56 protein-coding genes and 1 pseudogene (2 of these 57 only partly in view) are annotated in these 55,734 nt (G+C 63.5%); 15 read left to right on the top strand and 42 right to left on the bottom strand.

Translation table 11 applies throughout. The annotated features are described in order from the left end of the window. The 7 genes from AC1DU8_RS21790 to argS form a co-directional block, all read right to left on the bottom strand. Positions 1-657 carry the beginning of a THUMP domain-containing class I SAM-dependent RNA methyltransferase gene (locus AC1DU8_RS21790; RefSeq protein ID WP_477690216.1) on the bottom strand. The gene continues 774 nt to the left of window position 1, outside the view, so 657 of the gene's 1,431 nt are visible here — the first part of the coding sequence; its start codon is at positions 655-657; its stop codon lies off the left edge, out of view. A 41-nt stretch (positions 658-698) separates the two neighbouring features. Next, a complete protein-coding gene (locus tag AC1DU8_RS21785) occupies positions 699-2,234 on the bottom strand; it encodes an RNA polymerase factor sigma-54 (RefSeq protein WP_477727234.1) in 1,536 nt (511 codons plus the stop codon). A gap of 145 nt (positions 2,235-2,379) precedes the next feature. Next, complete coding sequence (lptB, locus tag AC1DU8_RS21780; RefSeq protein ID WP_457282376.1) at positions 2,380-3,171, bottom strand: LPS export ABC transporter ATP-binding protein; 792 nt, start codon at positions 3,169-3,171, stop codon at positions 2,380-2,382. A gap of 14 nt (positions 3,172-3,185) precedes the next feature. Further along, entirely contained in the window at positions 3,186-3,812 is a 627-nt protein-coding gene (gene lptA / locus AC1DU8_RS21775; protein WP_457282375.1) for a lipopolysaccharide transport periplasmic protein LptA, read from the bottom strand. Positions 3,813-3,971: 159 nt separating this feature from the next. Continuing rightward, positions 3,972-4,619 (bottom strand): thiol:disulfide interchange protein DsbA/DsbL, encoded by a 648-nt coding sequence (locus AC1DU8_RS21770; RefSeq protein ID WP_477666926.1) that lies wholly within the window; start codon positions 4,617-4,619, stop codon positions 3,972-3,974. Between the two features lie 128 nt (positions 4,620-4,747). Continuing rightward, positions 4,748-5,380 carry an SPOR domain-containing protein gene (locus AC1DU8_RS21765; protein ID WP_457282373.1) on the bottom strand — a complete coding sequence of 211 codons (633 nt, stop codon included), beginning with the start codon at positions 5,378-5,380 and terminating at the stop codon, positions 4,748-4,750. 54 nt (positions 5,381-5,434) lie between these two features. Beyond that, on the bottom strand, positions 5,435-7,120 hold the full coding sequence (gene argS / locus AC1DU8_RS21760) for an arginine--tRNA ligase (RefSeq protein ID WP_457282372.1): 1,686 nt from the start codon (positions 7,118-7,120) through the stop codon (positions 5,435-5,437). A 134-nt stretch (positions 7,121-7,254) separates the two neighbouring features. Between argS and AC1DU8_RS21755 the strand changes: the two genes are divergently transcribed. Continuing rightward, positions 7,255-7,551 (top strand): PsiF family protein, encoded by a 297-nt coding sequence (locus AC1DU8_RS21755; RefSeq protein WP_457282371.1) that lies wholly within the window; start codon positions 7,255-7,257, stop codon positions 7,549-7,551. 147 nt (positions 7,552-7,698) lie between these two features. On the opposite strand, the gene AC1DU8_RS21750 is transcribed toward AC1DU8_RS21755, so the two are convergent. Then, a complete protein-coding gene (locus AC1DU8_RS21750; protein WP_477690215.1) occupies positions 7,699-8,619 on the bottom strand; it encodes an HTH-type transcriptional regulator ArgP in 921 nt (306 codons plus the stop codon). 96 nt (positions 8,620-8,715) lie between these two features. Here AC1DU8_RS21750 and AC1DU8_RS21745 point away from each other — a divergent pair, with 96 nt between their 5' ends. Further along, on the top strand, positions 8,716-9,357 hold the full coding sequence (locus AC1DU8_RS21745) for a LysE/ArgO family amino acid transporter (RefSeq protein ID WP_457282369.1): 642 nt from the start codon (positions 8,716-8,718) through the stop codon (positions 9,355-9,357). 21 nt (positions 9,358-9,378) lie between these two features. On the opposite strand, the gene AC1DU8_RS21740 is transcribed toward AC1DU8_RS21745, so the two are convergent. The 15 genes and pseudogenes from AC1DU8_RS21740 to AC1DU8_RS21670 form a co-directional block, all read right to left on the bottom strand. Then, complete coding sequence (locus AC1DU8_RS21740; protein WP_457282368.1) at positions 9,379-9,828, bottom strand: DUF2214 family protein; 450 nt, start codon at positions 9,826-9,828, stop codon at positions 9,379-9,381. Between the two features lie 18 nt (positions 9,829-9,846). Further along, positions 9,847-10,779, bottom strand: a complete 933-nt coding sequence (locus AC1DU8_RS21735; RefSeq protein ID WP_457282367.1) for a LysR family transcriptional regulator — start codon at positions 10,777-10,779, stop codon at positions 9,847-9,849. Positions 10,780-10,879: 100 nt separating this feature from the next. Beyond that, on the bottom strand, positions 10,880-11,713 hold the full coding sequence (locus AC1DU8_RS21730; protein WP_477666923.1) for a shikimate dehydrogenase family protein: 834 nt from the start codon (positions 11,711-11,713) through the stop codon (positions 10,880-10,882). A 98-nt stretch (positions 11,714-11,811) separates the two neighbouring features. Next, positions 11,812-12,600, bottom strand: coding sequence for an SDR family oxidoreductase (locus tag AC1DU8_RS21725; protein ID WP_477727233.1), 789 nt, complete (start codon positions 12,598-12,600; stop codon positions 11,812-11,814). 21 nt (positions 12,601-12,621) lie between these two features. Continuing rightward, a complete protein-coding gene (gene aroQ, locus AC1DU8_RS21720) occupies positions 12,622-13,071 on the bottom strand; it encodes a type II 3-dehydroquinate dehydratase (protein ID WP_477647179.1) in 450 nt (149 codons plus the stop codon). A gap of 69 nt (positions 13,072-13,140) precedes the next feature. Continuing rightward, positions 13,141-14,193: a Gfo/Idh/MocA family protein gene (locus AC1DU8_RS21715; RefSeq protein WP_477690212.1), complete on the bottom strand. Its 1,053-nt coding sequence runs from the start codon at positions 14,191-14,193 to the stop codon at positions 13,141-13,143. An 82-nt stretch (positions 14,194-14,275) separates the two neighbouring features. Beyond that, positions 14,276-15,283 (bottom strand): TRAP transporter substrate-binding protein, encoded by a 1,008-nt coding sequence (locus AC1DU8_RS21710; RefSeq protein WP_477690211.1) that lies wholly within the window; start codon positions 15,281-15,283, stop codon positions 14,276-14,278. 99 nt (positions 15,284-15,382) lie between these two features. Then, entirely contained in the window at positions 15,383-16,666 is a 1,284-nt protein-coding gene (locus tag AC1DU8_RS21705; RefSeq protein WP_477666921.1) for a TRAP transporter large permease subunit, read from the bottom strand. Then, on the bottom strand, positions 16,663-17,193 hold the full coding sequence (locus AC1DU8_RS21700; RefSeq protein ID WP_457282360.1) for a TRAP transporter small permease: 531 nt from the start codon (positions 17,191-17,193) through the stop codon (positions 16,663-16,665). The genes AC1DU8_RS21705 and AC1DU8_RS21700 overlap by 4 nt, the downstream gene beginning before the upstream one ends. 150 nt (positions 17,194-17,343) lie before the next feature. Continuing rightward, positions 17,344-18,042, bottom strand: coding sequence for a TetR family transcriptional regulator (locus tag AC1DU8_RS21695; protein WP_457282359.1), 699 nt, complete (start codon positions 18,040-18,042; stop codon positions 17,344-17,346). A gap of 32 nt (positions 18,043-18,074) precedes the next feature. Then, positions 18,075-18,896: a shikimate dehydrogenase gene (aroE, locus tag AC1DU8_RS21690; protein ID WP_477690209.1), complete on the bottom strand. Its 822-nt coding sequence runs from the start codon at positions 18,894-18,896 to the stop codon at positions 18,075-18,077. Further along, on the bottom strand, positions 18,893-20,116 hold the full coding sequence (locus AC1DU8_RS21685; protein WP_477727232.1) for a CaiB/BaiF CoA transferase family protein: 1,224 nt from the start codon (positions 20,114-20,116) through the stop codon (positions 18,893-18,895). The genes aroE and AC1DU8_RS21685 overlap by 4 nt, the downstream gene beginning before the upstream one ends. Positions 20,117-20,174: 58 nt before the next feature. Further along, positions 20,175-20,657, bottom strand: a complete 483-nt coding sequence (locus AC1DU8_RS21680) for a MaoC family dehydratase (RefSeq protein WP_477690207.1) — start codon at positions 20,655-20,657, stop codon at positions 20,175-20,177. Positions 20,658-20,667: 10 nt separating this feature from the next. Continuing rightward, positions 20,668-21,078, bottom strand: a complete 411-nt coding sequence (locus AC1DU8_RS21675) for a VOC family protein (protein WP_457282454.1) — start codon at positions 21,076-21,078, stop codon at positions 20,668-20,670. A gap of 18 nt (positions 21,079-21,096) precedes the next feature. Beyond that, positions 21,097-22,038: pseudogene (locus tag AC1DU8_RS21670) on the bottom strand (ketopantoate reductase family protein); the annotation flags it as partial. 101 nt (positions 22,039-22,139) lie between these two features. Here AC1DU8_RS21670 and AC1DU8_RS21665 point away from each other — a divergent pair. Beyond that, a complete protein-coding gene (locus tag AC1DU8_RS21665; protein WP_477701594.1) occupies positions 22,140-23,072 on the top strand; it encodes a LysR family transcriptional regulator in 933 nt (310 codons plus the stop codon). Positions 23,073-23,110: 38 nt separating this feature from the next. Here the strand turns inward: AC1DU8_RS21665 and AC1DU8_RS21660 are convergent, their stop codons facing one another. Both AC1DU8_RS21660 and AC1DU8_RS21655 read right to left on the bottom strand, forming a co-directional pair. After that, positions 23,111-24,322: a CaiB/BaiF CoA transferase family protein gene (locus tag AC1DU8_RS21660; RefSeq protein WP_477701593.1), complete on the bottom strand. Its 1,212-nt coding sequence runs from the start codon at positions 24,320-24,322 to the stop codon at positions 23,111-23,113. After that, positions 24,315-25,259: a hydroxymethylglutaryl-CoA lyase gene (locus tag AC1DU8_RS21655; RefSeq protein ID WP_477701592.1), complete on the bottom strand. Its 945-nt coding sequence runs from the start codon at positions 25,257-25,259 to the stop codon at positions 24,315-24,317. Before AC1DU8_RS21655 ends, AC1DU8_RS21660 begins: the two co-directional genes overlap by 8 nt. 107 nt (positions 25,260-25,366) lie before the next feature. Here AC1DU8_RS21655 and AC1DU8_RS21650 point away from each other — a divergent pair, with 107 nt between their 5' ends. Then, on the top strand, positions 25,367-26,095 hold the full coding sequence (locus tag AC1DU8_RS21650) for an IclR family transcriptional regulator (protein ID WP_457282352.1): 729 nt from the start codon (positions 25,367-25,369) through the stop codon (positions 26,093-26,095). A gap of 14 nt (positions 26,096-26,109) precedes the next feature. Here AC1DU8_RS21650 and AC1DU8_RS21645 read toward each other — a convergent pair whose 3' ends face one another. Then, entirely contained in the window at positions 26,110-27,036 is a 927-nt protein-coding gene (locus AC1DU8_RS21645; protein WP_477701591.1) for an aldose 1-epimerase, read from the bottom strand. Positions 27,037-27,085: 49 nt separating this feature from the next. Further along, on the bottom strand, positions 27,086-27,976 hold the full coding sequence (locus tag AC1DU8_RS21640) for an SMP-30/gluconolactonase/LRE family protein (protein ID WP_477690236.1): 891 nt from the start codon (positions 27,974-27,976) through the stop codon (positions 27,086-27,088). 191 nt (positions 27,977-28,167) lie between these two features. Between AC1DU8_RS21640 and AC1DU8_RS21635 the strand changes: the two genes are divergently transcribed. Next, positions 28,168-28,953, top strand: coding sequence for an SDR family NAD(P)-dependent oxidoreductase (locus AC1DU8_RS21635; RefSeq protein ID WP_477690201.1), 786 nt, complete (start codon positions 28,168-28,170; stop codon positions 28,951-28,953). A gap of 105 nt (positions 28,954-29,058) precedes the next feature. Here AC1DU8_RS21635 and AC1DU8_RS21630 read toward each other — a convergent pair whose 3' ends face one another. Beyond that, positions 29,059-30,018: a LysR family transcriptional regulator gene (locus AC1DU8_RS21630; RefSeq protein WP_457282349.1), complete on the bottom strand. Its 960-nt coding sequence runs from the start codon at positions 30,016-30,018 to the stop codon at positions 29,059-29,061. A gap of 111 nt (positions 30,019-30,129) precedes the next feature. Between AC1DU8_RS21630 and AC1DU8_RS21625 the strand changes: the two genes are divergently transcribed. The 10 genes from AC1DU8_RS21625 (at position 30,130) to AC1DU8_RS21580 (ending at position 42,986) form a co-directional block, all read left to right on the top strand. After that, the gene (locus AC1DU8_RS21625) at positions 30,130-31,581 is read left to right on the top strand and encodes an aldehyde dehydrogenase family protein (RefSeq protein WP_457282348.1); all 1,452 of its coding nucleotides are present in this window, start codon (positions 30,130-30,132) and stop codon (positions 31,579-31,581) included. Between the two features lie 53 nt (positions 31,582-31,634). Continuing rightward, the gene (locus AC1DU8_RS21620; protein ID WP_457282347.1) at positions 31,635-32,600 is read left to right on the top strand and encodes an ABC transporter substrate-binding protein; all 966 of its coding nucleotides are present in this window, start codon (positions 31,635-31,637) and stop codon (positions 32,598-32,600) included. Positions 32,601-32,665: 65 nt separating this feature from the next. After that, positions 32,666-33,736 carry a multiple monosaccharide ABC transporter substrate-binding protein gene (gene chvE, locus AC1DU8_RS21615; protein WP_457282346.1) on the top strand — a complete coding sequence of 357 codons (1,071 nt, stop codon included), beginning with the start codon at positions 32,666-32,668 and terminating at the stop codon, positions 33,734-33,736. 129 nt (positions 33,737-33,865) lie between these two features. Next, a complete protein-coding gene (gene mmsA / locus AC1DU8_RS21610; RefSeq protein WP_457282452.1) occupies positions 33,866-35,371 on the top strand; it encodes a multiple monosaccharide ABC transporter ATP-binding protein in 1,506 nt (501 codons plus the stop codon). A 1-nt stretch (position 35,372) separates the two neighbouring features. Beyond that, entirely contained in the window at positions 35,373-36,590 is a 1,218-nt protein-coding gene (gene mmsB / locus AC1DU8_RS21605) for a multiple monosaccharide ABC transporter permease (protein WP_457282345.1), read from the top strand. Positions 36,591-36,645: 55 nt separating this feature from the next. Further along, complete coding sequence (locus AC1DU8_RS21600) at positions 36,646-38,172, top strand: sugar ABC transporter ATP-binding protein (RefSeq protein ID WP_477690200.1); 1,527 nt, start codon at positions 36,646-36,648, stop codon at positions 38,170-38,172. After that, positions 38,165-39,220, top strand: a complete 1,056-nt coding sequence (locus AC1DU8_RS21595; protein WP_477666911.1) for an ABC transporter permease — start codon at positions 38,165-38,167, stop codon at positions 39,218-39,220. The genes AC1DU8_RS21600 and AC1DU8_RS21595 overlap by 8 nt, the downstream gene beginning before the upstream one ends. Further along, positions 39,217-40,251, top strand: a complete 1,035-nt coding sequence (gene yjfF / locus AC1DU8_RS21590) for a galactofuranose ABC transporter, permease protein YjfF (protein ID WP_477727231.1) — start codon at positions 39,217-39,219, stop codon at positions 40,249-40,251. The genes AC1DU8_RS21595 and yjfF overlap by 4 nt, the downstream gene beginning before the upstream one ends. Positions 40,252-40,272: 21 nt before the next feature. Next, positions 40,273-42,006, top strand: a complete 1,734-nt coding sequence (locus AC1DU8_RS21585; protein WP_457282341.1) for an IlvD/Edd family dehydratase — start codon at positions 40,273-40,275, stop codon at positions 42,004-42,006. A gap of 50 nt (positions 42,007-42,056) precedes the next feature. Then, positions 42,057-42,986, top strand: coding sequence for a dihydrodipicolinate synthase family protein (locus AC1DU8_RS21580; protein ID WP_457282340.1), 930 nt, complete (start codon positions 42,057-42,059; stop codon positions 42,984-42,986). A gap of 141 nt (positions 42,987-43,127) precedes the next feature. On the opposite strand, the gene AC1DU8_RS21575 is transcribed toward AC1DU8_RS21580, so the two are convergent. From AC1DU8_RS21575 to atzF, 14 genes are all read right to left on the bottom strand, one after another. Beyond that, positions 43,128-43,859, bottom strand: coding sequence for a GntR family transcriptional regulator (locus AC1DU8_RS21575; RefSeq protein WP_457282339.1), 732 nt, complete (start codon positions 43,857-43,859; stop codon positions 43,128-43,130). 9 nt (positions 43,860-43,868) lie between these two features. Further along, positions 43,869-44,546 (bottom strand): cysteine hydrolase family protein, encoded by a 678-nt coding sequence (locus tag AC1DU8_RS21570; protein ID WP_477666909.1) that lies wholly within the window; start codon positions 44,544-44,546, stop codon positions 43,869-43,871. A gap of 100 nt (positions 44,547-44,646) precedes the next feature. Next, positions 44,647-46,236 (bottom strand): ABC transporter ATP-binding protein, encoded by a 1,590-nt coding sequence (locus AC1DU8_RS21565; protein WP_457282337.1) that lies wholly within the window; start codon positions 46,234-46,236, stop codon positions 44,647-44,649. Then, complete coding sequence (gene biuH / locus AC1DU8_RS21560; RefSeq protein WP_477666973.1) at positions 46,233-46,928, bottom strand: biuret amidohydrolase; 696 nt, start codon at positions 46,926-46,928, stop codon at positions 46,233-46,235. The genes AC1DU8_RS21565 and biuH overlap by 4 nt, the downstream gene beginning before the upstream one ends. 32 nt (positions 46,929-46,960) lie before the next feature. Beyond that, positions 46,961-47,881, bottom strand: a complete 921-nt coding sequence (locus AC1DU8_RS21555) for an ABC transporter permease (RefSeq protein WP_457282336.1) — start codon at positions 47,879-47,881, stop codon at positions 46,961-46,963. Further along, positions 47,878-48,969, bottom strand: coding sequence for an ABC transporter permease (locus AC1DU8_RS21550; protein ID WP_457282335.1), 1,092 nt, complete (start codon positions 48,967-48,969; stop codon positions 47,878-47,880). Before AC1DU8_RS21550 ends, AC1DU8_RS21555 begins: the two co-directional genes overlap by 4 nt. A gap of 40 nt (positions 48,970-49,009) precedes the next feature. Beyond that, the gene (locus AC1DU8_RS21545; protein WP_477666908.1) at positions 49,010-50,113 is read right to left on the bottom strand and encodes a BMP family ABC transporter substrate-binding protein; all 1,104 of its coding nucleotides are present in this window, start codon (positions 50,111-50,113) and stop codon (positions 49,010-49,012) included. A 40-nt stretch (positions 50,114-50,153) separates the two neighbouring features. After that, complete coding sequence (gene hpxZ, locus AC1DU8_RS21540) at positions 50,154-50,540, bottom strand: oxalurate catabolism protein HpxZ (RefSeq protein ID WP_457282333.1); 387 nt, start codon at positions 50,538-50,540, stop codon at positions 50,154-50,156. After that, positions 50,537-51,934 carry an AtzE family amidohydrolase gene (locus AC1DU8_RS21535; protein ID WP_477666972.1) on the bottom strand — a complete coding sequence of 466 codons (1,398 nt, stop codon included), beginning with the start codon at positions 51,932-51,934 and terminating at the stop codon, positions 50,537-50,539. The genes hpxZ and AC1DU8_RS21535 overlap by 4 nt, the downstream gene beginning before the upstream one ends. A 5-nt stretch (positions 51,935-51,939) precedes the next feature. Next, complete coding sequence (locus AC1DU8_RS21530; RefSeq protein WP_457282332.1) at positions 51,940-52,164, bottom strand: AtzG-like protein; 225 nt, start codon at positions 52,162-52,164, stop codon at positions 51,940-51,942. Positions 52,165-52,177: 13 nt separating this feature from the next. Continuing rightward, complete coding sequence (locus AC1DU8_RS21525; protein ID WP_477666907.1) at positions 52,178-52,999, bottom strand: ABC transporter ATP-binding protein; 822 nt, start codon at positions 52,997-52,999, stop codon at positions 52,178-52,180. 158 nt (positions 53,000-53,157) lie between these two features. Beyond that, positions 53,158-53,994: an ABC transporter permease gene (locus AC1DU8_RS21520; RefSeq protein WP_457282330.1), complete on the bottom strand. Its 837-nt coding sequence runs from the start codon at positions 53,992-53,994 to the stop codon at positions 53,158-53,160. Between the two features lie 5 nt (positions 53,995-53,999). Beyond that, the gene (locus AC1DU8_RS21515) at positions 54,000-55,019 is read right to left on the bottom strand and encodes an ABC transporter substrate-binding protein (protein ID WP_477666906.1); all 1,020 of its coding nucleotides are present in this window, start codon (positions 55,017-55,019) and stop codon (positions 54,000-54,002) included. Between the two features lie 64 nt (positions 55,020-55,083). Continuing rightward, positions 55,084-55,734 carry the end of an allophanate hydrolase gene (gene atzF / locus AC1DU8_RS21510; RefSeq protein WP_457282328.1) on the bottom strand. 1,047 nt of this gene lie beyond the right edge of the window, so the window shows 651 of its 1,698 coding nt (coding positions 1,048-1,698); its start codon lies off the right edge, out of view; the stop codon is at positions 55,084-55,086.

Genomic DNA, 55,734 nt, shown 5'->3' with positions numbered 1-55,734 from the left:
GCACGCGATCTGCGCGGCTTCAATCGCGATGGTGCCCGAGCCGCAGCAGGGGTCATAGAGCGGCACGCCTTCTTTACAGAGCTGATCCCATCCGCTGGCGGCAATCATGGCGGCGGCCAGGGTTTCCTTCAGCGGGGCATCACCCTTGTCTTCACGCCAGCCGCGCTTGAAGAGCGGCTCACCCGAGGTGTCGATGTAGACCGTGACGGTGTCCGTCGTCAGGTGCACGTAGACGCGCACGTCGGGCCAGCGCGTGTCGACGCTGGGGCGCACGTCGTCGAACTTGGCGCGAAAGCGGTCGGCGATCGCGTCCTTGATCTTCAGCGCCGCGAAGTTCAGGCTTTGCAGCGGGCTGTGCTGGGCGGTGATCTCGACCTTGAAGGTCTGTTTGGGCGTGAACCAGATTTCCCAGGCCACGTTGGCAGCAGCGTTGTAGAGGTCTTGCTCACTGCGGTACTGGTTGTGCTGCAGCTCGATCAGTACACGCTGCGCCAGCCGGCTGTGCAGGTTGAGCTGCAACGCGTCGCGCCACGACGCCTGCAGCTGCACGCCGGCGCGCCAGGCTTTGCCGTCGATCCCGGTGACACGCTTGACCTCGGTGGCCAGCAGGGTTTCGACGCCTGCGGCGCACGGTAAAAACAATTGGAGTTGATTCATGACTGACTTTGAGGGACGGGCAGCGCGGCCTGATTGGGCGGCTAGAGTGATTTGCGCAGGTTGGCGGGCGCTATGCGCAGGGCTTCGCGGTACTTGGCCACGGTGCGGCGTGCGCATTCAATGCCCTGCTCCTTGAGCATTTCGGAAATCTGGTTGTCGCTGAGCGGTTTCTTGAGGCTTTCGGACGAGACAAATTGTTTGATGAGCGCGCGTACCGCCGTGCTGGAAGCATTGCCGCCGGTTTCGGTGCCGAGCGCGGAGCCGAAGAAATACTTGAGCTCAAAGGTGCCGAAAGGGGTGCCCATGTACTTGGCCGTGGTCACGCGGGAGATGGTGGACTCGTGCAGGCCCAGCTCGTCGGCGATTTCGCGCAGCACCAGCGGGCGCATGGCGAGTTCACCGTGCGTGAAGAAATTTTTCTGCCGTTCCACAATCGCACTGCTCACGCGCAGGATGGTGTCAAAGCGCTGCTGGATGTTCTTGATGAACCAGCGGGCCTCCTGCAGGCGCTGCTGCAGCGCCTGGCCGCCCTGGCCCTTGTGCTGCTTGAGGGCATTGGCATAAATGTCGTGCACGCGCAGGCGCGGCATGACGTCGCCATTGAGCGAAACCTTGAAGCCCCGGCCCGACTTCACAACGATGACGTCGGGCACGATCAGGTTGCGCTCCACATTCACGAAGCGGCGCCCGGGCTTGGGATCGAGCCGGCCTATCACCGTGATCGCGCCCTTGATGGCGGCTTCGGTGAAACCGCACAGGTGCGACAGGCGCTTGACGTCGCGCTTGGCCAGCAGCTCCATCGGTTGCTTGCACATGGCAATGGCTGCGCGGGTTTCTTCGCAGTCCTTGCAGTCCAGCAGCTGCAGGCTCAGGCATTCCGCCAGGTTGCGCGCACCGACACCGGCAGGCTCCATGTGGTGCAGCAGCTTGAGCGCCATCGCAAAACGCTGCTCCAGTTCTTCCGCCTGCGCCATGTCATCTCTTGCAAGACCGGCCGCGAGCGACGCCAGGCTGTCTTCAAGGTAGCCGTCGTCGTTGAGCGATTCAATGAGGAAGTGCAGCGCGGCACGGTCTTCCTCCGACAGGCGCAAGCTCAGCGATTGCCGGTGCAGGTGGTCCTGCAGCGACTCATGGCTGCCCGTGAGGTCGGAGGCCTCGGCTTCGCTCTCTTCATTGTTGTTCTTGCGCGCCGGTGCGTCGCTTCCCCACTCGCTGTCGTCGGGCGTGGTTTCTACCGTGCCATCGCCTTCCCAGCTTTCCTCGAGCTTGGGCTCCGCACTGACTTCTGCGTCATTCGGGGCTGTAGCGCTAGTCTCGTCTGCGCCGCCAGCTATCGAATCCGTAGCAGATTCAAACTCGCGGCTGTCCTGGCTTACCGGCGTGTTGATGTGCTCCAGCCCAAACTCTTCGCGCACCGCCGTCTCTTCCGACACTTCCAGAAACGGGTTTTCGTCGAGCATCTGCTCGACCTCCTGGCTCAACTCAAGCGTCGACAGCTGCAACAGCCGGATCGACTGCTGTAGTTGAGGTGTCAGCGCAAGATGCTGCGAGACGCGGAGTGACAGACCTTGTTTCACTGGATTTTCAAACTTGCGGAAGGTTGAGGCGATACGTCTTTAACCAGCGGGCGCCGCCGAACTGGCTTTGCCAGGCCGCAGGCGCCGTCCCCGGAGGGGGAGAGGGAGCTACACGAAGTGAGCGACAACAGGGGGGAACCATGTTCTACATCTTGAAGTGTTCGCCGAGATAGACGCGGCGCACATCGGCGTTATTCACGATCTCGGACGGTGTGCCTTGCGCCAGCACGTGGCCGTCGCTGATGATGTAGGCATGGTCGCAAATGCCCAGTGTTTCACGCACGTTGTGGTCGGTGATCAGCACGCCGATGCCGCGCGATTTGAGGAAACCGATGATGCGCTGGATTTCGATCACGGCAATGGGGTCGATACCGGCAAACGGCTCATCCAGCAGGATGAAGCGCGGCTGGGTTGCCAGCGCCCGCGCGATTTCGACCCGGCGGCGCTCGCCGCCCGAGAGCGCCGGTGCCGGTGAGTTGCGCAAATGATCTACCCGCAAATCCTGCAGCAGGGCGTCGAGCCGCGACTCGATGTCTGCGCGCCCCAGCGGTTTTCCGGTTTTGTCGAGCTGCAGCTCCAGCACGGCACGCACGTTTTCTTCCACCGTGAGCTTGCGGAAAATCGACGCTTCCTGAGGCAGGTAGCTCAGGCCCAGGCGGGCACGCAGGTGAATCGGCATGTGCTCGACCGACTCGCCGTCGATGGAAATTTCGCCTGCATCGGCGCGCACCAGGCCCACGATCATGTAGAACGAGGTCGTTTTGCCCGCGCCGTTGGGGCCCAGCAGGCCCACGACTTCGCCTTTTTGCACGGACAGCGAAACGTCCTGCACCACCTTGCGGCTGCCGTACGATTTTTGCAGACCTTGCGCAACAAGGCGGCTGGGGGTCAGGGCAGGAGCGGCCGGGGCCGCTGAAGTGTCAGTCACCACATCCATCTGTGCAGGTCTTTCTAGTTCTTTTCATTGCCCAGCGTCGTGCTGGGGCGCAGAACCGGGGCTGGGCCCGCGGGCGGTGCCGCAACGGGTGCCGAGGCTGTCGCGCGGGGTGACAGCATGGCGCGAACCCGCCCCGTGGGGTTGCTGGCCGTACGGTTTTGCGCGCCCCCATCCACGGTGAAGACGTCGGTGTTGTTGTCATAAACAATCAGGCTGCCGGTGGTTTCGTCCACCAGGGTGGCACCGTTGTAGCGGCGCACCACCGCCCGCTTGATGAACTTCACCAGGTCGGCGCGGCTGTCATATTCAATGCGTTCGCCTTCGCCTTCGATGTACTCGTCTACGCCGTCACGCTTTTTCCGGTAAAACGCCAGCTTGCCGGGCGCCGCGACGGACACCGCCTGCTGGTAGCCCTCGGGATCCTGCATGACGTCAACGCGCTCGCCGCGCACGATGGTCGTGCCCTTGGTGATCACCACATTGCCGGTAAAAACGCTGGTTTGCTTCAGGTCGTCATAACGCAGGGCATCTGCCTCCGCGTTCATGGGTTTGTCCCGATCAGCTTTTTCGGCAGCGGCCGGGAAAGCCGACCCCAGCGCCAGGATGACCGGCAGGATGAGGGAAAAAATGGGGTGTTTCATAAGGCACGAATCTTGCTGCTTGGTGTTGGGTCATTGTAGCCATGCCAGCTGCGGGAATGGCTTGCACGGGGAATATTAGGGGCATAAAAAAACCCGCCGGAAATCGGGCGGGTTTTTTGAGCCGGTGTTTGGCGCGGCGCACGGCCGCGGGCGCTTTCTTTATTTGGCCTTGCGGGATTGGGCGATCAGGTGATCTGTGACCTGCAGCGCGCGGGTCATGGTTTGGGTTTGGTCCGACGAGGTGTAATAACGCCCGGCGATACCCAGCGACGGCACGCCGGCCACTTTGTAGCTGTCCTGCAGCTGTGTGGCCTTGCGCGCCTTGGAGGCGACCGAAAAGGAGTTGTAGAACTCAACGAATTTGGCCTTGTTGAGGCCCTGCTTTTCAGCCCATGCAGCTATCAGCTCGGGCGTGTTAAGCGGTTGTTTTTCCACATGAATCGTGGCAAACACCTTCTTGTGAAGTTCCTCAATTTTTCCCATGGCCTCAAGCACGTAATACAGGCGCTGCTGAGGTTCGAAATCGGGCCGGAAGGACACTGGAACACGCCGCACGGACACGTCCTTGGGGATCTGCTTCATCCAGGCTTCGAATTGCGGCTCGAAGGCGTTGCAATGGGGGCAGTTGTACCAGAAGAATTCCACCACCTCGACCCGGCCGGCGGCGGCTTCGGTCGGCGCCGGCTTGTCCAGCGTCAGGTAATCCTCGCCGTCCTTGAAGGCCTTGGCCTGGGCTTGTGCCAGGGTGGGCAGGGCGGCGATGCCGCCCAGGGCGGCGGCTGAAAACGAAAACTCACGGCGTTGCATCAGATTTTTCTCCTGGAATGACAGAAATAGCCCGGAAACCGCCCCTCTGGCGGATGCCTCGTGGCGCGGGGTATAGGGGTTTGTACACCAGCCTCGTGAAAAGTTCAGCCTATCGTTGGACGAGGGCTTCAGCGCTGGACCCGGACCAGCGCGGTTTCAATGGAATTGTTGTCCAGGCGCTCCTTGGCCTTGTCGGCATCTTCCTTCTTGTCGAAAGGGCCAAGACGCACGCGGTACACGGTGCGGCCAGCCTGCTCGCGTTCCGTCACTTTGGCCTGCATGCCCAGCAGCAGCAACTTGGCGCGTTGCTGTTCCGCATCTTCCGGCGTGCGAAAGGCACCGGCCTGAATGAAATAGCTGAAGGGATCCGCTCCCGGACCGGATGACAGGCCTTCGACCTTGGCCTTTGCCAGATCGCCCAGCGGATCGGCAGGCGCTGGTTTGGCCACTTTGGCCGGCGCTGAAGCGGCGGCCTTGGGGGTGGCTCCGGCCGAGGGGTCGGGTACTGGAACACCAGGCACTTCAACCGCTGCCGGAGGAGGCGGCTTGGGCTGGTTTTTGCCGGCCAGCGGGGCGTTCGGGTTCCAGTCCTTGTTTTTCTTGGCTTCAACAGCATCGCTGTCGGGGTTGCGTGCCTGGCTCTTGTTCATGAAAGGAACCGGCACCTTGGTGATGTAAACCGCTACCGCCAGCGCCGCGCCCAGGCCGATCAGCGCGCCAATGATCAACCCCAACAGGGTTCCGCCTCGTTGTGTATTCATACCTTGCCCACGTTCATTGCCTTGTCCTGAAATTCGCATGGTTTTCGCCACGGTTTACATCTTGCGCGGGGCGCTCACGCCCAGCACTGCGAGGCCATTGTGCAACACCTGCGCAGTCGCGGCGACCAGCGCCAGACGGGCAAGCTTCACAGCTTCGTCGTCCACCAGGATGCGCTCGGCATCGTAATAGCTGTGATAACTGGCCGCCAGCTCACGAAGGTAAAAAGCCACGTCGTGCGGTGCAAATCCGTCAGCCGCGTTGGTCAGCATGTCGGGGTACTTGGCCAGCAGCAGCATCAATGACTGCGCCTGCGGGCTGTCCAGCGCCGAGAGGTCGACAGCTTTGAGGCTGGCTTCGTCGCCACCCTGGCCGGCCCAGGTGGTGAGGATGGAGCAGATGCGCGCATGCGCGTACTGCACGTAATACACCGGGTTTTCATTGTTTTTGGCCAGCGCCAGGTCAATGTCGAAGATGTATTCGGTGTCCGGCTTGCGGCTGAGCAAAAAGAAGCGCACGGCGTCGGCGCTGGTCCATTCGATCAGGTCGCGCAAGGTGACGTAGCTTCCGGCGCGCTTGGAAATTTTGACCTCTTCGCCGTTGCGCACCACGCGCACCATGGTGTGCAGGACGTAGTCGGGGTAGCCCTGGGGAATGCCTTCGCCGGCGGCCTGCAGCCCGGCGCGCACGCGGGCAATGGTGCCGTGGTGGTCCATGCCCTGGATGTTGATGGCCTTGCCGAAGCCGCGCTCCCACTTGGCCAGGTGGTAGGCCACGTCGGGGACGAAGTAGGTGTAGCTGCCGTCGCTCTTTTTCATCACGCGGTCTTTGTCGTCGCCGTAGTCGGTCGACTTCAGCCACAGCGCGCCATCCTGCTCGTAGGTCTTGCCGGCCTCTTTCAGTCTGGCCACGGCGCTATCGACACGGCCCGAGCTGTACAGGCTGGACTCAAGGTAGTAGTTGTCGAACTTCACCGAGAAGGCCTTCAAGTCCAGGTCCTGCTCGTGGCGCAGATAGGCCACGGCGAACTGGCGTATCGAGTCCATGTCTTCCACGTCGCCCGAGGCGGTGTATTCGCGGTCGTCCGACTTGACGGTCTTTTTGGCCAGAAAGTCGGCCGCGATGTCGGCGATGTAGTCGCCGTTGTAGGCCGACTCGGGCCAGCCGGCGTCACCGGGCTTGATGCCTTTGGCGCGCGCCTGTGTGCTGGTGGCCAGGGTCTGGATCTGCACGCCCGCGTCGTTGTAATAAAACTCGCGCCAGACCTTGGCGCCTTGCGTGGCGAACAGGTTGCAGATCGCATCGCCCAGCGCGGCCTGGCGGCCGTGGCCCACATGCAGCGGGCCGGTCGGGTTGGCCGAGACGAACTCGACGATCATCTTGCGTGCCGGGTCGGCCGGCTGCACGCCGAACTGCGCGCCGGCGGCCAGCACTTCGCGCACGGTCTCCTGCTTGGCGGCGGGCTTGAGGCGGATGTTGATGAAACCGGGGCCGGCGATTTCGATGGCGTCTACCCAGCGTTCAAACGCGGGCTTCTTGAGCAGGTTGGCGCGCAGGCTTTCGGCCACCTGGCGCGGGTTGAGCTTGAGCGGTTTGGCCAGCTGCATGGCGGCCGTGCAGGCGAAGTCGCCATGGGCCGCCACCTTGGGGGATTCAAAGGCAGCTTTGTCGCCTGCGCCGGGGGAAAGTTCTTCCAGCCCCGCGGCCAGAGCCGCGAGCAGGTCTTTTTTAATCGAGAGCATGGTCTGATTTTACGGTTAAGCCATCTGCCGTTCGGACCCCTCAGATACCCGGTCATCGAATTTGCCCGGCGCGGCGTTATGTGTTGGAATTCCAGCCGGAACTCAAACCTGTTTCCCAACCCAATGGAGCCACCATGAAAAAGCTGTTATCCCTGATCGCCGCCGTTTTTGCCGTCTCGATGGCCTTGTCTCCGGTGGCGCACGCCGCGGACGCTCCAGCCAAAACCGCACAGCAAACCAAAATGGGCGCCTGCAACAAGGACGCTGAAGGCAAGAAGGGCGATGAGCGCAAGGCATTCATGAAAGAGTGCCTGAGCGCCAAGAAAGAAGCACCAACGCAGCAAACCAAAATGAAAACCTGCAACGTCGACGCCAAGGGCAAAAAAGGCGACGAACGCAAAGCCTTCATGAAAGAGTGCCTGAGCAAGTAAGCCGGTCTTTTCAGATCAAACCAGCCCGCCATGAATGTCATGGCGGGCTTTTTTTGTGCCAATATTCCTCCTGGGCGCTATTAATTCGATAGCTGTTTGCGCTTGTCTACAAAGCGCTAGCGGTACTTTTCATCTATAAACGCACCGTCACACCTGCAGCAGCTGCCCCTGCGCCGCCTGCTTGACCGCCTGTGTCAATCGCTGCGCCGCAACGGATTCACGTGCCCAGTGCTGCCAGTACAGCCGCACGTCGACCGTGCTGCCCGGCAGCACTTCCTGCAGCGGCGGCTTGCGGGTGCGCGCGGCCAGCAACAGGTCGGGCACCATGCCCCAGCCCATGCCAAGCTCCAGCGCAAGCTCAAACGCATCCACCGCCGGCACGAAGTGGCGCGGGTACAGCGCGTCGCGCAGCCCGAAATGCTGTTCAAGAAAAGTATCCTGCAGCGCGTCCTTGCGGTTGAAGATCACGGCAGGGCTGGCTAGCAGGCGATGGGCCAGCCGGTTCGGTGCGGCCTTGCCACCCGCCGCGGGCTCGTTCCACTGCGCCACCAGCGCGGGCGAGGCCATGCAGCGGTAACGCATCACGCCCAGCGGTTCAGCCACGCAGCCCCGCATGGCCTGCGCCAATGCGGTGACGCAGCCCGTGACATCCCCGCTTTTCAGGGCTTCCTGGGTGTGGTCCTGATCGTCCACCACGACATCGAGCAGCAGGCCGTTAGTGTGCAGGGCTGAGGCCACGCCCGGCAAGAACCACGTGCTCAGGGAGTCGGCGTTCACCGCCACGCTGAGGCTTTGCAGGCGAGCGGGCTTTCCCCCGCCCTGCAGCCCGGCCAGCAGATCACCCTCCATGAGGCGAACCTGCCGGGTGTGCCCGAGCAAAGCCTGGCCGGCCGACGTGGCGCGTACCTGTTTGCCGCGCACCAGGAGCCGCTGCCCCAGTGCGGTTTCAAGTGACTTGATGCGCAGGGACACGGCAGCCAGCGTCAGGCTCAGGGCCTTGGCGGCTTCGCCGAAACTGCCGTGCTCAATCACGGCGGCCAATGCTTCAAGTTGTCGGGCATCGAGCATGTTGTTAGGCGCCTACTAAATCAATTAATAATTGACTAAAGCTAATTTTAGTTAATTCTATTTAACTATTATGAGCCCTGGCACACACTTGCGGCCATGAACCCGCTCACCGCCCCCGCCTTCCTGACTGGCATGGTCCTCAGCCTCTCGCTCATCATGGCCATAGGCCCGCAGAACGCCCACGTGATCCGCATGGGCCTGCTACGCCAGCATCTCTGGCTCACCGTCGCCGTCTGTGTGCTGACCGATGTGGCCCTGATCGCCGCAGGCGTTGCCGGCCTTGCGCAACTGGGCGGTCTTTCCGACAAGCTGCTGGGCGCCATGACCGGCGCGGGCGCGCTGGTGCTGCTGGTGTATGGCGCCCAGGCCATGCGGCGCTTTCTGCAGCCTGCGCACGCGTCTGCCCAGAACCCCGATATGGCCGGCGCAGAGGCCATGCCGCGCCGCAAGGCCATCGGGCTGGCACTGGCGCTGTCGTGGCTCAACCCCCATGCATGGCTGGACACCGCCGTGGTCATCGGCACCGCATCACTGGCTTACGCCCGGCCGGACAACGCCGTCTTCGGCCTGGGCGCCATCACGGGTTCATTGCTGTGGTTTACCGGCCTGGGTGTGGCGCTGTGGTGCGTGGGGCGCAGGCTCAACACACCGGCCATATGGCGCGCGATGGACCTGTTGGTAGCGCTGATGATGTGGGGCACCGCCTTCTGGCTGGTGCATGGCCTGTTTTCAGCCTGACGCTGCAGCGCGGGTGTGTGCCTAACCAAAGCCTCGGGCCAGAAAGACGGCGGCCAGCGGAATGAACGGCAGGATGTGCGCCTGCACCATCACCAGCCGCCGCGCTTGTTTGACTTCCAGCGCATCGGGCAGGGCGCCGCTGGCGCGCAACTCACGGCGCCAGCGCAAAAACATCATGGTCGGCTTGATGGAAATCAGCCCAATCGCCAGGAACATGACGAGCTTGACGTACAGCAAGGGGTTGTGGGCGTACCAGGCCGCGCCCTTGCTGCCCAGAAACACGCGCGCCAGGCCGGTCAGGAAAACCGCGCCGGCCGAGATGCCGTAGACCATGTCGATCTTGCCGAGCCTCTCGATCACGGCGGCGTTCAGCCACTCGGTGCGGCACAGCGCCGCCTCGCTCGCCAGAAAAACCACCATGGTGAGAATCGCCAGCAGGTGGGCATAGGCCAAAAGAGATTCGAGAACCATCGTCGGGATCCTTTCCAGTCAGGGTTTTGTGGTGGTGGCGGCTGGCGACGAGCACCAGAACTCCGGTTGGCTGTAATGGTGTTTCAGAAAATCCAGCCAAAGGCGAACCCGCAGCGGCAAGTGTTTGCGTTGCGGAAATACGGCGTAAATACCGTTGGGCGGCGCGGCAAAATCCTCCAGCACCGCCACCAGCTGGCCGGCGGCAATTTCTGCCTCGACCTCCCAGGTGCTGCGCCAGGCAATGCCGTACCCTCCCAGGCACCAGTCATGCAGGACCTGGCCGTCCGAGCAGTCGAGCGGCCCGCCCGGCTTGAGATGGATCAATTCGTCCTGGACCCGGAACGCCCAGCCCCGCGTTTGCGAGGCGTCGCTGGACAGCGTCAGGCAGTCGAATTTCGCCAGCTCGCTGGGGTGCTGGGGCGTGCCGTGGCGGGCCAGGTAGACCGGCGTGGCCACGCACAGCCGGCGGTTGTCAGCCATGCGCACGCTCACCAGCGAAGAGTCCGGCATGTCGCCGACGCGCACTGCGCAGTCAAAACCCTCGCCGGCCAGATCAACCACCCGGTCGCTCAGGTTCAGCGAGATCGTGACATCGGCATGCACTTCGCGAAAGCGTGTGACCAGTGGCGCCACGTGGCGGCGGCCAAAGCCGGCCGGCGCGGTGATGCGCAGATGCCCGCTGGCCTTGACGCCGCCGGCCGAAACGCTGGCTTCGGCGTTGGCAAAATCAATCAGCAGGCGCTGGCAGTCTTCAAGAAAGGCGCTGCCTTCGTGTGTGAGCGTGATGCGCCGGGTGGTGCGTACCAACAGCTTGACGCCCAGGCGGCCTTCCAGTGCATCAAGCCGACGCCCCATGATGGCCGGCGCCACGCCTTCGGCGTTCGCGGCAGCGGTCAGGCTGCCGCGTGTCGCAACCGACACGAACGATTCAAGCTGCTTGAGTTTGTCCATGCTGGATTATGTCCATGAACGTCTGAAATCAGCCGTTTTTAGCATTGATTCCAACACTTCCCACCCAGGACGCACGGTGCGCGCGTCCTCTTACACTTTTTTAATAACTCAGCCGGGCCACCGATCGCAAGACGTCCGGTGTGGTGGTCGGCAGGCCAAAAAACTCGAGGTAGGCCGGGATCTGCTCGAACAGCATGTCGGACCCCACTTGCACCGTACAGCCACGCGCCTTGGCCGCTGCCAGAAACGCGGTCATCTCCGACTTCATGACCACTTCGCCCACAAAACTGTTGGCGGCGATACGTGAAACGTCCATGGGCAGCGGATCGCCTTCGTTCATGCCCATGGGCGTGGCGTTGACCACCAGGTCGTAACCCGCCGGGTCGTTTGAGCCTGTGAGGAGTTCCAGCGTTGCGTAATGCTGGCGCAGCCGCCCAGCCAGCGCCTGCGCGGAGGCCGCATTGACGTCGCACAGCCCTAGCGCGCGCGCGCCGGCCTTGGCCAGCGAAGCAGCGATTGCCGAGCCCACGCCGCCGCTGCCGACGACCAGGGCACGCTTGCCGCGCGGATCAAAGCCCTTGCGTTGCACGCCGCGCACAAACCCTTCCCCGTCGAACATGTCGCCCACGAGCTTGTCATTGGCGTCGCGTTTGACGGCATTGCAGGCGCCGGCGATGCGTACTGTGGGTGTGGCTTCGTCCAGCAAATCGACAGTCGTAACCTTGTGCGGCATGGTGATCAGCGCGCCGCGGAAATTCTCCAGGCAAGACACCGACCGCAGAAAGGCCGGGTAGTCTTCGGTCTTGCAACCCATGGGCACGACCACCGCGTTCACTCCCGCCTGTTCAAAGTAGGGGTTGTAGATCATCGGCGCCTTGAAAGAATGCGTCGGGTAGCCGATGTGGGCGATGAGTTCGGTATGGCCGTTGATCATGGAGGTTCCAGAAATTTGCAGTTAAAACCGCTGTTGAAAATAATGCCGAATGATCAGTGCTGACGGTCATTCGCCTGCAACAAAGATGCCTTTGACGATCAATACAGGCCAGGGGTGCCACCGCCGTCCACAGCGATGGCCGTACCTTGAATGTGGCGGGCACTCTCCGAACACAGGAATATCGCAAGTGCGGCGACATCCTCGGGTGTCCCCAGCCGGCTGAGTCCCTCGCGTGCGATTTGTGCCTGTCGTTCTTCTTCGACGGGCTTTCCGCTTGCGGCTGCACGCTGCTGAAACAGTTGCGCTACACGGCCGGTTTCAGTCAAGCCCGGAAGAATGGCGTTGACATTGACGCCGTCCCGCTTTCCAAGACCGGACAGGCCCTTGGTGAAGTTATGCATCGCAGCGTTGACCGACCCACCGATCAGGAAGCCCGGGTCGGGCGTACGGGCAGCGCCGCCAATGATGTTGACAACGTGCCCACCCGCAGTTTTCAGCATCGGCCAAAACAGGCGGCACAAGTTCACACAGCCGAAGAACTTCAATGCAAAGCCGTCATGCCATGCGTCCTCCGGAAGGTCCAGAAACGCACCGGCGCGCGTGGCACCCGCGGAATTGACCAACACGTCACAGCGTCCAAATTTTTCGGACACCAGGGTGAATACCGCTTTGCAACCTTCTTCGCCTCGAAGATCCGCAGCACATACCTCAGGGCGGAGTGCTCCAGTGCCTGCAATTGCATCTGTGGCAGTCTTCAGGTTCTCAATGGACGATGCGGCCAAAACGGTTTGCGCACCGCGTGCGGCAAACGCAGCGGCGATGCCATGGCCGATGCCCCGGCTGGCGCCACTTATAACGATGACTTTTCCAGCGAACTCCTGTGACATGGCCGCTCTCTTTCTGATGATTTACGAAACCCTTGCGGCATTGATCGCCGAAACAGCGGCGCGCAAAGCCAGCAGGTAGCTGTCAGCGCCAAAGCCGCAGATCTGCCCCTTGACGATTTCAGCGAACACCGACACATGGCGGAAAGGCTCGCGGGCATGGATGTTCGACATGTGAAGCTCGACAACCGGCACCGTGAGGATGGCCAGGGCGTCGCGGATGCCGTAGCTGTAATGCGTCCAGGCACCGGCGTTGATCAGCACGGCGTCGACCTTGTCGGTGAATGCCTGGTGAATCCGTTCGCACATGTCACATTCGCTGTTGGTCTGGAAATGTTCCACCTCGGCGCCGAGCTCCCGGCCCAAAGCCTGCAGGCTGGTGTTGATCTCGTCCAGCGTGATGGTGCCGTACTGCGCCGGGTCGCGTTTGCCGAACATGTTGTGGTTGATGCCGTGAAGCATGAGCACTTTCATGGTGATTTCTTTCCTGGTTGTTGACGTTGTTTGTCGTGGTTTGATTTGTATGTGGGAGGGTCGAGCTGCTTAACCAACGGGCAACTCGATCACCTGGCCGGTTTGGGCGGCCTGCGCGATGGCTTCGGTGATGCGCAGGTTCAGCAGGCCGTCGCGGGCACTGACCAGCGGCGGTGCTTCACCACGAATGACGGCGCCGAAGTGCTCCAGCTGGTGCTTGAGGGGATCGTCGCGCACCATGTCGGCCACGCTCTCGTCAAATGGCTTCCACCAGGAACGGTCTTCCGGGCTGGGATAGGTTTTCAGGCGCATGGTCGGAACCGACAGGCTTCCGTTGGTGCCCGAAATCACGTAGCAGTCTTCGTCGCCATAGCTTGGGTAGGCCTTGTTTTCCTGGGAGGTCTGCTCCCAGCTGCGCGCGCATGCGGCGGTGTCCGACAGCATGAAGCTGCCCAGCGCACCGTTGGCAAAACGCAGATTGATGGCCACCGTGTCTTCCACCGGAAAACCGCGTGTGGCATTGGAGGCAAAGGCCTGCACTGCCACGATGTCACCGCACAGCATGCGCAGGTTATGCACCTCGTGAATCATGTTCAGGAGGATGGGGCCGCCGCCGATCTCGCGGCGCCATGACGCGTCTTCGTAGTAGCGGTCGGGCTTGAAGAATGTGGCACTGCCCGTCACGGCAACCAGCTTGCCAAGTTTTCCCGAATCCACGATTTCTTTCGCTTTGGCCATGATGGGGCTGTGCGCGCGATGGTGGCCGATCAGTACCTTGGCGCCCGTCTCAGCGACCGCCTTGACCAGCTGCTCGCCTTCGGCCAGCGTGGGTGCAATGGGCTTTTCCAGCAGGATGGGCACCCCGGCCTTGATGCATTGCAGGGCCTGCGGCACATGCAGCTGGTTCGGCGTCGCAAGGATCACGCCGTCAGGGCGGTCCTTGCTGAGCAGCTCATCCAGCGATGGGTACAGCGGAACACCCGCCCTGGCGGCGATAGCCTTTGCCGCCGGCGCAGGATCGACAATGGCCGAAAGGACGCAGGTTGGGCTCTCTTGAGCCACATCCATGTGGGCCAGGCCGATGTAGCCGGCCCCTGCGACAGCGATGCGGATTTTGCTCATGAAGGAAAGATACCCGGAACCGGAATGAAAGAACAGGCCAGCCCGGCGCTCCGGTGCGCTGGGCCGGCCGGGGCGTGAAGTCCTATTTACGCAGTTTGGCGAGCTCTGCCTGCAGTGCGCCGACCACATCGGCACCCACGATGGCCGAGTGCTTCTCGATAACGGGCTTCATCTTCTCGCGGAATTTGGCCATTTCTGCGGGGCTGAACTCGCTGACCTGCATGCCGTTCTTCTTCAGGTTTTCGAGCGCGGTGCCGGACTGTTCACGCGAGGCCTTTCGCTGGTACGCAGCAGCTTCGGCGGCCGCATCCGAGAAGATTTTTTTCTCATCATTGCTCAGGGTGTCCCACAGCTTTTTGCTGACGATCACGGTTTGTGGGTTGTACTGGTGGTTGGTCACCGCCAGGTACTTTTGCACTTCATAGAACTTGTTCGCGTTGATGACCGTGAACGGGTTTTCATGGCCGTCAATGGCTTTCTGTTCCATCGCGGCATAGACCTCGGGAAAAGCCATGGGCGTCGGGTTGGCGCCCAGGGCGGTCACCCAATCGATGTTGATGGCATTGGGAATCACGCGCAGTTTCAGGCCGGCAATGTCGTCCACCTTGGTGATGGGGCGCTTGCTGTTGGTGATGTTGCGAAAACCGAGTTCCCAGTAGGCCAGCCCGTGGATGTTTTTGGCGTCAAGCCTGGAAAGCATCATTTTCCCGAAAGGCCCATCCACCACGGCATCGGCTTCCTGCGAGCTTGCAAACATGAACGGAAAATCGAAAACGGCAAATTCCTTGGCCTGGCTGGCCAGGATGCCGGAATTCATCACCACCATTTCCAGCGTGCCGCCTTGCAGCGCGGAGATGTTCGGTGCATCGCCGCCCAGCACACCGCCGGGGAAGAGGTTGACCTTGATCTTGCCGCCCGATTTCGCTGCCACGGTTTCAGCGAATTTTTTCATGCCCAGCACAATCGGGTGGCCGTCCGGGTTTTGCGTGGCGAACTTGACGGTGCGTTCCTTGATGTCCTGGGCTGAGGCCATGCCGAAGGCCGCCAGGGCGACGGTAGCGAGGACGGATTTGATAAACAGGCGTTTCATGGTTGTCTCCGGTTTTTTGAGGGGATGAGGTGTCACGGTACGCTTTGACGTGGCTGCCGGCCGTGGCGTACCCAGCACGCCCGGCAGCGCGGAAAGTTGTCAGCCGCCGTAGAACCAGCGCGCCGGAATGATGACGATTTGCGGGAAAGCCACCATCAGGAACATGATGGCGAACTGGGCCCACATAAAGGGCAACACGCCCTTGGTGACTTCGTCCATGCTCACCTTGCCCACCCCGGCCACCGTGTTCAGCACCGTGCCCACCGGCGGGGTGATCAGCCCGATGGCGTTGTTGATGATGAACAACACGCCAAAGTACACCGGGTCAATGCCGGCGGCCTTGACGACCGGCATGAGCACCGGCGTCAGCAGCAAGATGGTGGGTGTCATGTCCAGCGCGGTTCCCACCACCATCACCAGCACCATGATGGCCAGCATCAGCAACTTCGGGCTGTCCAGAAGCGGCTGCAGCAGGGCAACCACCTGGCCCGGTATCTGCGCCACCGTGATCAGCCAGGCCGACACCATGGCCGCGGCCACCAGGAACATCACGATCGCGCTGGTCTTGGCGGCGCCCACGAACAGCGGATAGAGCTTCCTCAGCGTGAGCTCCTTGTAGATTAGTACGGAAACCAGCGTTGCGTACACCGCGGCAACCACAGCGGCCTCGGTCGGCGTGAAGATGCCGAACTTCAGGCCGAACACCACAATCAGCGGCAGCACCAGCGCCCAGGTCGACTCCTTCAACGCCACCAGGACTTCTGCACGGCTCTTGCGCGGCGGGGCTTTCACCACTTCCTTGCGCACCAGCCACCACCAGGTGAGCCACAGCGACAACCCCAGCAAGAGACCGGGAAAGATGCCGGCCAGGAACAATTTGGAAATTGACACATTGGCTGCCACACCGAAGATGACAAAGGCAATCGAAGGCGGGATGACCGGCGCGATAATGCCCGCCGATGCGATCAGCCCTGCGGAGCGCGCCTTGTCATGGCCGGCGGCCACCATCATGGGCAGCAAAAGCGACGCCAGCGCAGCCGCATCGGCCACGGCAGAGCCCGACAGCGCCGCCATGATGACTGCCGCCACAATCGTGACATAGCCCAGGCCGCCCTTGATGTGGCCGACCAGGGCCATGGCGAGGTTGACGATGCGGCGCGACAGGCCACCTGCGTTCATGACCTCGCCGGCGAGCATGAAAAAGGGCACGGCCAGCAGCGGAAAGCTGTCGGCGCCGTTCACGACGTTCTGTGCCAGGATCTGCGCGTCAAACATGTCGAGGTGCCACATCAGCGCCGCGCCGCACAGCAGCAATGAAAACGCGATCGGGATGCCCAGCGCCATGGCGGCAAGCAGCGATCCGAGGAATATAGCGATGGTCATGCCGGACCTCCTTCATGCGGCTGGTCTTCGGATTCCCTGATCATCATCAGCTCACCGTCCCCGGTCTTGCCGCTGAGCAGCCGGACCAGGTCCCGCAGCAGCAACAGGCCGCCGAGCACGGCGAACACCATGCCCGAGCCGTAGAACCAGCTCATGGACACTTCCATCACGGCACTGGTGGTGGTCCAGTTGATCTTGACCTGCTCCCACGCACCACGGAACATCAGCCAACAGGCAAAAAGCATGAGCAGGTAACTGATGCCGAGGCAAATTTTCTTGCCCCTGGGGCCCAGGCGACCCACCAGCATGTCGGTGCCCAGATGCCCGCGCTCGTTGATCGCCACCACGGCACCGAGAAAGGTCAGCCAGACGAACAGCCAGCGAGACAGCTCCTCTGACAGATTGATGCCCGAGTTGAAGCCATAGCGCAACACCACGTTGCCGAACACCAGCACCACCATCAGCGCCAGGAACAGCGCAATCACGCCGTCCAGCACCCGGCAAAACCGGTCTATCCACTTGTCCATGTTGTCTCCTTTTTATGCGTGGCTGCGCGCGCAGCCGTCCAGCCCTGAGCCTGTTGAAGATTGCTTTAATCCATAATGTACGAACTAGTTAGTTTTAAACGAATCGGTAGAAACCCGACATGCCGGCCCCTGGCCGGCGCGATCCGGAAGTTACTTGCGCACGAAGCGCACGATCATTTCGATGATGCTGTCGCGCCGCGCCGTCATGGCGCGCCCCGACTGGGTGTCGCTCTTGAAGATCAGTCCGAAGGTGTGCTGGTTGGAGACATTGAAGAATGTCAGCGCAGAAATCGACGCATGGATGTCGATCGGGTCCAGGCCTATGCGAAATATGCCCGCCGCCACGCCGCGCTCGTAAAGCTTGCGGATGGCATCGATGGCCGGCACATTGAGCTGCTGGATGATCTTGCTTTGGGCCAGGTAGCTGCCGCGCTCCATGTTCTCGGACATCACCAGCCGGATATAGCCCGGATTGCTGTGGTGATGGTCGAAGGTAAAGCCCACCAGGCGGCGCAGCGCATCTTCCGGCAGCAGGTCTTCCAGGTGCAGTTCCGCCTCGATGCTGCGCATGCGCCGGTACGACTCCTCCAGCACGGCGAGGTACAGCCCCTCTTTGCTGCCGAAGTAGTAATAGATCATGCGCTTGCTGGTCTTGGTGGCCGCCGCGATCTCGTCGATGCGCGCGCCGCTCAGGCCCTTCTCGGCGAATTCGGCCGTTGCCACTTCGAGGATGCCGGCCATCGTGCGTGCCGGGTCGTTGGTGCGCGTGGCCGTCTGCACAGCCGGGGCCTTGCTTTTGCGCCCACGCACCTTGGTCGAAGCTGCCTGCGAATGTACTGTTTCGTCCATTCGCGCAGTATAGGGGGCAGGCTGAGGTCATGTCATACCAGCGCAATGGTGATGCGTTCAATCGCAGCGCGTGTATCGGGCCGCACGCCGCGCCACCATGCAAAGGCTTCGGCTGCCTGCTCCACCAGCATGCCCACGCCATCGGCCAGCCGCCGGGTTCCCGCGTTTTGCGCCAGGCGCAAAAACGGCGTGAGCCCTTTTCCGTACGCCAGTTCGTAGGCCAGGCAACCAGGAGCAAACACGCTTGCCGGCACCGGCGGCAGTTCGGCGCGCAGGCTTGCCGAGGTGGCATTGAACACCACGTCAAAGGTTTGCCCCGCCAGATCCGGATAGCCGCAGCCGCGGACGTTTGCCTGGGCCGCGCCCATGGCCTGCAGTTCATGTGCCCTGGCAACCGTGCGGTTGGCAATCACCAGTTCGGCCGGGGCCTGCGCCAGAAACGGCAGCAACGCGCCCCGGGCCGCTCCGCCGGCGCCCAGCAGCAGCACGCGTTTGCCTTGCAGCTGGCAGCCCAGGTTGTGCGTGACGTCGCGCACCAGGCCCACGCCGTCGAAGTTTTCGGCAACCACGCGTGTGCCGTCAAACCTCATGGCATTGGCCGCCCCCGCGAGCTGCGCCCGCTCTGAGCGTTCGGTGGCATAGGCAAAGGCGTCGAGCTTGAAGGGCGCGGTAATGTTCATGCCTTTGCCGCCCAGGGCGCGGAAGGCATCAACGGCCCCGGTGAATCCGCCTGGCGGCCCTTCGATGGCCGTGTATTCCATGTCCTGCCCGCTAGCCTGCGCGAACATGCCGTGGATCAGCGGCGATTTGCTGAATCCTATCGGGTTGCCGATGACGGCATAGCGGTCGGTCATGGCTGCACCTCTGCATACAGCACGCCGTCGTGCTCCATCGCCTCAATGTCGGCAGCGCTATAACCAACGCTCGCGGCGATCTCGCGGTTGTGTTGACCCATGCCGGGTGCAACGCAGGCAGGTGAGGTGTCGCACTCCGAAAACCTGAAAGGCAGGTTGGGCAGGCGGATCTTGCCCAGCACCGGGTGGTCCTGCTCAATCACCATGTTGCGCGCCTGAATTTGCGGATCGTTCAGCACTTCCTCGATGTTCTGCACCTTGGCGCAGGGCACGTCAATCGCATCCAGCGCAGCCAGGCACTCGGCCACAGTACGGCCCGCTACCCAGGCTTTCGCCAGGGCAAGTATTTCGGTGCGGTTTTCGTTGCGCCCTGCGGCGCTGTGAAAGCGCGCGTCAAGCGCCAGAGCTTCGCCGCCTATCAGCAAAGCAAAACGCTTCCATGCGTCGTCGACCTGCGCGGCAATCACGAGGTAACCGTTGCTGGCGGCAAATACGCCGTACAACGTGCTTTGAGGCATGTCGTGGCCGGTTTGCTGCGGAATTTCCTTGCCGCCTGAGAGGGTGTAACACTGCACCGCATAGTCATGCATGGACACCAGGCAGTCGTAGAGGGACAAGTCAATATGCTGACCCCTGCCCGACTTGATGCGGCCCAGCAGTGCGGCACATACCGCCGCCACGCCGTGGATGCCGGTGTACATGTCGCCCAGTGAAACGCGCAGCAGCGGCGGCACGCCGCCGGGCTCGCCGACCATGGCCATGATGCCGCTCTTGGCCTCGGCAATCAGGCCGAAGCCGGCACGGTGCGCGTCGGGGCCGGTATGGCCATAGGCGGAGATCGAGCAGTACACCAGGCCAGGGTTGCGCCGGGACAGCTCTTCGTAGCCCAAGCCGAGCTTTTTCAACGCACCGGGGCGGTAGTTCTCGACGAACACGTCAGCTGTGTCGGTGAGCTTGTGCATCATTTCCAGGCCGCGCGGGTCCTTGAGGTTGATGCACAAGCCCTTCTTGCCCATGTTCTGCTGCAAAAAGTAGCCGCTTTGTCCCTTGATGAAGTAAGCGTGAGCGCGTCCCGCATCCCCGTCCCTGGGCCGCTCGACCTTGATGACGTCTGCACCCATCGCTGCCAGGCAGCGCGACAAATAGGGCCCGGCCAGGAAATGGCTGTAATCGACGACGCGGATGCCCGCCAGCGGCAGCGCTTGGGTAGTTTTATTCATAAAAACCTGAATTCATCTTTGTATATCGGGCGCAAGCAGCTATGTTTTTGATAGCAAATCATTTTTCAGATGATGGCCGGCGCGGCACCATCAGGCGGTGCTCGCCCTTTTGCACCACCTGCCCGGCCTGGTTGATCAGCTCGGCCGGCAGCACCACGATGCCCCAGCCCGGCCTGCTTTTGGAGGGCCGCATGCTGGCCACACGAAATTTCATGTGCAGCGTGTCATTGATCTTGATCGGCAGCAGGAAGTCCCAGGTCCAGCCCAGCGACATGCCGGGCAGGAAGCGGTATTCGCTCTGGGTTTTCAGGCCGTCGGCAACCGACAGCCCCATCAGGCCGTGCGCAACACGGCAGCCGAAGTGCGAGGCATTGGCGTAGGCTTCATCCACATGCACGGGCGTGAAGTCGCCCGTGAGTTCGGCGTAGGCATCGATGCGCGCGGCGGTGAAGGTGTAGGACGGGCTGGTGCACTCGTCGCCGACCTGGGCGTCGTCCCAGTATTTTTCCGGCGTGGCGAACTGGATGTTGGGGTTGGGCATGAGGCGCCTTTCAGGCAGTGGTGGCTCTGGGATTGACTGCCAATACAGCAGACACGCAGCCGGTGCTGGCCTGGATCAGCTCGACGGCCAGGCCATCGGGCAGTTGCAGCCAGTTGCGGCCCTGGGGCAGTTGCTTCACGCCCCATGTCTTCGCCCCGGCCAAGGCGGCCTCCAGGTCGTCCACCATGATGCCCAGATGCGCCAGCCAGCCGGCGTCGTTCGACGGCGGCGCTGCAAAGCCTGGCGTACTCATGAGCTGCAGGCCGCCGATCGTCCAGTACTGGTGCGGTGCATCGGCGGGTCCGTCGATCTCGCGCACATCCATGCCCAGCACCTCCAGGAAGAAGTTGATATGCCACCGGATGTCTTTGACGCGCACCGCAACGTGTTCTACATAGGATTTTTGTTTGTGGGGGGCCAAGGTGTGCTCTTTTGAATCGCGTTGACGCGGCTGTGCGCGCTCAATACCCTTGATGCAGGCCACCAGGGCCTGGTTGACGGGTGTGGGTACGCCGCATTTCGCGCCCTGGCGCACCACCGCGCCGTTCACAAAGTCGATCTCGGTGATGGAGCCCTTCTCCAGGCTTTGCAGCATCGAGGTCTTGAACGCGTAGGGCAGGCCTTCGCCCGCCTTGACCCACGGCTGGCGCGGGTCAGTGGTGGCGAGCGTGATGCCGCTGGTTTGTGCCACCGCCATCGCTTCGGCCACGGCCGCAATGCCGCAGGCCTCAAGCTCAGGCACTTGGTACATATCGCCGTAGGTCAGGCGCGTGATGGCGCTCACGGCGCCGGTGGCCACATTGACCAGCAGCTTGTCCCAGATGGTGCCGATGATGTTGCGGCTGACGATGGTGTCGAGCCCGGCGGCGTTGAAGGCGGCGGCGATGCGCTGCACGCGCTCCGTGATGCGGCCATCCAGTTCACCCAGGTGGGTGTCCTTGCCGCGCGTTCCAATCAGCACATGCCCGGCGCCGAGCTGCGTGCCGCCCGCATAGGTTTTGCCGGCCAGCACGCGCTCGCGGCCCACGATGCTGCCCAGGATGTCTTCGTGTCCCAGCCCGTTTTGCAGTGACAGCACCACCGTGTCCGGCCCCAGCAGCGACAGGGCTGCCTCCATGGCCGGGCGGGTGTCGAAGGACTTGACCAGCACGATCACCAGGTCCACCGCACCGGTGTTCATGGCCACGCCTGCGGCGGAGGTCGCGGCATGCACCTGCACGCAGCGGTCTACACCGCCGTCGCGCAGGATCAGCCCGCGGCTGTTCATGGCCTCGACCTGGGCAGCATTGCGGTTGATGAGCCAGACCTCGTGACCAGCCTCCGTCAGCACGCCGCCTAGTGCACAGCCCAGCGCGCCGGCGCCCAGAACACAAATCTTCACTGCACAACTCCTTCGTGATTCAGGAGCGAATTCTGGGTGGGTCCGACCATGTCGTCCATGCAATAAGGGCAATACCAATCATTGCGTATCACAATAGAGGTATGGAAAAGGACCTGGATCTGCTGGACATCAAGCTGCTGCGGCTGCTGGACCAGCTCTACACCACCCGCAGCGTCACCCGGTCGGCCGAGGCCTTGGGGCAAAGCCAGCCCACGGTCAGCATCTGGCTGGCGCGCCTGCGCAAGCAGCTTGGCGACCCGCTGTTTGTGCGCACGGCCGAGGGCATGCTGCCCACGCCGCGCACCGATATGCTGATTGCCACGGTGCGCGAGGTGCTGGGCGGATTGCAGCGACTGGCCCAGTCAGAGGCTGCCTTTGAACCGTCTACGGCGCAGCGGCGCTTTCGCATCTGTATGACCGACGCCAGCCACGTCACGCTGTTGCCCCGGCTGCTGTCCCACGTGCGGGCGGTGGCGCCGGGCGTGGCGCTGGAAGCCGCGCGTATCGATGCCGGCCTGGCGCATGCCCTGCAAGCAGGTGAGGCCGATCTTGCCGTCGGCTTTCTGCCCTGGCTCGACACGGGCTTCTACCAGCAGACGCTGTACGGCCAGGACTGGATTTGCCTGGCCAATGCCCGGCATCCGCGGGTGGGCAGCGAATTGGGTGCCGACTGGAGCCTGGCTGTCTACCAGGCCGAGGCGCACATCGGCATCAGTTCCGGCACCGGCTACCAGCTGCTGGACAGCGCCCTGGCGTCACAAAACATCTCGCGCCGCGTGTTGCTGGAGCTGCCGGGCTTTCTGGGCCTCTCGGCCATTTTGTCCACCACCGACCTGATCGCCACGCTGCCGCGCCACATCGGCGAAACCCTGGCCCGCGCCGCCGGCCTCCAGGTGCTGCCCTGCCCGCTGGCGATTCCCGGATTTACCGTGAAGCAACACTGGCATGCCCGCTACCACCACGACCCGGCCTCCCGCTGGCTGCGCAGCGTGTGTGCCGAGTTGTTTATGAAAAATGCCACCAGCCCTTTATAGCTGTGCGCGAGCAGCTACATTTTTTATAGCAACAAAACTCAGCGCGTCACCCGGTTGGCTTGCAGAGCCTGGATGGCGTCGTCGTCATAACCGAGCTCCCGCAGCAGTTCGCGCGTGTGCTCGCCCAGCCTGGGCGGGTTCAGGCGCACCCCGGGACGTTTGCCGCCCAGGGTCAGCGGCAGCAGGACGGTGGCGCTTGTTTGCCCGGTGCGGGCGCCGTCGGTCAAGGTGATGGGCGCCAGCCCGCCCGTGGCCTTGAGATGCGGGTCGTCAAACAGATCCTGCGGCCGCGTGATGGGCGCAAACGGCAGTGCATGTTTTTCGAACACGGCGCCCAGTTCAGCCGCGCTGTGCTCCGCCAGGTGCGAACGCAGCAGGGGCATCAGCCACTCGCGCGCAAGTACCCGGTCGTTGTTGGTCAGCAGCCGTGCGTCGGCCCGCAGGTCTTGCAGCCCAAAAGCCCCGCAAAAAATGGCCCACTGCGTGTCGCTGACCACTGCCAGGAAAATCTGCTCGCCGTCCCTGACCGTGAACACGTCGTAAATCGCCCAGGCCGAAATGCGGCTCGGCATGGGCGCGGCAGGCTGCCCCGTCACCGCGAACTGCATCATGTGCTGGGCGACCAGGAAAACATTGTTTTCAAACAGCGCGGCCTGCACTTCCTGGCCCTTGCCCGTCTTCTCTCGCGCGGCCAGCGCGGCCATGGCGCCGATGGCGCCGAACATGCCGCCCATGATGTCGTTGACACTGCTGCCGGCGCGCAGCGGGTCGCCGGCGCGGCCCGTCATGTAGGCCAGGCCGCCCATCATCTGCACCACTTCATCGAGGGCGGTGCGATGGTCGTAAGGGCCGGGCAAAAAGCCTTTGTGGCTTACATAGATCAAGCGCTCGTTGAGCTGCGAGAGGCTGGCGTAATCCAGGCCAAGCTTCTTCATGGTGCCGGGCTTGAAGTTTTCGCTCACGATGTCGGCGGTGGCAACCAGCTTGAGCACCAGCTCGCGGCCCTCGGGGGTCTGCAGGTCGACGGCGATGCTTTTTTTGTTGCGATTGAACAGGGGGAAAAATCCCGCACCGGAGCCGAGCAGCTTGCGGGTGTTGTCCCCCGAGATCGGCTCGACCTTGATGACCTCGGCCCCCAGGTCGGCCAGCAGCATGCCGCAGGTCGGCCCCATGACCATATGGGTGAATTCGACGACACGCAGCCCTGCATAGGGCAGGCTTTGTTCGCCGGATACGCTGGCTTCAGGCATGCAAACGTCCTTGTACAAAATCTTTGGGGAGGCCCGCCTCGGGTGTCATGCCATAAAGCGGTTCGCCCGGCAATCCGGCCTTGAGCGGCTCGCGCGCAGCCATCAACTTGACGAGATCCGCTCCCGTGGAAATACCCATGGCCTCAAACATGAAAACCAGGTCTTCAGTGACCACATTGCCTGACGCGCCCGGTGCATAGGGGCAGCCACCCAGGCCGCCCAGCGAAGCATCGAAGGTGCGCACGCCCTCTTCATACGCAGCCAGGCAGTTGGCCAAGCCCAGTCCGCGCGTGTTGTGCATGTGCGCGGCGCCTGCCTTGTCGCCAAGCTCGGCGCGCAGGCGCCTGAAGAGGCGGCGCACCTGCGCGGGGTTGGCATAGCCGACCGTGTCCGACAAACCCGACTCATCCGCGCCGGCGGCAACACATTGCGCGGCCAGGCGGATCACGTCGTCCTCAGGCACTACGCCCTGCAGCGTGCAGCCGAAAGCCGTGGAGATGGCGGCCTCGAGTTTTACCTGTGGTGCAAGCTTACGGCGCAGGCCGGCAATGGCCCGCACCTCTTCGACCATCTCTTCGCGCGTCTTGCGCACATTGGCCAGCGAATGCGCCGCGCTGGCCGACACCGGCATGGTCAGCTTGTGCACGCCGGCCTGCAGCGCTGCTTCAGCGCCGCGGCGGTTGGGCACCAGCGCCATCACGGTGAGGCCGGGCAAGGTGAGCGCGTGCCGTACCACCTCCGCCACATCGGCCATTTGCGGCAGCAACCTGGCGGGAACAAACGAACCCACTTCAATCTCGCGAAGGCCGGCCGCGTGCAGGGCGGTGATCCAGCGCAATTTGTCGGCGGTCGCCATCGTGCGGGAAACGCTTTGAAGACCATCGCGTGGGCCGACTTCGCTGAGCAGCACCTGGCTGGGCTGGGTGTTTTGCATCATTCCCGATATTCTGTAAGATAGAACTATATTCTTTCTAATGAAATGATGAAGCAGGTTGCCGGCACTGTCAAGCAGGCAATCGACACGAAAGCCCAGGAGATCGAGCCATGCCGCGCAAAGCCCAGACCGAATCCGTTGCAGACGCCCATGCCGCTCCCGGCGGTGCCGCGGCAGTGGACCGCGCCCTGTCGCTGCTGTCGGCCTTCAGGGCGGGCGACGCCTCACTGGGCCTGAGCGAGTTGGCGGAGCGCACGCGGCTTTACAAGAGCACGGTGCTGCGGCTGCTGGCTTCGCTGGAACACGCGCGACTGGTCCAGAAACTCGGCGACGGCCGCTACGCGCTGGGCGCCGAGGTGGCGCGCCTGCATGGTGTGTACGCCGCCTCGTTTTCGCTGGACCGCGTGGTGCTGCCGGTGCTGCGTGAGCTGGTTGCGGCCACCGGCGAGAGCGCGGCCTACCATGTGCGCCAGGGCGCGGCCCGCCTGTGCCTGTACCGCGTGGACTCGCCGCACCCGATCCGCGACCACATCAAGGCCGGCGATCTGCTACCCGCCGACCGCGGCACGGGCGCTCGCATTTTGATAGCATTCGGCGCAGGACAGCTAAGGGTTGGAGGCCAAAAAGACCGTCAGCTATACGCCAAAATCCGAGAACAGGGTTACTACACGGCTGTGGGCGACCGGCTGGCCGAGGTGGCCGGCATTTCGGCCCCGGTGTTTGGGGCCGATGGCGCACTGGCGGGCGCACTGACGCTGACCATGCCCGGCAACCGTTACAGCCAACGCCATGTCAAGCCGGTACTGGAAGCGGCCCGCCGCCTGACAGGCCGGGTTTAAAGGCTTCCCCCGGTTCAGCCTTGCGCCGAAGTGGGCTCGATGCGCCACTGGATGTTGAGCGAAAACTGTTCCCCTGGGCCCAGCACACGCAAGCCGGGCTGCCCTGGCAAATGAAAGGCATCGATAGGCTGCGTGATGGGCTCAAAACAAAACGCGGGCCCTTGCGGTGGGCGGTAAACCAGGCAGAAGTGCTGCGCAGCACCGCCGTCACGCGCAAAGTCCGGCATGCTGGCCGTGACCTGCAGGCCCAGCTCGGGCCAGGCAACGAAGGCCTTGCCGCCCCAGCCGGTGTAGCCGTTGTCGATGAGCGGGCCGTTGGCCGGCGCACCCTTGTTCAGGTCCCAGCCCGCCGGAAAGTCGGTCGTGTGCGCAACCGGCAGCGGGTCGTCGCCGCAGAGCCAAAGGCCCTCCACCGGCGCGGTAATCCGTGTTTGCGGGGTGCGGGGAAACCAGGGATGCACGCCCAAGCCATATGGCAGCGGCTTGACGCCCAGGTGGCGCACCTGCACCTGCTGGTCCAGCCCGCCTTCGACCAGCCGGAAGGTCTGCACGGCTTCGTAGTCGTACGGGTTGCCGTCGAAGCCGTGCGACACCAGCGTCATCACCAGGGTGTCGTCAGCCGGCTGCGAAACCTGCCACGGCTGCAGCCAGCCGTCGCCATGAATGGGATAGGGTTCGCCCGCGCGATTCGGACGCATGGCGTGGAATTGCCCCTCATGCGTGAAGCCTCCGCCGCTGATACGGTTGGACCACGGCACCATGGCAAATGAAGCGGTCTGGTAGAGATCGTCCGTTTTGCCGTCCCAAGGCCGCCAGAGGTCCAGCGGCCCTTGCGGACGGTCAAGCTGCCAGGCGGCCACACTGCCGCCGAGCGAGGGAACCAGTCCCAGGCGCTGGCCGGAATGGCGCAGCCAGACTACAGGATGTGCGGAATCGGTCATTGAAGGTCTTTCACGGTGAGGGCAGGTAGATGGTGCTTTGTCCGTGGCATCAGCCGGCGAACAAACCGGCAGGCGCACCTGGGCTGTCGATCGCGACTGCGAACAGGCCGCCGGCCAGCGGCTGGTCGGCGAGCTGCCCGGGCGTGAGCCCGGTGCGTGCCGTGCTGATAAAAAGCGTGCGCATGTCCGGCCCGCCAAAGGCGCAGTTGGTCACATGGCTTGTCGGCAGCGGCACGCGGCACAGTTCCTGCGCAGTGACCGGGTCATGGCAGCTGATGCAGGCACCGCCCCAGTGGGCAATCCACAGGCGGCCGTCGGCGTCGGTGGTCATGCCGTCGGGAACGCCGTCGCCGGCCGCAAAGGCCAGCCACAGCCGCTTGCCTGACAAGGTTCCCGCCGCGCTGTCGAAGTCATACGCATGGATGCGGCCATTGACGGTATCGTTGAAATACAGGGTGCGTCCGTCGGCGGACCAAGTGGGGCCGTTGGTCACCGCAAAACCTTCTTCATGGCGCGTGCAGCGGCCATCAGGGTCATAGCGATACAGCGAGCCGGTGGGGGCCACGCAGTCAAAGTCCATCGTCCCCGCCCAAAAGCGGCCTTGCCTGTCGCACTTGCCATCGTTGAAGCGATTGCCCGGCAACGCAGCCTCGGGTTGGTGCAGGTAGCGTGGTTCGCCGCCCAAAGCGGGGTCAAACAGCGCGAAGCCGCGCCGCAGGGTCACGATCAGACCGGGCGCATGCGCCCGCTCGGCCAGCGCGGAAATTTCCTCGTCAAAGGCCCAGCTGCTGCGCGCGCCGGTAGCGGGGTGAAAGCGGTGCAGGCGACAGCCAAGAATGTCCACCCAATACAGGGATTGCTCCCGCGGCGACCACAAGGTACCCTCACCCAGCAGGGCCCCCGCCGGATGGACGCAATGCACCTTGCCAGGGACCGGCATGGCCAGCCGCTGCTGATACACGCCTGCGCGCGTGTCTGGAATCAATGTCACTAATGTCTCCGTATTGCGGGGCTGTGCGGTGGCCTCTTGACGCGGTGGATGATATCAATGCATAGTGATGTTGGAAACTTATTCTTTTTATATTAATTGATACACAACTTGCAATGTCAAACATTTCCAGCTCTGCCCCCATGCGTGCCGCTCCCGCAAGCGAGACCCTCTCCGTCTTTCCCAGCCTGAACAAGCGGTCGGTATTTGTCACCGGCGGAGGCAGCGGCATAGGCGCCGCCATCGTGACAGCCTTTGCGCAGCAGGGCGCGCGCGTTGCCTTCATCGATGTCGCGAAGGAGGCCAGTGAAGCGCTTGCGCAGGAACTGGCGGATGCGGGGCACGCCCGCCCATGGTGGCGCGCCTGCGATGTGCGGGATGTTGCCGCGCTGCAGTCGGCAATCACCGACGCAGCAGGCGCGCTGGGCGACTTCTCGGTGCTGGTCAACAATGTGGCCAGCGATGACCGCCACAGCCTGGAGTCTGTAACGCCCGCCTACTACGATGACCGCATCGCGATCAATGAACGGCCCGCTTTTTTTGCAATCCAGTCGGTGGTGCCGGGCATGCAACGCCTCGGTGCCGGCTCCATCATCAACCTGGGTTCCACCGGCTGGCAAGGCAAGGGCGCAGGCTACCCCTGTTATGCCATCGCCAAATCGTCGGTGAACGGCCTGACGCGTGGACTCGCGAAAACGCTGGGCCGGGACCGCATCCGCATCAACACCGTGTCGCCGGGCTGGGTCATGACCGAGCGGCAGATCAAGCTCTGGCTGGATGCCGAAGGCGAGAAGGAGCTCCAGCGTAACCAGTGCCTGCCCGACAAGCTGCTGCCCCACGACATCGCGCGCATGGTGCTGTTCCTGGCATCCGACGACGCCGCCATGTGCACCGCGCAGGAGTTCACGGTGGATGCCGGCTGGGTGTAGACCTCCCCCCCGAAGCGCCTCCGGCGCCTCCCCCCTCAGGGGGCGACACTGGCGGCCCGGCAAAGCCGGTTCCGCGGTGTCTCTGGCCTAAGTCCGCTGGGGCTCTCAGTCCATCTCGAGTTTCCGCCCGTAGAGTGTGAGACTTGCAGTCTTCAGGGCCTTCATCATGACCTTGGCGGCTGGCGATGGCAGCCGGTCGGTACGGGTGATGATGCCGAAGGCGTCCATGTGGCAGGGCATGTCCAGCGGCAGCACCGAGACGATACCGTGCGCGGCGTAATACCGCGCCACATCGGCGGCGACCACGGCCACCATGTCGCTTTGCTGCAGCATGCGCGTGATGAAAAGCAGGGCTGAAGACTCCACCACGTTGATCGGCGGTGCAAGCCCATCCTCCCGGAACATCAGCTCGAACCGGTGCCGCAGGACACTGCCCGCGGGCGGCACAATCCAGGCGGCCGCCACCACGTCGCGCAGGGTGAGGCCAGACACACCCAGCAGCGGGTGCCCCGGCCTCGCCATGGCGCACACCGGCTCCTCGACCAGGGGCTCATAGCGCAAATTGGTCTTGTCATGTTCGGCAAAGAGGCGTGCCACCAGGATGTCGAGCTTGCCCTGCTCCAGGCGCTCGAGCAGTACCGGGCTGGTTTCGATGTCCAGCGAAATGCGCAGGCTCGGGTGCTCCTGTTTGACCACGGCCACCGCAGACGGCAACAAGGCCAGCCCCGGCGACGTGATGGCGCCGATGCCGACCTGGCCGAAGTGCCCGGTTTTGAGGGCGGTGAGCTCGTCATGTGCCTGGTTCAGGCTGGCCAGTGCCATGCGCGCGTGCCGGATCATGGTTTCGCCATACCAGGTTGGCCGCATGCCGCGGGGCAAGCGCTCAAAAAGCTGTACCTCCAAGACATCTTCCAGATCCTTGAGCAACTTGGACGCCGCCGGCTGGGTCATGCTGAGAACCTGTGCTGCGCGATGAATATTGCCTTCTTCGGCCAGTGCAACCAGCAACAGCAATTGCCGTGTTTTGAGCCGTGCGCGTATGAACCAGTGGTTGTAGGTGCTCATCGGGGTTTTCCAGAATGCGTAGAACGATATCTATTTTGTCAAAAAAACGATTGGATTGATATCAAAATTAATTCTAGACTGCAGCGCTATGAAGACGAGGCTCTCACTCTCATGAAATTCGGCGAACTGCAACAAAACGCCCGGCATTACATCAATGGGCGCTGGGAAACCGGCACCACCACCGGCACCAGCACCAACCCCTCGGATACCCGGGAGGTGGTCAGCGAGTACGCACGTGCCGACCGCAACCAGACCGAACTTGCGATCCGGGCCGCGGCCGAGGCATTGCCGCACTGGAGCCACAGTACGCCGCAACGCCGGGCCGATGTGCTTGACCAGATCGGCAGCGAGATCCTGGCGCGCAAGGATGAGCTGGGCATGCTGCTGGCACGGGAAGAAGGAAAAACCTTGCCCGAAGGCGTGGGCGAAGCGGCACGGGCCGGCCAGATATTCAAGTTTTTCGCAGGCGAAGCATTGCGTGTTCAGGGGGAGACCATGGCATCGGTCCGGCCCGGCATCCAGGTCGACGTGACGCGTGAGCCTGTCGGCGTGGTGGGAATCATCGCGCCATGGAATTTCCCGTTGGCGATTCCGGCCTGGAAAATCGCGCCGGCACTGGCCTATGGGAACACGGTGATTTTCAAACCGGCCGAGCTGGTGCCCACCTGTGGTTGGGCTCTGGCCGAAATCATCAGCCGCTGCGGGCTGCCTGCGGGCGTCTTCAACCTTGTCATGGGAAGCGGCCGGGAAGTCGGGCAAACGCTGGTCGACCATCCCCTGGTCAATGCGCTGAGCTTCACGGGCTCGGTGACAACCGGCGAACGCATCCTTCAGTCGGCTTCCGCGCGCCGCGCGAAAGTGCAGCTTGAAATGGGTGGCAAAAATCCGCTGGTGATACTGGCTGATGCCGATCTTGACCAGGCCGTCGAATGCGCCGTGCAAGGCTCGTACTTTTCGACCGGCCAGCGCTGCACCGCGTCAAGCCGGCTCATCGTGGAAGCGCCTGTACACGATGCATTCGTTGCGCGCCTGCGCCACCGCATTGCCGGGCTCAAGGTGGGCCACGCGCTGGAGCGGGGCATCGATATGGGTCCGGTGGTTGACCGCAGCCAGCTCGAACAGAACCAGTCGTATCTGGACATAGGGCGCAACGAGGGCGCCGAGCATGTCTGGGGCGGCGAATTGCTGGAGCGCCCGACACCGGGGCATTACATGAATCCGGCGCTCTTCCTGGCCCGGCCGGAACACCGCATTGCGCGCGAAGAGATTTTTGGACCCATAGCGTGTGTGTTGCAGGCCGATGACTTTGAACACGCACTGGCCCTGGCCAACGACACCCCCTTCGGCCTCTGTGCAGGCATCTGCACGACGTCCCTCAAGCACGCCATGCACTTCAAGCGTCACGCAGAAGTCGGCATGACCATGGTGAACCTGCCTACTGCGGGTGTCGACTTCCACGTTCCGTTCGGCGGGCGCAAAGGGTCGAGTTATGGCTCACGCGAACAAGGCCGCTACGCTGCCGAGTTCTACACCACCGTCAAGACCGGTTACGTGCTAGCCTGAGCCATTGAAGATCACCAGAGAGCTGTCAGTTCCATTTCAACCAAGGAGACAAAATGAAAATCCATCGCCGCACCCTCGCCGTCGCACTCGCCTGCGCCCCCCTTGCCGGCCTGTTGCCGGTTTCAGCATGGGCACAAAAGCCCATCGTGCTGGGCTTTAGCCAGGTCGGCGCAGAGAGCGAATGGCGCACCGCCAATACCGAATCCATCAAATCGGCCGCCAAGGACGCGGGTATCGAACTCAAATTCTCCGATGCCCAGCAGAAGCAGGAAAACCAGATCAAGGCGATTCGCTCCTTCATTGCCCAAAAGGTGGACGTGATCGCGTTCTCGCCCGTGGTCGAGTCGGGCTGGGAAACCGTTTTGCGTGAAGCCAAGGCCGCCAAAATTCCGGTGGTGCTGACTGACCGCTCCGTGAACGTCAAAGACACCTCTCTGTATGTTTCCTTCATGGGCTCGGACTTTGTGGAGGAAGGCCGCAAGGCAGGCCGCTGGCTTGTCGAAAAAATGAAGGGTACAAGCGGCCAGGTCAACATCGTTGAGTTGCAGGGAACCGTGGGTTCCGCACCGGCGATTGACCGGAAAAAAGGATTTGAAGAAATCATCAAGGCCGACCCGAAGTTCAAAATCATCCGCTCGCAGACGGGTGATTTCACCCGGGCCAAGGGCAAGGAAGTGATGGAAGCCTTTCTCAAGGCCGAAGGCAAGAAGATCAATGTGCTTTTCGCGCACAACGACGACATGGCTATCGGTGCGATCCAGGCGATTGAAGAGGCTGGCATGAAGCCGGCCAAGGACATCACCATCATCTCGATCGATGCCGTCAAGGGCGCTTTCGAAGCCATGATGGCCGGCAAGCTTAACGTCTCCGTGGAGTGCAGCCCCTTGCTGGGCCCGCAACTGATGGCGGCAGTCAAGGATATCAAGGCCGGCAAGTCCGTTCAGAAACGTATCGTTACCGAAGAGGGTATTTTCCCGATGGAAGTAGCCGCCAAGGAATTCCCCAAGCGTAAATACTGATCAGCATCCGGGCCGGCGCCTCGATACTGGGGCGCTCTTTCAAACCTCCAGAAGGAAACTATTTCATGAAGCGTACATTTCTCCAGACTCTGCTCGCCGGCCTCGTGCTGGGAACCCTCGGTATTGCACCGTCAGTCCAGGCGCAGGACAAAGGCAGCATCGGCATTTCGATGCCCACCAAATCCTCTGCCCGCTGGATCGCCGACGGCGACAACATGGTCAAGGTACTCAAGGAGCGCGGCTACAAAACCGACCTGCAATATGCCGATGACGACATCCCGAACCAGCTTGCCCAGATCGAGAACATGATCACCAAGGGCGCGAAGGTGCTGGTGATCGCCTCCATCGACGGCACCACGCTGTCCAAGGCGTTGCAGAACGCGGCCGACAAGGGTGTCAAGGTCATCGCCTACGACCGTCTCATCAAGGGTTCGAAGAACGTGGATTACTACGCCACCTTCGACAACTTCCAGGTTGGCGTGCTGCAGGCTACTTCCATCGTCGACAAGCTGGGCCTGAAGCAGGGCAAGGGCCCTTTCAACATTGAACTCTTCGGCGGCTCCCCGGACGACAACAATGCATTTTTCTTCTACGACGGTGCCATGAGCGTGCTCAAGCCCTACATCGACAGCGGCAAGCTGGTGGTGCGCAGCAAGCAAATGGGCATGAACAAGGTCGGCACGCTGCGCTGGGACGGTGCGGTGGCCCAGGCACGCATGGACAACCTGCTCTCGGCCTACTACGGCAAGGAAAAAGTCCACGCAGTCCTGTCGCCATATGACGGCCTGTCCATCGGCATTCTGTCCTCGCTCAAAGGTGTCGGCTACTGCACGGCGCAGCAGCCTTGCCCGGTGGTCAGCGGGCAGGACGCCGAAATTCCTTCGGTCAAGTCCATCCTGAAAGGCGAGCAGTACTCGACGGTGTTCAAGGACACGCGCGAGCTGGCCAAGGTGACGGCCAACATGGTGGACGCCACCCTCTCTGGCAAGCAGCCCGAGATCAATGACACCAAGACCTACAACAACGGCGTGAAAGTGGTGCCCTCCTACCTGCTCAAACCGGTGGCTGTGGATGCCTCTAACTGGAACCAGGTTCTGATTGGCAGCGGTTACTACAAAGAGTCACAAATCAAGTAACCCCGGCTGAAGGGTGAAAGCACGACGGTCCCGTGCCGGGGAGGCGCGGGACTGTTTACGCCCATCGGTGTCAGTCGCCGTCGGAGCGATTTTTGTACCAAAGGACAGGCATTGGAAACGATTCTCGAGATGCGCGACATCCGCAAAACCTTCCCAGGGGTGGTCGCGCTGAACAAGGTCAACCTGCGCGTGCGCGCGGGTGAGATTCATGCCATCGTCGGTGAAAACGGCGCCGGAAAATCGACCTTGATGAAAGTGCTCTCGGGGGTCTATCCGCACGGCTCCTACAGCGGGGACATCGTCTACGAAGGCCAGGAGCGCCAGTTCCTCGGAATCCACGACAGCGAGCAGCTGGGCGTCATCATCATCCACCAGGAACTGGCGCTGGTGCCGCTGCTATCCATTGCCGAGAACATTTTCCTCGGCAACGAGACTGCACAGCGCGGCGTGATCGACTGGATGGCTGCGCACAGCAAGACGCAGGACCTGCTGAAAAAAGTGGGCCTCAAGGAATCGCCCGCCACGCTGATCACGGACATCGGCGTGGGCAAGCAGCAACTGGTGGAAATTGCCAAGGCCTTGTCCAGGCAGGTCAAGTTGCTGATCCTTGACGAGCCGACGGCGAGCCTCAACGAAAACGACAGCCAGGCCTTGCTGGACCTGTTGCTGGAACTCAAGGGGCAGGGCATTACCTGCATCCTTATTTCACACAAGCTCAACGAAATTTCACGCGTGGCGGACGCCATCACCATCCTGCGCGACGGCAGCACCGTCGAAACACTGGACTGCCGTGCCGAAGCCATCAGCGAAGACCGCGTCATTCGCGGCATGGTGGGCCGCGAGATGGCTGACCGATATCCGCCGCGCCAGCCGAAAATTGGCGAGACCGTGTTTGAAGTGCGCGACTGGAACGTCTACCACCCGCTGCACACGGACAGGAAATTCATCAAAGGCGTCAGCCTGCAGGTGCGGCGCGGTGAAATCGTCGGCATTGCCGGGCTGATGGGGGCGGGGCGCACGGAACTTGCCATGAGCATCTTTGGCCGTTCGTGGGGGCGCCGCATCAGCGGCCAGGTCCTTCTGAACGGCCAGCCTGTTGATGTCGGCACGGTAGAGAAAGCCGTTCGCCATGGTCTGGCCTATGTGACCGAAGACCGCAAGGGCAACGGGCTGATATTGAACGAAGACATCCAGTTCAACGTCTCGCTGGCCAACCTCAAGGGCGTTTCAAGTGCCTCCGTCATCGACAGCGGCCGCGAATACCAGGTCGCGCAGAGCTACCGCGAAAAACTCCGCATCCGGTGCTCAAGCGTCGGCCAGAAAGTCCTCAACCTCTCGGGCGGGAACCAGCAGAAAGTGGTGCTCGGGAAATGGCTGTTCACCAGTCCCGAAGTGCTCATCCTCGACGAGCCCACGCGCGGCATCGACGTGGGCGCCAAGTACGAGATTTACACCCTGATGGCCCAGCTCGCGGCAGAAGGGAAATGCATCATCATGATTTCCTCGGAAATGCCGGAATTGCTGGGCATGACGGACCGGATCTACGTCATGAACGAAGGCCGCTTCATCGCCGAGATGCCGACGGCCGAAGCCTCCCAGGAAAAGATCATGCGCGCGATCATGAAAGCAAGCTGAAATGAACAACGAGTCCTCCAACGCCACCGCGATTGCGGCAAAAACCGCCGCTGCCAGCGGCAAATCGCCGCTCGACTACCTGAAGCACAACTTCCGCGAGTACGGCATGCTGATCACGCTGGTGGCCATCATGGGCTTCTTCCAGTACATGACCGAGGGCACGCTCATGCAGCCCCTCAACCTCACCAACCTGGTCCTGCAGAACAGCTACATCGTCATCATGGCGCTGGGTATGCTGATGGTGATCGTGGCCGGGCATATCGACCTGTCGGTCGGTTCGGTGTGCGGCTTCATCGGCGCGCTGGCGGCCGTGCTGATGGTGGAGTACGGCTGGCATTTCGTGCCGGCCTCGCTGGTGTGCCTGCTCTGCGGCGCGCTGATAGGCGGGGTTCAGGGCTGGTTTGTCGCGTTCTTCCGCATCCCTTCTTTTATCGTCACGCTGGCCGGCATGCTGGTGTTCAAGGGGCTGGCGCTGGCACTGCTGCAAGGCCAGTCGGTCGGCCCCTTCCCCGATTCATTCCAGATGCTCAGCTCGGGTTTCATGCCCGACCTGCTGAGCAGCGAAGGCCTGCGCATGACTTCGCTGCTGCTGGGCGTGGCGCTGGCCGCCGTGCTCGCCGTGGCCGGCATACGCGCGCGGGCCAAGCAGCTCAAGCACGGCATCCAGGCCGAGCCCGCCGCCATTTTCTTCGTCAAAACGGCGATGTTCTCGGCACTGCTGATCTATTTCAGCTACCTGCTAGCTTCCTACAGGGGGCTGCCGAATGTGCTGATCGTGATGGCCGCGCTGATTTTCCTGTTCCACTTCATCACGGGTCGCACCACCATCGGGCGGCGCGTCTATGCGCTGGGCGGCAACGAAAAGGCAGCCAAGCTGTCGGGCATCAAGACCGAGCGCCTGGCCTTCTACACCTTCGTGAACATGGGCGTGCTGGCGGCGCTGGCGGGCCTGGTGTTTGCCGCGCGCCTGAACACTGCTACACCCAAGGCCGGCCTGGGCTTTGAACTCGATGTCATCGCCGCCTGCTTTATCGGCGGGGCCTCGGCTTCGGGCGGTGTCGGCAAGGTCATGGGCGCGGTGATCGGTGCGTTTGTGATGGGCGTGATGAACAACGGCATGTCCATCCTGGGCATCGGCATCGACTACCAGCAAGTCATCAAAGGTGTGGTGCTGCTGGCCGCCGTGTTTGTCGACGTCTACAACAAGAACAAGGCATGAACCTCCTGGCCGTTCTGAAGGCGAATATCGTGGCGCGTGGCGCGAAGGCCGCTCCATGACCGTGGCCGACGCCGCCCCCGTGCTGGAGCTTGCGGGCATCCACAAACAGTTCGCGGGTATTCCGGCCTTGCAGGATGTGCGTTTGCGCCTGTTTCCCGGTGAAATCCATGCCTTGATGGGGCAAAACGGCGCCGGCAAGTCCACGCTCATCAAGGTGTTGACAGGCGTGCTGGAAGCCAGCGGCGGCCAGATGCAACTTGCCGGAAAACCGGTATGGCCGGACTCTCCCCTGGCCGCGCAGCGGCTGGGCATCAGCACGGTCTACCAGGAAGTCAATCTCTGCCCCAACCTGTCGGTGGCGGAAAACATCTTCGCGGGCCGCTATCCGCGGTACGGGTTTGCGCAGGGGTCTCGCATCGACTGGACCACCGTGAACCGCCGTGCGCGCGAACTGGTCGCGCGCATGGGCCTGGACATCGACGTCACGCGCCTGTTGTCCAGCTACCCGGTCGCCGTGCAGCAACTGGTGGCCATCGCGCGCGCCATCGGCATTGAATCCAAAGTGCTGATCCTCGACGAGCCAACCTCCAGCCTCGACGATGACGAGGTGCAAAAACTCTTTGAGGTGCTGCGTCGCTTGCGTGGCGAGGGGCTGGCCATTGTTTTTGTCACTCATTTCCTCAACCAGGTGTATGCGGTGTCGGATCGCATCACCGTTCTGCGCAACGGCAGTTGGGTCGGCGAGTGGCGTGCCAGTGAACTGGGGCCGCAGGCACTGATCGCGGCCATGCTGGGCCGGGAACTGGCCGCGCAATCCGCCACCGCCGCCGTGCCTCCGGAATTTGACGATGCTGCGCCGGCGCTTTTGCAAGCTGAAGGTCTGGGCCAGGCCGGTCAGTTGCAGCCTGTGGACCTGCGCGTGCGTGCCGGCGAGGTCGTGGGCCTGGCCGGGCTGCTGGGCTCGGGCCGCACTGAACTGGCGCGCCTGCTGTTCGGCCTGGAGACGCCGGACCGCGGCATGCTCAGAATCGACGGCGAGGCGGTCACGTTTTCCAATCCCGCCGAGGCGATCCGGCAGGGCCTCGCCCTATGTCCCGAGGAGCGCAAGACCGATGGCATCGTGGCCGAGCTCTCAGTCCGGGAAAACATCGTACTGGCGCTGCAGGCCCGCATGGGCATGCGCCGTTTTTTATCGCGTGCCGAACAAACCGCATTGGCCGAACGCTTTGTCCAGGCGATGGGTATCAAGACCGCGAGTGTGGACACCCCCATAGGCCTGCTGTCGGGCGGCAACCAGCAAAAGGCCATGATCGCGCGCTGGCTCGCGACCGAGCCGCGCCTGCTGATCCTGGACGAACCCACGCGCGGCGTCGACGTGGCCGCGAAGCAGGAAATCATGGAGCAGATCCTGCGCCTGGCTGAGGCTGGCATGGCGGTGATTTTCATCTCTTCTGAAATGAGCGAGGTGGTTCGTGTGGCGCACCGCATCGTGGTGCTGCGTGACCGCCGCAAGGTGGGTGAGTTGCCGGCAGGCAGCAGCGAAGACACCGTCTATGAACTGATTGCGGCTGAACATGCCTGAAGAGAAACACCACCCCTCGCCTCTGGCCACTGCCATGAGGCACCGCCTGGCCTGGCCGCTCATCACGCTGTTCCTGCTGCTGGCTGTGAACACAGTGTTTAACGCCAGTTTCCTGCACGTCGAGTGGCGTGACGGTCATTTGTACGGCAGCCTGATCGATATTCTCAACCGTGCCGCGCCGCTGGTGCTGGTGTCGCTCGGCATGACGTTGGTGATCGCCACCCGCGGCATCGACATTTCCGTGGGCGCCGTGGTGGCCATTGCTGCCGCAGTGGCCGCCTGGATGATTGGCGGGTCGGTGGCAGGGAGCGTGAGCCGTTTCCCGATGCCGCTGGCAATTCTGGCGGCATTGGCCATCGCGCTGCTGTGCGGACTATGGAACGGGCTGCTGGTCGCCAGGGTAGGCATGCAACCCATCATCGCCACACTGATCCTCATGGTAGCGGGTCGCGGCATCGCGCAGCTGATCACCGGCGGGCAGATCATCACCATCTACTACGCGCCATTTTTCTTCCTGGGCAGCGGTTACCTGCTGGGCCTGCCGTTCTCGCTCTCTATCGTGGCCGTGGTCTTTGCGTTGCTGTACCTGGCGGTGACGCGCACCGCCCTCGGGCTGTTCATACAGGCTGTGGGCATTAATCCAACCGCAGCACGCGTCGCGGGCGTGCAGGCCAGGCGCCTGATGGTTGCCGCCTACGGCTTCTGTGGCTTGTGCGCGGGCATTGCGGGCTTGCTGATCAGCTCCAACGTCAAAAGCGCCGATGGCAACAACGCGGGTCAGTTGCTCGAGCTGGATGCCATCCTGGCCGTGACGCTGGGCGGCACCGCCCTCACCGGTGGGCGTTTCAGCCTCGTGGGCAGCGTGATCGGCGCGCTGATCATCCAGACGCTGACTTATGCCATTTACTCGCTGGGTGTGCCGCCTGAGATCAACCTGGTGGTCAAAGCTGTGGTGGTATTTGTGGTCATGCTGCTGCAATCGGCTGAATTCCGGGCCGAGATCGGTATCTGGATGCGGCGGCCGGCCGCGCGGGGGATGCGGCCATGAACACAACCGTCACCCGGCCCCCCGTAGAGGCCGCCTCCAGCCAACGGGCACCTGCTGCGCCGGCTTCAGGTTTTAGTCCCAAATACCTGCCGCTGGCGGCCACCATATCGCTCTTCGTTGCCATGGCGACCATGGGTTCGGTGCTCTACAGCGGGTTCTTTTCGGCTCAGGTGTTCCTCAACCTGCTGATTGACAACGCCTTTCTGGTCATCATCGCCGTGGGCATGACGTTTGTCATCCTGTCGGGCGGCATTGACCTGTCCGTCGGCTCCGTGGTCGCACTCACCACCATGGTGTCTGCCGCGCTGGTGGAGCACCATGGCTGGAGTCCGGCCGCGGTGATTCCGCTGGTGCTCCTCATGGGCACGGCGTTCGGCGCCTTCATGGGTTTTCTGATTGAGCGTTTTCGCCTGCAGCCTTTCATCGTGACGCTGGCCGGCATGTTTCTGGCGCGCGGCCTGTGTTACCTGATCAGCGTCGATTCCATCAGCATCACCAACGAGTTTTATTCAGAGGTTTCGCAGCTGCGCATTCCCTTGTGGGAAGACGCTTCCCTCTCGATCAGTGCCGTGATCGCCATCGCGGTGCTGCTGGCGGCGGTGTTCATTGCACACTGCACTCCCTTTGGCCGCGCGGTGTATGCCGTCGGCGGCAACGAGCAATCGGCACTGCTGATGGGTCTGCCGGTGCGCCGCACGCTGGTGGGGGTTTACACGCTGTCGGGTTTTTGCTCGGCGCTGGCCGGTGTGGTCTTCACCTTCTACATGCTTTCGGGCTACGGCTTGCACGCCACCGGCATGGAGCTTGACGCCATTGCCGCCGTGGTCATTGGCGGCACCTTGCTCAGCGGCGGCGTGGGTTATGTGGCCGGCACCCTGTTCGGGGTGTTGATGCTCGGAATCATCCAGACCCTGATCTCTTTTGACGGCACTTTGAGCTCCTGGTGGACGCGCATTGTCGTCGGCGTGTTGCTGTTTGTTTTTTGCCTCCTGCAACGGCTGCTGGCAAATCGCACACCCAAATCTTCCTGAAACCTTAATGGCCAGACCATCATGACAAGCACCAAACGAAAACTACGTTCCACCGAGTGGTTCGGCACGGCCGACAAAAACGGCTTTATGTACCGCAGCTGGATGAAGAACCAGGGCATTCCCGACCATGAGTTCGACGGCCGCCCCATCATCGGCATCTGCAATACCTGGTCGGAGCTCACGCCTTGCAATGCCCACTTCCGCAAGATTGCCGAGCATGTGAAGCGCGGCATCTCAGAGGCGGGCGGCTTTCCGGTCGAGTTTCCGGTGTTCTCGAACGGCGAGTCGAACCTGCGTCCCACCGCCATGCTCACACGCAACCTTGCCAGCATGGACGTGGAAGAAGCGATTCGCGGAAACCCCATTGATGCCGTGGTGCTGCTCACCGGTTGCGACAAGACCACGCCCGCATTGCTGATGGGTGCTGCGAGCTGCGACATTCCGGCCATCGTGGTGACCGGCGGGCCCATGCTCAACGGCAAGCTTGAAGGCAAAAACATCGGCTCGGGCACGGCGGTGTGGCAATTGCACGAGTCACTGAAGGCCGGCGAAATCCAGCTGCACCAGTTCCTGGCAGCCGAGGGCGGCATGTCGCGTTCCGCCGGCACCTGCAACACCATGGGCACGGCCTCCACCATGGCCTGCATGGCCGAAGCGCTGGGTACTTCGCTGCCGCACAACGCCGCCATTCCCGCGGTGGATGCACGCCGTTATGTGCTGGCGCAAATGTCGGGCGCGCGGGCTGTCGAGATGGCGCGCGAGGGCCTCACGCTGTCGAAAATTCTCACACGCGAAGCCTTCGAAAATGCGATTCGGGTCAACGCCGCCATTGGCGGCTCCACCAACGCAGTGATTCACCTCAAGGCGATTGCGGGCCGCATCGGTGTGCAGCTGGACCTGGAAGACTGGACGCGGATTGGCCGCAACACCCCCACCCTCGTCGACTTGCAGCCTTCCGGCCGTTTTCTGATGGAAGAGTTTTACTATGCCGGCGGCCTGCCCGCCGTGTTGCGCCGGCTGGGTGAAAACAGCTTGCTGCCGCATCCCAATGCGCTCACCGTCAATGGCCGGTCGATATGGGACAACGTGCGCGAGGCGCCGCAGTACAACGACGAGGTGATCCGCCCTCTCGACAACCCCTTGATCGCCGACGGCGGTATCTGCATCCTGCGCGGCAACCTGGCGCCGCGCGGCGCCGTGCTCAAGCCCTCCGCGGCCTCGCCCGAACTGCTCAAGCACCGCGGCCGCGCGGTCGTATTCGAGAACCTCGAGCACTACAAGGAACGCATCGTCGACGAGAACCTCGACATCGATGCCAGCTGCGTGATGGTGATGAAGAACTGCGGGCCCAAGGGCTACCCCGGCATGGCCGAAGTCGGCAACATGGGCCTGCCGCCCAAGCTGCTGCGCCAGGGCGTCAAGGACATGGTGCGCATCTCGGACGCACGAATGAGCGGCACCGCTTACGGCACCGTTGTGCTGCATGTGGCGCCAGAAGCAGCGGCCGGCGGGCCGCTGGCCGCGGTACGCGACGGCGACTGGATCGAGCTCGACTGCGATGCGGGCCGCCTGCACCTGGACATCAGCGATGCCGAACTGGCTGAACGCCTTGCCGCCCTGCAGAAGGCCCCTGCAGGCATGCGTGGCGGCTACCAGCGCCTGTATGTCGACCACGTGCTGCAGGCCGACGAGGGCTGTGATTTCGATTTTCTGGTCGGCTGCCGCGGCTCCGAAGTTCCCCGGCACTCCCATTAAACCGCTCAAGCAGTGAACTACTGAACTTTATCCAACCTGATCCAGTCCCCATGAACACGCTCCGCCAGCCGCGTTACCGCGGTATCTTCCCCGTTGCCCCCACCACCTTCACCGAAACCGGCGAGCTTGACCTTGAAAGCCAGAAGCGCTGCGTCGACTTCATGATCGACGCCGGCTCAGACGGCATCTGCATCCTGGCCAACTTCTCCGAGCAATTCGTGCTTTCGGACGAAGAACGTGAAACCCTGACCCGTACCGTCCTCGAACATGTGGCCGGCCGCGTGCCGGTGATCGTGACCACCACCCACTACGGCACGAAGGTTTGCGCCGAACGCAGCCGCCGGGCGCAAGACATGGGCGCCGCCATGCTGATGGTCATGCCGCCGTATCACGGGGCCACCTTTCGCGTGAGCGAGCCGCAGATTTACGAGTTTTATGCGCGGCTGTCGGACGCGGTCAACATTCCCATCATGATCCAGGATGCGCCCGCCAGCGGCACCGTGCTTTCAGCCTGCTTCCTCGCGCGTATGGCCCGTGAGATTGAACACGTCGCCTATTTCAAGATCGAAACCGCCGGTGCAGCATCCAAACTGCGCGAACTGATCCGTTTGGGAGGCGACGCGGTGGAAGGGCCCTGGGACGGCGAAGAGGCCATCACACTGCTGCCCGACCTTGATGCCGGTGCCACCGGCTCCATGACCGGCGGCGGTTACCCCGATGGCATTCGTCCGATCATCGAGGCGCACCGCGCCGGTGATCACGACAAGGCCTATGCCCTTTACCAGCAGTGGCTGCCACTGATCAATTACGAGAATCGCCAGGCAGGGCTGCTGGCCGCCAAGACCTTGATGAAGGAAGGCGGCGTGATCGCCTGCGAGGCGCCGCGTCATCCTTTTCCGGCCATGCACCCGGACACGCGCGCTGGGCTGCTGGCGACCGCCAGGCGGCTTGATCCGCTTGTGCTGCGCTGGGCGCGGTAGACGGCGGGAACAACTTAGGCGGCATGGCGCGCGCCGCACGGCCTCTGCCGCATCGGTATTTGCGCTTTCCGCCTGAGTTTTTGCTTCTTTTTTGATAGCAGCTTGCGCTTATATCTGTTGGGCTGCACGCCTATGAGGCCATTAACGAGGCGTTCCAGACCCGATCTGGCGCGCCAGGTGCATTTGGTGCAGGGTGATCTTGCGCACCTCGGCCTGGCTGGTTTCGATGTGGGCGCGCAGCAGCATGGCGGCCTGGTCGCCACGCTTGGCGCGCACCGCCTTGAGAATCTTGGCGTGCTCTTCATAGGTGGCCTCAATGCGCGGCTGCTTGATGAAGTCAAGCCGGCGAATGATGCGGATGCGGTCGGTCACGTCGCGGTGCACACGCGCCATCTCGGCATTGCCGGCAGCCGCCACCAGCGCGCAATGAAAAGCTTCGTCCCACTGGGCGACCCGAACATGATCGGTGCTGCGCTCGCCCACCGGAACCAGCCAGATGGCCGCCAGTTCATCGAGCAGCGCCGTGTCAATCGTCTGGCTACCGGCGCACAGCCGCTGCACGGCCGTGGTTTCCAGCACCATGCGCAGGTCGTAGAGCTGTTCAAACTTGTCGAAATCAAAGGGCAGCACACGCCAGCCACTGCGAAACAGCACCTCGACGAAACCTTCCTGCTGCAAGCGAAACAGGGCCTGGCGCACGGGCGTGCGCGAGACGCCAAGACGTTCGCTGATTTCGGTTTCGGTGAAGCGGTCGCCCGGCACCAGCTTGAACTCGGAGACGTCGCGCTTGAGTTCGTCGTACACCTCGTTGGCCCGCGAACGGTGGACGAGCGCAGCGGCAAGGCTCGCGGGAGGGTTGGAGGCAGTGTGCATGGTGAAACTCTAGCAGTGTTGGGGCTGTGCCGGCAGTGCCGCCAGCAACTCGCCGCTGGTGGCGGTCCAGCCGACGATGGCGCCCTGGGCGCGGATCATCGCCACGGCCGCCGACTTGAAGACGGGGAAATAACTTTCAGTGCAGTCTTCCAGCAGCAGGCTGTCATAGCCGCGGTCGTTGGCTTCTCGCATGGAGGTCTGCACGCAGACTTCCGTGGTCACGCCCATGAACAGCAGGTGCGTGATACCGGCATGCTGCAGCCGCTCGTGCAGGCCGGTGGCATAGAAGGCGCCTTTGCCGGGCTTGTCGATGGCGATCTCGCCGGGCAGCGGCGCCAGCTCGGGGATGATCTGGTTTCCCGGTTCACCGGCTATCAGGATGCGGCCCATCGCTCCCATGTCGCCGATACGCAGGGTCGGGTTGCCGCGGCTGCGCTTGGCGGGCGGGCAATCGGCCAGGTCGGCCCCGTGCGCCTCGCGGGTGTGCACCACAAGCCCGCCCGCGCGGCGCCAGGCCTCCAGCACGGCCTTGCAGGCCGGCACGATGGCCTGCAACAGCGAGACGTCATTGCCCAGCGTTTCACCGAAGCCGCCGGGCTCGATGAAGTCGCGCTGCATGTCGATGATGACCAGCGCGGTGTGCGCCAGCTCGAACTCGTAGGCGAAAGGAGCCGCTGCGATTTTCATAGGAGTGCTCCTTCGTGGGCCACCGCGGAACCGGCTTTGCCGGGCTGCTGGTGGCGTCCCCTTGAGGGGGGAGCGGCTGCAGGCCGCTTCGGGGGGGAACTCATCGTCCCCCGCCCATGTGCGCACCCAGCACCTGCCGCTGGGCCCCGGAGGCCGCGGTCTCGAAGACGATGCGCCCCTCGCTCATCACCACGATGCGGTCGGCCAGTTCAAGCAGTTCGTCCAGGTCTTCGCTGACCAGCAGCACTGCCGCGCCCTGCTGCGCCACGCCCCGCAGGCGGGTGTGGATTTCCTTCACGGCGGCGAAGTCCAGGCCGAACACCGGGTTGGCGGCGATCAGCACCTTGATCTCGCCATGCAGCTCGCGCGCCAGCACGGCACGTTGCACGTTGCCGCCAGAGAGGCTGCGAATGGGTGCGTTCTCCCCCTGCGTCTTGATGCCGTAGCCCTTGATCCATTCGCGCGCGCGGCTGCGCCAGAGCCCGAATCGCAAGCGTCCCGCGGCGCATAGCGGCGGCCGGTCGAAGTCGCGCAGCGCCATGTTTTCGGCCACGCTGAAGTCACCCACACAGGCATTGCGCAGCGGCTCCTCAGGCAGGCTGCGCACCTTCAGGCGGTGGTTCTCGCCCCGCGTAGCAGCGTAAGGCTCGCCGCCCACCCGCACCATGCCGGCGGCGCGCGCCCGCTGGCCGACCAACGCTTCGACCAGCTCGCGCTGGCCGTTGCCGGATACGCCGGCGACGCCGAGGATCTCGCCCGCGAGCACCGACAGGCTCAGGTCGCGCACCGCTAGCGTGCCGCGGTCGCCCATGACCTGCAGGCCGTGAACATCAAGGGATGCGGTTTGTGCCGCAACATCGACAGCCCGCACGGCGCTGGTGGCAGGCACCTTGGGTTCCGTGGCCTGGTTTTCGGGGTGGGCCGCGGCCGCATCACCCACCATGGCCTGCGCGAGCCGCGCCGGGTCGGTCGCCGGCACCGATGTGACGTGTACCGCCTTGCCGCGGCGCAAGACGGTCACGTCGTCGGCATAGGCCATGACTTCGCGGAACTTGTGGGTGATGATGAGCACCGTGCAGTGGCCGGCACGTGCGAAGTCGCGCACATGGCCCAGCACTTCGTCGGCCTCCTGCGGCGTCAGCACCGAAGTCGGCTCGTCCAGGATCAGCAGGCGCGGCTTGAGATAGAGCTGCTTGAGCAGTTCGAGCTTTTGTTTCTCGCCGGCGGCCATGTCCAGCGGACGCGTGTCCAGGTCCAGCCGGAAGGGCGTGGTTTGCACAAAGGCCTCCAGCTCCGCGCGTTTTTGCGTCCAGTCGATCAGCGCCGGCGTCTTGCCGCCGGCCAGCAGCAGGTTTTCGGCGACCGTCATGCCGGGCGCCAGCGTGAAATGCTGGTAGACCATGCCAATGCCCAGCGCGCGAGCCACCACCGGATTGGCGATCGTCTGCTCACGGTCGTCGATGACGATGCTGCCTTCCGAGGGCCGCTGGAATCCCGCCACGCACTTGACCAGTGTGCTTTTGCCCGCGCCGTTTTCACCGAGAAGCGCATGCACGGTTCCCGGCGCCACCTTCATGTTGACACCGTCGAGCGCCGTGAAGCTGCCGAACCGCATGCTCATGCGGTAGATGTCCAGCGCCAGCGCGCCGGTGGCGGGCGGCAGGCTGCCGATGGTGATGCCTGGACTCATGGCGTGGCCAGTGCGTCCAGCACCGCCGCCGATGAAGCATGCGCGCCGAACACGCCGCCCTGCATGGTGATCATCTTCAGCGCTGCCTCATGGTTGCCGCGGTCGGTGGCGGCGGTGCAGTCCGACAGCAACAGGCATTCGAAGCCGCGGTCGTTGGCGTCGCGCATGGTGGTGTGCACGCAAACGTCGGTGGTGATGCCGGTGAGAATCAGGTTCTCGATGCCGCGCGTTCGCAGCACCATCTCCAGATCGGTGGCGTGGAACGAGCCTTTGCCGGGCTTGTCGATCACCACCTCGCCGGGCAGCGGTGCCAATTCGGGAATGATCTCCCAGCCCGGTTCGCCGCGCACCAGGATGCGCCCGCAAGGGCCGTCGTCGCCGATGCCCGCGCCGTGGGCGCCGATACGGCGCGAGCGCCAGCGCTTGTTGGCCGGCAGGTCCGACAGGTCGGGCCGGTGGCCTTCGCGCGTGTGGATCACGTGGTAGCCCGCGGCACGCATGCCGGCCATCAGGGCGCTGAGCGGTTCAATCGGCGCGCGCGTCAGCGAGATGTCATAGCCCATCTTGTCCACGTAGCCGCCTTCACCGCAGAAGTCGGTCTGCATGTCGATAACGATAAGCGCGGTGTTGCCGGGCCGCAGGTCGCCGTTGTACGGCCATGGGTAGGGGTTGGCGTTGACGAAGCGTTCCATCTGGATGTTTTCCTTGTCAGTGCTTGCAGTCACTAGCGGGTGGCGGAAAGCTCGCCCGGGCTGCCACTCACGGTGCTGCCTGGCCGGCAGGTGATGACCAGGATCAGCAGGGTGAGCACATAGGGAACAATGTTGAAAAGGTGGTATCCCCAGTTGATGCCGACGGACTGCAGGGCCGGGCCGATGGCGCCGGCGCCGCCGAACAGCAGCGAGGCGTACACGCAGCGCAGGGGGCTCCAGCGCGCGAAGATCACCAGCGCCACCGCGATCAGGCCCTGGCCGCTGGAGATGCCTTCGTTCCAGCTGCCGGGATAAAACAGGGTGAGCGAAGCGCCGCCCAGGCCGGCAACCAGGCCGCCGGCGGCGGTCGCGGCAATGCGGATGGCGGACACCGAATAACCGAGCGAGCGAGCGGCGTTGGCCGAATCCCCCGCCATGCGTACCATCAGGCCAGCGCGTGTGTTGGCAAAGGCCCACCACAAGGCCACGGCCAGCGCCAGCCCGATCGGCACCAGCACATTGATCTGCAGCGCCGAGCGGACGGCGGCCGAGCTGCTCCAGCCGCCCAGCGCGATGGCGGGCAGTTGCGGCGCCTGCGGCTGGATCAGCGGCTTGCCCAGGTAGAAGGCCAGGCCCGTGCCCAGCAGCATCAACGCAATGCCGGTGGCAATGTCGTTGACCCGCGGTAGCGAGCAGAGAATGCCATGCAGTGCGGCCAGCAGCGCGCCGGTGGCCGCCGCCGCCAGCACACCGACCCAGGGCGAGCCCGAGAGCCAGGAGGCGCCGAAGGCCGACATGGCCGACAGCACCAGCACGCCCTCCAGCCCCAGGTTAATGCGGCCGGATTTTTCGGTGATGCATTCGCCCAGGCTGACAAAGAGGAAGGGCGCGCCGACGCGCAGCGCGCCGCCGACGATACCGGCGAAAAAGATCAGGAGCTGGTCGGTGGTCATGGCTTTTCCTCCGGCAAAGGAATCGGGCTCGGCTCCGAAGGGCCGAAGCGGCTGATACGCTCAAAAAAAGTTTTCCAGTCCACATCGCGCAGAGCCTCGCTGGCCAGGATCAGCACAAAGGCGATGCCCTGCAGCACCAGCACCGAGGCATCGGGCAGGCCCAGGCGGCGCTGCAGCAGGCTGCCGGCCGCGCCAAAGCCGCCGAACAGGATGGCCACCGGGATGATGGCCACGGGATGCTGGCGTGCGATGAAAGCCACCAGGATGCCGGCGTAGCCGTAGCCCGCGATCAGGGCGGCGTTGGCATTGGTGTGCACGGCCGCGACCTCGATGGCGCCGGCCAGGCCGGCGCAGGCCCCGCCCAGCGCACAGGCCAGCAGGATCAGCCTGGAGGCCGGTAGCCCGACGAGTTGCGCCGCACGCGGGTTGCCGCCGACCACGCGCACCGCGAAGCCCGAGGGCGTCATTCGAAACCACAGGCCCGCCGCCAGGCAGGCCAGCACGCCGATCACCAGCCCCCAGTGCACATCGGAGCCGGCGATGCCGCCGATGCGCAGGCCTTCGGCCAGCGAAAAAGTCGACGGCTTGTTGAGGCTGGACGGATCGCGCAGCGGCCCTTCGACCAGGTGCTTGAACAGGCCGACGGCCACATAGGCCAGCAACAGGCTGCTGATGGTTTCGTTGATGCCGCGGTATTGCCGCAGCCAGCCAGCCAACCCAATCCACAAGGCACCGGCCAGCGCGGCGGCGAGGCAGACCATCACCGTGCCTGCCATGTTCGCGGGCAGGGGCAGGCTTTGCGCGAGGCCGGCGCAGGCCAGTCCGCCCAGCACCACCGCGCCCTCGCCGCCTATGACTGTCAAGCCCGCGCGCGCCGGAATGGCGACACACAGGGCTGTGAGCATCAGCGGCGCGGCGCGCTGCAGCGTGTTCTGCCAGGAATACCAGTCGCCGAACGCGCCCTTGAACAGCAGCAGCCAGACCTCCAGGGGGCTGACACCGGCGAACCAGGCGAAAACCCCGAACACCCCCAGTGCCGCGATGATGGCGCTGCCCGGCAGCAGGAAGTTGGCGAGGGAGTGGCGCATGGATAAGGAAAGTCTCAGGCCCGCAAGGTCAGCCGCCGGCTCACACGGAGCCGATCACGCCTTCGACCAGGTAGTTCATCTTCTCGAGCTCAAGGTCGGTCTGCTTGAAGACCTTGCCGGAAGGCACGATGGTGCCGCCCTTGTTGTCCTTGAGCGGACCCTTGAAGATGTCGAAACTGCCCGCCATCATCTGCGCCTTGACACCGTCGGCCTGCTTTTTCGCCGCCTCGGTCACGGTGGGTCCGTAAGCCGACATCTTCACGTAGCCCTCCTTCAGGCCGCCACGGATGAAGTTGGGGTGCGGCTTGCCGCTGCGTGCCGCCTCGATGAAGGTGGTGTAGGCCGTGAGCCAGTTCCACTCGGCACCGGTCAGGTAGGCCTGCGGAGCCAGCTTGGCCTGGCTGGCGTGGTAGCCGCAGACCATCTTGCCGCGCTTGGCGGCTGTTTCCACGATGACCTTGGGGCCGTCCACGTGCATGGTGAAGACGTCCACACCCTGGTCGGCCAGGCTGTTGGTGGCTTCAGCCTCCTTCACGGGCATGGACCAGTCGCCGGTGAAGATCACGCTGGTGGTGATGCCGGGCTTGACCGAACGCGCGCCCATGGTGAAGGCATTGATGTTGCGCAGCACTTGCGGGATCGGCTTGGCGGCGATGAAACCGATCTTGTTGCTCTTGGTCATGTGGCCGGCGATCACGCCGTTGAGGTATTGGCACTCATCGATGTAACCAAAAAAGCTGGCGGTGTTTTTCGGGTGCTTGCCTTCCGTCCACATGCCGCCGCAATGCGCAAAACGCGCCGCGGGAAACTTGGCCGCCACCGCCAGCATGTGCGGATCGAAGTAGCCGAAGGAGGTGGGAAACACCAGGCTGGCGCCGTCCTGCGCGATCATGCCGGTCATGGTCTTCTGCACGGCCGCGGTTTCGGGAACGTTTTCTTCTTCCACCACCTTGATGCCCGGCATCTTCTTGAGCTCGGCCGCCGCTTGCGCCTGGGCCTGGTTGTAGCCGTAGTCGTCACGCGGGCCGACGTAGATCACGCCCACGGTCAGGGGCTTTTGCGCGAAGGCAAACGGGCCGGTTGCCGCGGCGCCGAGCGCGGCCAGGGTCTTGATCGAATCGCGGCGATTGAGGAAGTTGCTCATGGTCAATGCTCCAGGGGTTATGAGGTCAAGGAAATGAAACTCAGGCAAGAAGACTCACGTGCGCGGCGACCACGCGCCAGCCCTCGGGCGTGCGCATCCAGGTCTGGCTCTGCCGGCCGGTTCTGGCGCTGCCGGCGCGCTGGAATTCAGTATTGGCGGTCGCCATGTCGCGGCCATAGGTTGTGATCACGGTTTTCAGCAACCGCCGCTCCAGGCCCTGCGCCGGCCGTCCTGCCCGGAAGGCCTGGATGTCGGCGTAGCCGTAAAGGTTTTCCGTCGCGCCGTAGCGCAGGGTGTGCGGGCTGTTCCAGAACAGCTCGTCCAGCACGTCCACCTTGTTGTTGACCAGCGCATCCTCATAACGCGCAAACACCGCCGTGACTTCGGCCAGGACGTCGGGGAGGTTGATGGCAAGGCTGGGGTTCATGCTTGTGTCACCAGTGTGGCGGGCCGGATATGGGCGTCGCCGGCGTCGCCGAGCACCTGTGCGACCCGCAAGGCCAGGTCTTCGCGCCAGGGCGCGGCGATGACCTGCACGCCTATCGGCATGCCGCCGGCTGCCGGCCACATGGGCGCGGTGACCACGGGGCAGCCGGAAAAAGAGATGGGCTGGGTGAGCAGGCCCATCGCGGCGCGGCAGGGCTGGCGCACGCCGTTGATGTCCAGCCACTCGGTGCCGATGACCGTGGCGCCGACCGGTGTGGCAGGCGTGAGCAGCACGTCCCAGTCCTGGAACAGGGCGTTGACCTTGTCGCGGTAGCTGCGGCGAAAGCGCTGTGCGCGCACATACCAATCAGCGGGCTGCAGCGCGCCGGCGATGAAACGGTCCACCGACAGCGGTTCGAATTCGTCGGCACGCGTGCGCAGGTCGCCCAGGTGCAGGCTGCCGCCTTCGCTCGCGGTGATGATGAAGGCCGCCGCGCGCGCCAGTGCAGCATCCGGCCACACCACGTCGGCTTGCGCACCCAGGGTGCGGGCGGCCAGCGCCACCACCTCGCGCGCTTCGGGCCCGGCATTGTCGTGAAAGTACCCGCCCAACACACCGATGCGCAGGCCGCTTGCACCCTTGCCCAGGACCGGAGAGACCGGCTGCACACGCAGCGCATGGCAGCCCGGGTCCAGCGGGTCGGGCAACTGCAGCGCATCGTAGGCCAGCACCAGCCCGCCCAGGCTGCTGGCGAGCGGACCCAGGTGGTCGATGCTGTGCACGAAGGGATAACTGCCGCGGCGCGATAGCCGGCCGAAGGTCGGCTTCAGGCCCCAGACACCGCACAGCGACGACGGCACGCGGATGGAACCGTTGGTGTCCGAGCCCAGGGTGAGGGGAACCTGCCCGGCCGCGACCGCCGCGCCGGAGCCGCCCGACGAACCGCCGGCGATGCGCGTCAGGTCGTGCGGGTTGCGGCAGGGGCCGTAGTGTGTGTTTTCCGTGGTGAAGCCGTAGGCGTATTCGTCCATGTTCAGCGCGCCGACGAGCACGGCGCCGGCCGCCTTCATCTGCGTGACGAGGACCGCATCGGCCGAAGCCGCGGGCAGGCCGCGGTTGATTTTTGAGCCGGCCAGTGTGGTCAGCCCTTCGATGTCGAACAGGTTCTTGACCGCGTACGGCACGCCAGCCAGCGGTCCCAGGGGTTCGCCGCGCGCCCGCTGCGCGTCCACCGCGTCGGCCTCAGCGCGGGCCCGGGTGCGGGTTGTTTCGGTGAAGGCATTGACCCGGCCGTCCGTGCTGTCAATGCATGCCAGGCTGGCATCGAGCAGTTCGCGCGCGCTGACCTGCCCCGCCGCAACGGCGGCGGCCATGGCGGACGCATCAAACACCATGCTTTTCATGACTGCTCGCGCCCGCCGTCGCTGGACGGGAAAACCGCCGGGCAGTAAATTTCGGCCGGCTCGTCGTGCGGGGCCAGCGGCGCCGCGTCCAGCAGCGCGGCCATGACGGTGGTGCGCTGCAGGTGGGCGGCCACGCGTGCCGCGCGGTCCGGCGGCAGCGGCAGGCCCAGCACCGCGCCGGCGCTTGCGACATAACTTGCAATGCTTGCTTCGTCCATCATGGCTGCAGCTTTCTCAACGCCTGACTTCGCGCTGGAAGATTTCCAGGCTGAGTTTCTTGGTGCTGATGAAGCTGGCCTCAGACAAGGTCTCCACCGTGCGCGGACGCGCATCGCCGTAGGGCAGGATTTCGGCTACGCGCGTCGGGCGCTTGGTCAGCAGCAGTACCTGGTCGGCGAGGTACACGGCTTCTTCCAGGTCATGCGACACCAGCAGCATGGTCGTGCCGGTCTGCATGAACACCTCCTGCAGTTTTTCGCGGATGAACAGCGTCATCTCGAAGTCCAGCGCCGAGAACGGCTCGTCCAGGAACAGCACCTCGGGATTGGGCGCCAGCGCCCGCATGATGGAGGCTGTCTGTTGCTGCCCGCCCGAGAGTTCATAGGGGTAGCGGTTCAGGTCGAACTTCACGTCGAAGGAGGCCACGAGTTCGGCCATGCGCCTGTCGACTTCCGCCTTGGATCTGCCTTCAAGCTTGAGCGGATAGGCGATGTTGTCGATGGTGCGCATCCACGGGAACATGGCCTCGCGGTAGTTCTGGAAGACGTAGCCGATCTTGGTGTCTTTGAGCGACTTGCCGTCAAACAGGATTTCGCCCGCGTCTATGGGGATCAGGCCCGCGATCATGTTGATCAGCGTGGACTTGCCGCAGCCGTTGGGCCCGAACACCGAGACGATCTTGTGCTTGGGGATGTCCAGGTTGAAGTCTTCGTACAGCGGCCAGCCGGCGAAGTACTTGGTCAGGCCGCGTATGGTGATGTGCGTGCCGGCCGGGCCGGGCTGGAATTCACGCACCGGGACGTCGGCGAATACGGGAGCATTAATTACAGCGGACATGTCGGACTCCGGTGGGATCCATGGGTAAACACAGCGGTGAGTGACCGCAGGCCTCTCACCTTCAAGCAGGGGCCGCGGAACCGGCTTTGCCGGGCCGCAGGCGCAGCGGCCCCCTCGGGGGGAAGCGCATTACACGAAGTGAAAAGCGTGGGGGCCATTTATCTTCCGCTCCAATGCACGATGCGTCGCTCTGCGACGAGAAAAAGGATATTCAGCGCATAACCCAGGGCGCCGGCAGCCAGGATGGACGCGTACATGTCCTTCACGTTCATGACCTGCTGCGAGTTGATGATGCGGTTGCCCAGGCCGGTGTCGGCGCCGATGAACATCTCGGCGACGATCACGATGACGAGTGCCATGGACACCGCTGAACGCAGGCCGACAAAGCTCGGCTGCAGGCTTTCCCAGATCAGCACGTCCTTGAACACTTGCCAGCGCGAGGCGCCCATGACCCTGGCCGCCATGACACGCTGCTTGCGCGCGTTGATCACGCCGTAAGCGCTATTGAACACCACGATCAGCAGCGCGCCGAAGGCGGCAATCGCTACCTTGTTGATGTCCGACACGCCGAAAATCATCAGGAACAGCGGGATCAGCGCCGAAGACGGTGTGGAGCGAAAGAAGTCGATCAGGAATTCGACGCTGCGGTAGGCTTTTTCATTGCTGCCCAGCAGCACGCCCAGCGGCATGCCGACCGCAGCGGCGATCATGAAGGCCTGCACCGTGCGCCATACGGTGACCGCAAAGTCCTTGAGCAGCGGTCCGCCGGCCAGGCCGCTGAGCAGCGCGCCCAGCGCATCGATGGGTGGCGGCAGCAGGATGGCCTTGATGAAGCCCAGGCGCACGGCCAGGTCCCAGATGATGAAGAGCGCCACCGGGCCGATGAAGGGCAGGGCCTTGTCCAGCGCCGGCTTGCGCTGCACGACGGCCGCCGGCGCGGCCGGAGGCGTCCAGGGTTTGGCGGGCGTTGCCGTCACGGGAGAGGTGGTACTCATGGTGTTCAACCCTTGTAGAGCATGGTGTCCACGATGAGGCGCGAGCTGAAGATGCCTTTTTCGGAGAACAGGTCGAAGAATTTCTGGAAGTGCGCCACGTCGGCCGGGGTGAACTCGTTGTACATGGTGTAGGCGGCCAGCGGTACCTCGCCGGTGAGCGGGCCTTCGATGGCGGTGTAGCCCTTGAGGTACTGGCGTGCCTCGACCGATTTGCTGCGCACGTAAGCCACGCCCTTGCCATAGGCAGCGACGAATTTTTTTGCCGCGTCGGGATTCTTCTTGATGAAGTCGGAAGACAGCGAGGCCGAGCCGCCGAACCACGGCGCCATCGGGTCGCCCAGTACATAGCGCGCAATCACGCCGGCTTCAAGCACACGGGTGGTGCCATTCATGCGGCCTATGGTGCCGGTGGGCTCCAGCGTGTAGGCGCCGTCGATCTGGCCGGCGGCAAGCGCGGCCACATGCTGGCCGATGGGCAGCTCGACCACGGTCGCGCCGGTAGCGCCGCCGCGCTCCAGCACGGTCTTGGCCAGTGTCACGTTCTGGATGCCGGGGCCGGAGCCGACGCGCTTGCCTTTGAGGTCGGCCATCACCTTGGCCGGACTGGCCGCCGGCACGATCACCTCGTCGAGCACATTCTTCACGTTGCTGGGGTTGGAGCAGAAGATCTTGAAGGTGCCGGGCTGGGCGATCTCGCCGATGGCGATGTTGGCCGAACCGGTGCCGTTGGCGGTACCGTCGGCGCGGCCCGAGAGCACCGCCTCCATCACCTGCTGCGCACCGGCGAATTTGAGCGGCTCCACGTCAAGGCCGGCCTCTTTGAAGTAGCCCAGCTCGATGGCTGAGTAGAACGGCAGGCCGGCGGCGATGGGCCAGTAGCCGATGCGGATTTTCGGCCCGCCCTGCGCATGCAGGAAGGCGGGCATGCCCAGCAGCCCCAAAGTGGCGCCGGCGGCCGTGGCCTTGAGCAGCGAGCGGCGTGCCGGGCCGTGGGGGGCGGATGACGGTGTGGGAACGGGCTTCATGAAATGCTCCTGCTGGTGATGGGTAAACGGTGGATGAACGGGTTGGTAAAGGGTGATGAAAGCTTCAGGCCGGTGCGCTGGACTTCAGTGATTCGAGGTAGGCGCGCCAGCCACCCAGATGCGTGATGTCCTCGGCGCCTTGCAGCGCGTGCGCCTCGCAAACAAAACCCTGGACGCTGCCGCCGCCCTCCAGCGCCAGCGTGCCTATGCCCAGGGGCGCGGGGATCAGCGCAACGAAAGAGCCGTAGTGCTGCACCGGCATTTCCCAGATTTCCAGCGCGATGCCCGCGCCCTCGTTGGGGGCCACACGCAGCAGCCCCGGCTTGGGCGGCACCGTACCCGGCAGCGCGTAGAAGCGATAGTCAGGCGCGGTGCGTGCGGGGCCCACCAGCGTGGCGCCGCGCGTTGTCAGCTGGCTGTTCAGCGGCATGCCCGAAAGATGTGCGCCCACCACGGCCAGCCTGACCGTGGCCGCCGGCTGGATGCCTGGCAACGCTGCGGGTGCGGGCAGCGCTTCGTTCAATGCTCCCAGCGGCAAACCAGTGGCATGGTGATAGCGCTGTCCCAACTCAGCCAGTTGCCAGTCGCTGCCCGCCAGCCCCACCAGCGTGATGCCGAAAGGCAGGCCGTCAGGACGCAGGCTGCTGGGCACGGAAAGGGCCGCGTAGTCCAGCAGGTTGACGAAGTTGGTGTAGGTGCCCAGGTTGCGGTTCAG

The organism is Polaromonas sp. P3_A5 (assembly GCF_056403055.1).
The sequence above is the reverse complement of the archived record's forward strand: the minus strand, read 5'-3'. Positions and strand labels throughout refer to the sequence as shown.

Bases quoted from the DNA above. Each gene is read 5' to 3' on its own strand.
- lptB (WP_457282376.1), bottom strand. From the start codon at position 3,171: ATGGATGTGGTGACTGACACTTCAGCGGCCCCGGCCGCTCCTGCCCTG.
- lptA (WP_457282375.1), bottom strand. From the start codon at position 3,812: ATGAAACACCCCATTTTTTCCCTCATCCTGCCGGTCATCCTGGCGCTG.
- AC1DU8_RS21770 (WP_477666926.1), bottom strand. From the start codon at position 4,619: ATGCAACGCCGTGAGTTTTCGTTTTCAGCCGCCGCCCTGGGCGGCATC.
- AC1DU8_RS21765 (WP_457282373.1), bottom strand. From the start codon at position 5,380: ATGAATACACAACGAGGCGGAACCCTGTTGGGGTTGATCATTGGCGCG.
- argS (WP_457282372.1), bottom strand. From the start codon at position 7,120: ATGCTCTCGATTAAAAAAGACCTGCTCGCGGCTCTGGCCGCGGGGCTG.
- AC1DU8_RS21755 (WP_457282371.1), top strand. From the start codon at position 7,255: ATGAAAAAGCTGTTATCCCTGATCGCCGCCGTTTTTGCCGTCTCGATG.
- AC1DU8_RS21750 (WP_477690215.1), bottom strand. From the start codon at position 8,619: ATGCTCGATGCCCGACAACTTGAAGCATTGGCCGCCGTGATTGAGCAC.
- AC1DU8_RS21745 (WP_457282369.1), top strand. From the start codon at position 8,716: ATGAACCCGCTCACCGCCCCCGCCTTCCTGACTGGCATGGTCCTCAGC.
- AC1DU8_RS21740 (WP_457282368.1), bottom strand. From the start codon at position 9,828: ATGGTTCTCGAATCTCTTTTGGCCTATGCCCACCTGCTGGCGATTCTC.
- AC1DU8_RS21735 (WP_457282367.1), bottom strand. From the start codon at position 10,779: ATGGACAAACTCAAGCAGCTTGAATCGTTCGTGTCGGTTGCGACACGC.
- AC1DU8_RS21730 (WP_477666923.1), bottom strand. From the start codon at position 11,713: ATGATCAACGGCCATACCGAACTCATCGCCCACATCGGCTACCCGACG.
- AC1DU8_RS21725 (WP_477727233.1), bottom strand. From the start codon at position 12,600: ATGTCACAGGAGTTCGCTGGAAAAGTCATCGTTATAAGTGGCGCCAGC.
- aroQ (WP_477647179.1), bottom strand. From the start codon at position 13,071: ATGAAAGTGCTCATGCTTCACGGCATCAACCACAACATGTTCGGCAAA.
- AC1DU8_RS21715 (WP_477690212.1), bottom strand. From the start codon at position 14,193: ATGAGCAAAATCCGCATCGCTGTCGCAGGGGCCGGCTACATCGGCCTG.
- AC1DU8_RS21710 (WP_477690211.1), bottom strand. From the start codon at position 15,283: ATGAAACGCCTGTTTATCAAATCCGTCCTCGCTACCGTCGCCCTGGCG.
- AC1DU8_RS21705 (WP_477666921.1), bottom strand. From the start codon at position 16,666: ATGACCATCGCTATATTCCTCGGATCGCTGCTTGCCGCCATGGCGCTG.
- AC1DU8_RS21700 (WP_457282360.1), bottom strand. From the start codon at position 17,193: ATGGACAAGTGGATAGACCGGTTTTGCCGGGTGCTGGACGGCGTGATT.
- AC1DU8_RS21695 (WP_457282359.1), bottom strand. From the start codon at position 18,042: ATGGACGAAACAGTACATTCGCAGGCAGCTTCGACCAAGGTGCGTGGG.
- aroE (WP_477690209.1), bottom strand. From the start codon at position 18,896: ATGACCGACCGCTATGCCGTCATCGGCAACCCGATAGGATTCAGCAAA.
- AC1DU8_RS21685 (WP_477727232.1), bottom strand. From the start codon at position 20,116: ATGAATAAAACTACCCAAGCGCTGCCGCTGGCGGGCATCCGCGTCGTC.
- AC1DU8_RS21680 (WP_477690207.1), bottom strand. From the start codon at position 20,657: ATGCCCAACCCCAACATCCAGTTCGCCACGCCGGAAAAATACTGGGAC.
- AC1DU8_RS21665 (WP_477701594.1), top strand. From the start codon at position 22,140: ATGGAAAAGGACCTGGATCTGCTGGACATCAAGCTGCTGCGGCTGCTG.
- AC1DU8_RS21660 (WP_477701593.1), bottom strand. From the start codon at position 24,322: ATGCCTGAAGCCAGCGTATCCGGCGAACAAAGCCTGCCCTATGCAGGG.
- AC1DU8_RS21655 (WP_477701592.1), bottom strand. From the start codon at position 25,259: ATGATGCAAAACACCCAGCCCAGCCAGGTGCTGCTCAGCGAAGTCGGC.
- AC1DU8_RS21650 (WP_457282352.1), top strand. From the start codon at position 25,367: ATGCCGCGCAAAGCCCAGACCGAATCCGTTGCAGACGCCCATGCCGCT.
- AC1DU8_RS21645 (WP_477701591.1), bottom strand. From the start codon at position 27,036: ATGACCGATTCCGCACATCCTGTAGTCTGGCTGCGCCATTCCGGCCAG.
- AC1DU8_RS21640 (WP_477690236.1), bottom strand. From the start codon at position 27,976: ATGCCGGTCCCTGGCAAGGTGCATTGCGTCCATCCGGCGGGGGCCCTG.
- AC1DU8_RS21635 (WP_477690201.1), top strand. From the start codon at position 28,168: ATGCGTGCCGCTCCCGCAAGCGAGACCCTCTCCGTCTTTCCCAGCCTG.
- AC1DU8_RS21630 (WP_457282349.1), bottom strand. From the start codon at position 30,018: ATGAGCACCTACAACCACTGGTTCATACGCGCACGGCTCAAAACACGG.
- AC1DU8_RS21625 (WP_457282348.1), top strand. From the start codon at position 30,130: ATGAAATTCGGCGAACTGCAACAAAACGCCCGGCATTACATCAATGGG.
- AC1DU8_RS21620 (WP_457282347.1), top strand. From the start codon at position 31,635: ATGAAAATCCATCGCCGCACCCTCGCCGTCGCACTCGCCTGCGCCCCC.
- chvE (WP_457282346.1), top strand. From the start codon at position 32,666: ATGAAGCGTACATTTCTCCAGACTCTGCTCGCCGGCCTCGTGCTGGGA.
- mmsA (WP_457282452.1), top strand. From the start codon at position 33,866: ATGCGCGACATCCGCAAAACCTTCCCAGGGGTGGTCGCGCTGAACAAG.
- mmsB (WP_457282345.1), top strand. From the start codon at position 35,373: ATGAACAACGAGTCCTCCAACGCCACCGCGATTGCGGCAAAAACCGCC.
- AC1DU8_RS21600 (WP_477690200.1), top strand. From the start codon at position 36,646: ATGACCGTGGCCGACGCCGCCCCCGTGCTGGAGCTTGCGGGCATCCAC.
- AC1DU8_RS21595 (WP_477666911.1), top strand. From the start codon at position 38,165: ATGCCTGAAGAGAAACACCACCCCTCGCCTCTGGCCACTGCCATGAGG.
- yjfF (WP_477727231.1), top strand. From the start codon at position 39,217: ATGAACACAACCGTCACCCGGCCCCCCGTAGAGGCCGCCTCCAGCCAA.
- AC1DU8_RS21585 (WP_457282341.1), top strand. From the start codon at position 40,273: ATGACAAGCACCAAACGAAAACTACGTTCCACCGAGTGGTTCGGCACG.
- AC1DU8_RS21580 (WP_457282340.1), top strand. From the start codon at position 42,057: ATGAACACGCTCCGCCAGCCGCGTTACCGCGGTATCTTCCCCGTTGCC.
- AC1DU8_RS21575 (WP_457282339.1), bottom strand. From the start codon at position 43,859: ATGCACACTGCCTCCAACCCTCCCGCGAGCCTTGCCGCTGCGCTCGTC.
- AC1DU8_RS21570 (WP_477666909.1), bottom strand. From the start codon at position 44,546: ATGAAAATCGCAGCGGCTCCTTTCGCCTACGAGTTCGAGCTGGCGCAC.
- AC1DU8_RS21565 (WP_457282337.1), bottom strand. From the start codon at position 46,236: ATGAGTCCAGGCATCACCATCGGCAGCCTGCCGCCCGCCACCGGCGCG.
- biuH (WP_477666973.1), bottom strand. From the start codon at position 46,928: ATGGAACGCTTCGTCAACGCCAACCCCTACCCATGGCCGTACAACGGC.
- AC1DU8_RS21555 (WP_457282336.1), bottom strand. From the start codon at position 47,881: ATGACCACCGACCAGCTCCTGATCTTTTTCGCCGGTATCGTCGGCGGC.
- AC1DU8_RS21550 (WP_457282335.1), bottom strand. From the start codon at position 48,969: ATGCGCCACTCCCTCGCCAACTTCCTGCTGCCGGGCAGCGCCATCATC.
- AC1DU8_RS21545 (WP_477666908.1), bottom strand. From the start codon at position 50,113: ATGAGCAACTTCCTCAATCGCCGCGATTCGATCAAGACCCTGGCCGCG.
- hpxZ (WP_457282333.1), bottom strand. From the start codon at position 50,540: ATGAACCCCAGCCTTGCCATCAACCTCCCCGACGTCCTGGCCGAAGTC.
- AC1DU8_RS21535 (WP_477666972.1), bottom strand. From the start codon at position 51,934: ATGGTGTTTGATGCGTCCGCCATGGCCGCCGCCGTTGCGGCGGGGCAG.
- AC1DU8_RS21530 (WP_457282332.1), bottom strand. From the start codon at position 52,164: ATGATGGACGAAGCAAGCATTGCAAGTTATGTCGCAAGCGCCGGCGCG.
- AC1DU8_RS21525 (WP_477666907.1), bottom strand. From the start codon at position 52,999: ATGTCCGCTGTAATTAATGCTCCCGTATTCGCCGACGTCCCGGTGCGT.
- AC1DU8_RS21520 (WP_457282330.1), bottom strand. From the start codon at position 53,994: ATGAGTACCACCTCTCCCGTGACGGCAACGCCCGCCAAACCCTGGACG.
- AC1DU8_RS21515 (WP_477666906.1), bottom strand. From the start codon at position 55,019: ATGAAGCCCGTTCCCACACCGTCATCCGCCCCCCACGGCCCGGCACGC.